This is a genomic window from Streptomyces blattellae, from assembly GCF_009709555.1.
Classification (GTDB): domain Bacteria; phylum Actinomycetota; class Actinomycetes; order Streptomycetales; family Streptomycetaceae; genus Streptomyces; species Streptomyces blattellae.
The window spans coordinates 1-56,674 of sequence record NZ_WJBG01000222.1; the positions used below are offsets into that span (position 1 = coordinate 1).

General features: G+C 70.7%; 49 protein-coding genes, 1 tRNA gene and 3 pseudogenes. 25 read left to right on the forward strand and 28 right to left on the reverse strand.

Annotated elements, in window-relative coordinates:
* Positions 1–24: 24 nt before the first annotated feature.
* The 6 genes and pseudogenes from GFH49_RS31560 to GFH49_RS31580 all read right to left on the reverse strand — a co-directional run bounded on the left by GFH49_RS31560 (position 25) and on the right by GFH49_RS31580 (position 5,058).
* Positions 25–1,251, reverse strand: a complete 1,227-nt coding sequence (locus GFH49_RS31560; RefSeq protein ID WP_155053965.1) for an IS110 family RNA-guided transposase — start codon at positions 1,249–1,251, stop codon at positions 25–27.
* A gap of 238 nt (positions 1,252–1,489) precedes the next feature.
* Positions 1,490–1,771, reverse strand: coding sequence for a hypothetical protein (locus tag GFH49_RS41660; protein WP_408055973.1), 282 nt, complete (start codon positions 1,769–1,771; stop codon positions 1,490–1,492).
* Between the two features lie 149 nt (positions 1,772–1,920).
* A pseudogene (locus GFH49_RS40650) lies at positions 1,921–2,031 on the reverse strand (2-keto-myo-inositol dehydratase); the annotation flags it as partial.
* Positions 2,032–2,040: 9 nt separating this feature from the next.
* Positions 2,041–2,961, reverse strand: a complete 921-nt coding sequence (locus tag GFH49_RS31570; RefSeq protein WP_155059482.1) for an ATP-binding cassette domain-containing protein — start codon at positions 2,959–2,961, stop codon at positions 2,041–2,043.
* A gap of 4 nt (positions 2,962–2,965) precedes the next feature.
* A complete protein-coding gene (locus tag GFH49_RS31575) occupies positions 2,966–4,045 on the reverse strand; it encodes an ABC transporter permease (RefSeq protein WP_155059483.1) in 1,080 nt (359 codons plus the stop codon).
* Positions 4,045–5,058, reverse strand: coding sequence for a sugar ABC transporter substrate-binding protein (locus GFH49_RS31580; RefSeq protein WP_155059484.1), 1,014 nt, complete (start codon positions 5,056–5,058; stop codon positions 4,045–4,047). Before GFH49_RS31580 ends, GFH49_RS31575 begins: the two co-directional genes overlap by 1 nt.
* Positions 5,059–5,362: 304 nt before the next feature.
* Here GFH49_RS31580 and GFH49_RS31585 point away from each other — a divergent pair, with 304 nt between their 5' ends.
* A complete protein-coding gene (locus tag GFH49_RS31585) occupies positions 5,363–6,100 on the forward strand; it encodes a PfkB family carbohydrate kinase (protein WP_155059485.1) in 738 nt (245 codons plus the stop codon).
* 1 nt (position 6,101) lies between these two features.
* Complete coding sequence (locus tag GFH49_RS31590) at positions 6,102–6,881, forward strand: GntR family transcriptional regulator (protein WP_155059486.1); 780 nt, start codon at positions 6,102–6,104, stop codon at positions 6,879–6,881.
* A gap of 8 nt (positions 6,882–6,889) precedes the next feature.
* Here the strand turns inward: GFH49_RS31590 and GFH49_RS31595 are convergent, their stop codons facing one another.
* The 3 genes and pseudogenes from GFH49_RS31595 to GFH49_RS31605 form a co-directional block, all read right to left on the reverse strand.
* Positions 6,890–7,708, reverse strand: coding sequence for a DUF427 domain-containing protein (locus GFH49_RS31595; protein ID WP_155059487.1), 819 nt, complete (start codon positions 7,706–7,708; stop codon positions 6,890–6,892).
* A gap of 58 nt (positions 7,709–7,766) precedes the next feature.
* Positions 7,767–8,296 (reverse strand): annotated as a pseudogene (locus tag GFH49_RS31600) (aldo/keto reductase).
* Between the two features lie 93 nt (positions 8,297–8,389).
* Entirely contained in the window at positions 8,390–9,052 is a 663-nt protein-coding gene (locus GFH49_RS31605) for an NUDIX domain-containing protein (RefSeq protein ID WP_155059488.1), read from the reverse strand.
* 146 nt (positions 9,053–9,198) lie between these two features.
* Here GFH49_RS31605 and GFH49_RS31610 point away from each other — a divergent pair, with 146 nt between their 5' ends.
* Positions 9,199–9,423 (forward strand): hypothetical protein, encoded by a 225-nt coding sequence (locus tag GFH49_RS31610; RefSeq protein ID WP_155059489.1) that lies wholly within the window; start codon positions 9,199–9,201, stop codon positions 9,421–9,423.
* Positions 9,424–9,500: 77 nt separating this feature from the next.
* On the opposite strand, the gene GFH49_RS40655 is transcribed toward GFH49_RS31610, so the two are convergent.
* From GFH49_RS40655 to GFH49_RS31625, 3 genes are all read right to left on the reverse strand, one after another.
* Positions 9,501–9,809 carry an ANTAR domain-containing protein gene (locus GFH49_RS40655; protein ID WP_230396611.1) on the reverse strand — a complete coding sequence of 103 codons (309 nt, stop codon included), beginning with the start codon at positions 9,807–9,809 and terminating at the stop codon, positions 9,501–9,503.
* A 141-nt stretch (positions 9,810–9,950) separates the two neighbouring features.
* Positions 9,951–10,202, reverse strand: a complete 252-nt coding sequence (locus tag GFH49_RS31620; RefSeq protein ID WP_155059490.1) for a DUF5133 domain-containing protein — start codon at positions 10,200–10,202, stop codon at positions 9,951–9,953.
* A gap of 106 nt (positions 10,203–10,308) precedes the next feature.
* On the reverse strand, positions 10,309–10,785 hold the full coding sequence (locus GFH49_RS31625) for an Hsp20/alpha crystallin family protein (RefSeq protein WP_155059491.1): 477 nt from the start codon (positions 10,783–10,785) through the stop codon (positions 10,309–10,311).
* A 251-nt stretch (positions 10,786–11,036) separates the two neighbouring features.
* On the opposite strand from GFH49_RS31625, the gene GFH49_RS31630 reads away from it, so the two are divergent.
* Together GFH49_RS31630 and GFH49_RS31635 are read left to right on the forward strand one after the other, a co-directional pair.
* Entirely contained in the window at positions 11,037–11,882 is an 846-nt protein-coding gene (locus tag GFH49_RS31630) for an esterase/lipase family protein (RefSeq protein WP_155059492.1), read from the forward strand.
* Positions 11,883–11,919: 37 nt separating this feature from the next.
* Positions 11,920–12,789, forward strand: coding sequence for a GNAT family N-acetyltransferase (locus tag GFH49_RS31635; RefSeq protein WP_155059493.1), 870 nt, complete (start codon positions 11,920–11,922; stop codon positions 12,787–12,789).
* Between the two features lie 51 nt (positions 12,790–12,840).
* Here GFH49_RS31635 and GFH49_RS31640 read toward each other — a convergent pair whose 3' ends face one another.
* From GFH49_RS31640 to GFH49_RS31650, 3 genes are all read right to left on the reverse strand, one after another.
* Complete coding sequence (locus GFH49_RS31640) at positions 12,841–13,020, reverse strand: hypothetical protein (RefSeq protein ID WP_155059494.1); 180 nt, start codon at positions 13,018–13,020, stop codon at positions 12,841–12,843.
* Between the two features lie 108 nt (positions 13,021–13,128).
* Positions 13,129–13,554, reverse strand: coding sequence for a hypothetical protein (locus tag GFH49_RS31645; RefSeq protein WP_155059495.1), 426 nt, complete (start codon positions 13,552–13,554; stop codon positions 13,129–13,131).
* A 51-nt stretch (positions 13,555–13,605) separates the two neighbouring features.
* Positions 13,606–13,833 carry a DUF6480 family protein gene (locus tag GFH49_RS31650; RefSeq protein WP_155059496.1) on the reverse strand — a complete coding sequence of 76 codons (228 nt, stop codon included), beginning with the start codon at positions 13,831–13,833 and terminating at the stop codon, positions 13,606–13,608.
* 485 nt (positions 13,834–14,318) lie between these two features.
* On the opposite strand from GFH49_RS31650, the gene GFH49_RS31655 reads away from it, so the two are divergent.
* Positions 14,319–15,503 carry an alcohol dehydrogenase catalytic domain-containing protein gene (locus GFH49_RS31655; RefSeq protein WP_155059497.1) on the forward strand — a complete coding sequence of 395 codons (1,185 nt, stop codon included), beginning with the start codon at positions 14,319–14,321 and terminating at the stop codon, positions 15,501–15,503.
* A gap of 142 nt (positions 15,504–15,645) precedes the next feature.
* On the opposite strand, the pseudogene GFH49_RS31660 reads toward GFH49_RS31655, so the two are convergent.
* Positions 15,646–15,837 (reverse strand): annotated as a pseudogene (locus tag GFH49_RS31660) (helix-turn-helix domain-containing protein); the annotation flags it as partial.
* Between the two features lie 455 nt (positions 15,838–16,292).
* Here GFH49_RS31660 and GFH49_RS31665 point away from each other — a divergent pair.
* Together GFH49_RS31665 and GFH49_RS31670 are read left to right on the forward strand one after the other, a co-directional pair.
* The gene (locus tag GFH49_RS31665) at positions 16,293–17,513 is read left to right on the forward strand and encodes a polysaccharide pyruvyl transferase family protein (RefSeq protein ID WP_155059498.1); all 1,221 of its coding nucleotides are present in this window, start codon (positions 16,293–16,295) and stop codon (positions 17,511–17,513) included.
* Positions 17,514–17,549: 36 nt separating this feature from the next.
* Positions 17,550–18,995, forward strand: a complete 1,446-nt coding sequence (locus GFH49_RS31670) for an FAD-dependent oxidoreductase (protein WP_155059499.1) — start codon at positions 17,550–17,552, stop codon at positions 18,993–18,995.
* A gap of 274 nt (positions 18,996–19,269) precedes the next feature.
* Here GFH49_RS31670 and GFH49_RS31675 read toward each other — a convergent pair whose 3' ends face one another.
* Positions 19,270–19,647 carry a DUF6479 family protein gene (locus GFH49_RS31675; RefSeq protein WP_155059500.1) on the reverse strand — a complete coding sequence of 126 codons (378 nt, stop codon included), beginning with the start codon at positions 19,645–19,647 and terminating at the stop codon, positions 19,270–19,272.
* 265 nt (positions 19,648–19,912) lie between these two features.
* Here GFH49_RS31675 and ctaD point away from each other — a divergent pair, with 265 nt between their 5' ends.
* Both ctaD and ctaF read left to right on the forward strand, forming a co-directional pair.
* Positions 19,913–21,583, forward strand: a complete 1,671-nt coding sequence (gene ctaD / locus GFH49_RS31680) for an aa3-type cytochrome oxidase subunit I (RefSeq protein WP_155059501.1) — start codon at positions 19,913–19,915, stop codon at positions 21,581–21,583.
* The gene (ctaF, locus tag GFH49_RS31685; RefSeq protein WP_155059502.1) at positions 21,580–21,969 is read left to right on the forward strand and encodes an aa3-type cytochrome oxidase subunit IV; all 390 of its coding nucleotides are present in this window, start codon (positions 21,580–21,582) and stop codon (positions 21,967–21,969) included. The genes ctaD and ctaF overlap by 4 nt, the downstream gene beginning before the upstream one ends.
* Here ctaF and qcrB read toward each other — a convergent pair.
* The 7 genes from qcrB to GFH49_RS31715 form a co-directional block, all read right to left on the reverse strand.
* Positions 21,899–23,320 carry a cytochrome bc1 complex cytochrome b subunit gene (qcrB, locus tag GFH49_RS31690; RefSeq protein ID WP_155059558.1) on the reverse strand — a complete coding sequence of 474 codons (1,422 nt, stop codon included), beginning with the start codon at positions 23,318–23,320 and terminating at the stop codon, positions 21,899–21,901. The two genes, ctaF and qcrB, sit on opposite strands and share 71 nt — an antisense overlap.
* A 269-nt stretch (positions 23,321–23,589) precedes the next feature.
* Positions 23,590–25,212 carry a family 78 glycoside hydrolase catalytic domain gene (locus GFH49_RS41285; RefSeq protein WP_328288309.1) on the reverse strand — a complete coding sequence of 541 codons (1,623 nt, stop codon included), beginning with the start codon at positions 25,210–25,212 and terminating at the stop codon, positions 23,590–23,592.
* Positions 25,139–26,224: an alpha-L-rhamnosidase N-terminal domain-containing protein gene (locus GFH49_RS41290; protein WP_328288307.1), complete on the reverse strand. Its 1,086-nt coding sequence runs from the start codon at positions 26,222–26,224 to the stop codon at positions 25,139–25,141. Before GFH49_RS41290 ends, GFH49_RS41285 begins: the two co-directional genes overlap by 74 nt.
* Positions 26,225–26,325: 101 nt before the next feature.
* The gene (locus GFH49_RS31700; protein WP_155059503.1) at positions 26,326–27,318 is read right to left on the reverse strand and encodes a sugar-binding transcriptional regulator; all 993 of its coding nucleotides are present in this window, start codon (positions 27,316–27,318) and stop codon (positions 26,326–26,328) included.
* Between the two features lie 50 nt (positions 27,319–27,368).
* Positions 27,369–28,928, reverse strand: coding sequence for an FGGY family carbohydrate kinase (locus tag GFH49_RS31705; RefSeq protein ID WP_155059504.1), 1,560 nt, complete (start codon positions 28,926–28,928; stop codon positions 27,369–27,371).
* Positions 28,929–29,120: 192 nt separating this feature from the next.
* Positions 29,121–30,089 carry a transketolase family protein gene (locus GFH49_RS31710; protein ID WP_230396612.1) on the reverse strand — a complete coding sequence of 323 codons (969 nt, stop codon included), beginning with the start codon at positions 30,087–30,089 and terminating at the stop codon, positions 29,121–29,123.
* Positions 30,086–30,967, reverse strand: a complete 882-nt coding sequence (locus GFH49_RS31715; RefSeq protein WP_155059506.1) for a transketolase — start codon at positions 30,965–30,967, stop codon at positions 30,086–30,088. The genes GFH49_RS31710 and GFH49_RS31715 overlap by 4 nt, the downstream gene beginning before the upstream one ends.
* Before the next feature lie 242 nt (positions 30,968–31,209).
* Here GFH49_RS31715 and GFH49_RS31720 point away from each other — a divergent pair, with 242 nt between their 5' ends.
* From GFH49_RS31720 to GFH49_RS31755, 8 genes are all read left to right on the forward strand, one after another.
* On the forward strand, positions 31,210–32,187 hold the full coding sequence (locus GFH49_RS31720; protein WP_230396613.1) for a sugar phosphate isomerase/epimerase family protein: 978 nt from the start codon (positions 31,210–31,212) through the stop codon (positions 32,185–32,187).
* 83 nt (positions 32,188–32,270) lie between these two features.
* Positions 32,271–33,803, forward strand: a complete 1,533-nt coding sequence (locus tag GFH49_RS31725; RefSeq protein WP_155059507.1) for an ABC transporter substrate-binding protein — start codon at positions 32,271–32,273, stop codon at positions 33,801–33,803.
* 94 nt (positions 33,804–33,897) lie between these two features.
* Entirely contained in the window at positions 33,898–34,839 is a 942-nt protein-coding gene (locus GFH49_RS31730; RefSeq protein ID WP_155059508.1) for an ABC transporter permease, read from the forward strand.
* A complete protein-coding gene (locus GFH49_RS31735; RefSeq protein ID WP_230396614.1) occupies positions 34,836–36,725 on the forward strand; it encodes a dipeptide/oligopeptide/nickel ABC transporter permease/ATP-binding protein in 1,890 nt (629 codons plus the stop codon). The genes GFH49_RS31730 and GFH49_RS31735 overlap by 4 nt, the downstream gene beginning before the upstream one ends.
* Positions 36,722–37,651, forward strand: coding sequence for an ATP-binding cassette domain-containing protein (locus tag GFH49_RS31740; RefSeq protein ID WP_155059509.1), 930 nt, complete (start codon positions 36,722–36,724; stop codon positions 37,649–37,651). Before GFH49_RS31735 ends, GFH49_RS31740 begins: the two co-directional genes overlap by 4 nt.
* Positions 37,652–37,659: 8 nt before the next feature.
* Positions 37,660–39,204, forward strand: coding sequence for a glycoside hydrolase family 43 protein (locus tag GFH49_RS31745; protein ID WP_155059510.1), 1,545 nt, complete (start codon positions 37,660–37,662; stop codon positions 39,202–39,204).
* Between the two features lie 32 nt (positions 39,205–39,236).
* Positions 39,237–40,997, forward strand: coding sequence for a DUF5605 domain-containing protein (locus GFH49_RS31750; protein ID WP_155059511.1), 1,761 nt, complete (start codon positions 39,237–39,239; stop codon positions 40,995–40,997).
* A 116-nt stretch (positions 40,998–41,113) separates the two neighbouring features.
* Positions 41,114–41,917, forward strand: coding sequence for an SAM-dependent methyltransferase (locus GFH49_RS31755; RefSeq protein WP_155059512.1), 804 nt, complete (start codon positions 41,114–41,116; stop codon positions 41,915–41,917).
* 17 nt (positions 41,918–41,934) lie between these two features.
* On the opposite strand, the gene GFH49_RS31760 is transcribed toward GFH49_RS31755, so the two are convergent.
* Entirely contained in the window at positions 41,935–42,975 is a 1,041-nt protein-coding gene (locus tag GFH49_RS31760) for an ABC transporter substrate-binding protein (protein WP_155059513.1), read from the reverse strand.
* A 522-nt stretch (positions 42,976–43,497) separates the two neighbouring features.
* The gene (locus GFH49_RS31765) at positions 43,498–44,292 is read right to left on the reverse strand and encodes an SDR family NAD(P)-dependent oxidoreductase (RefSeq protein WP_155059514.1); all 795 of its coding nucleotides are present in this window, start codon (positions 44,290–44,292) and stop codon (positions 43,498–43,500) included.
* A gap of 465 nt (positions 44,293–44,757) precedes the next feature.
* Here GFH49_RS31765 and GFH49_RS31770 point away from each other — a divergent pair, with 465 nt between their 5' ends.
* From GFH49_RS31770 to GFH49_RS31785, 4 genes are all read left to right on the forward strand, one after another.
* On the forward strand, positions 44,758–47,484 hold the full coding sequence (locus GFH49_RS31770; RefSeq protein WP_155059515.1) for a discoidin domain-containing protein: 2,727 nt from the start codon (positions 44,758–44,760) through the stop codon (positions 47,482–47,484).
* A gap of 338 nt (positions 47,485–47,822) precedes the next feature.
* Entirely contained in the window at positions 47,823–49,490 is a 1,668-nt protein-coding gene (locus GFH49_RS31775) for a pyranose oxidase (protein ID WP_155059516.1), read from the forward strand.
* A gap of 21 nt (positions 49,491–49,511) precedes the next feature.
* Positions 49,512–50,435: a myo-inosose-2 dehydratase gene (iolE, locus tag GFH49_RS31780; protein WP_155059517.1), complete on the forward strand. Its 924-nt coding sequence runs from the start codon at positions 49,512–49,514 to the stop codon at positions 50,433–50,435.
* Positions 50,432–51,724 (forward strand): FG-GAP repeat domain-containing protein, encoded by a 1,293-nt coding sequence (locus tag GFH49_RS31785; protein WP_155059518.1) that lies wholly within the window; start codon positions 50,432–50,434, stop codon positions 51,722–51,724. The genes iolE and GFH49_RS31785 overlap by 4 nt, the downstream gene beginning before the upstream one ends.
* Positions 51,725–51,929: 205 nt before the next feature.
* Here GFH49_RS31785 and GFH49_RS31790 read toward each other — a convergent pair.
* Positions 51,930–52,003, reverse strand: a tRNA-Pro gene (locus GFH49_RS31790).
* A gap of 101 nt (positions 52,004–52,104) precedes the next feature.
* Here GFH49_RS31790 and GFH49_RS31795 point away from each other — a divergent pair.
* The 3 genes from GFH49_RS31795 to GFH49_RS31805 all read left to right on the forward strand — a co-directional run bounded on the left by GFH49_RS31795 (position 52,105) and on the right by GFH49_RS31805 (position 55,670).
* On the forward strand, positions 52,105–52,638 hold the full coding sequence (locus GFH49_RS31795) for a DUF309 domain-containing protein (RefSeq protein WP_155059519.1): 534 nt from the start codon (positions 52,105–52,107) through the stop codon (positions 52,636–52,638).
* 70 nt (positions 52,639–52,708) lie between these two features.
* Positions 52,709–53,485, forward strand: a complete 777-nt coding sequence (gene cobF / locus GFH49_RS31800; protein ID WP_155059520.1) for a precorrin-6A synthase (deacetylating) — start codon at positions 52,709–52,711, stop codon at positions 53,483–53,485.
* 109 nt (positions 53,486–53,594) lie between these two features.
* Entirely contained in the window at positions 53,595–55,670 is a 2,076-nt protein-coding gene (locus GFH49_RS31805) for an MDR family MFS transporter (RefSeq protein WP_155059521.1), read from the forward strand.
* Positions 55,671–55,756: 86 nt separating this feature from the next.
* Here GFH49_RS31805 and GFH49_RS31810 read toward each other — a convergent pair whose 3' ends face one another.
* Positions 55,757–56,503, reverse strand: a complete 747-nt coding sequence (locus GFH49_RS31810; protein ID WP_155059522.1) for a cobalt-precorrin-6A reductase — start codon at positions 56,501–56,503, stop codon at positions 55,757–55,759.
* Between the last annotated feature and the right edge of the window lie 171 nt (positions 56,504–56,674).

Here is a 56,674-nt window from a genome sequence, read left to right on the forward strand (position 1 = left end):
TCAGACACCCCATGTCGTTTGGTGTCAAGCGGTATGGGGTTGTGCGTGGTGCGACCAGGCGGTTGCTTCGTCGTAGAGGGTGCGGGTCTTGAGGCATCCGTGGAGGATGCCGACGAGCCTGTTGCCGACCTGGCGGAGGGCAGAGTTGTAGCCGGCCTCGCGGGCTCGCTGCTTGTCGTAGTACCGGCGGGCGCCGGGTGAGGCCCGCAGGGCGGAGAACGCCTGGCGCTGAAGCGCGTCGGCGAGCCGGTTGTTGCGCACGTAGCGGGCCTGGACGGTGTGGCTCTTGCCGGAGGCCCGGGTAACGGGGCTGGTTCCGGCGTAGTTCTTGCGGGCCTTGGCGGAGCTGTAACGGGTGGGATCGTCCCCGAACTCGGCGAGCACCCGGGCGCCGGTGATCTCTCCGATGCCGGGCATGGAGAGGTAGATCTCAGCGTCCGGGTGCGCGAGAAAATGCGCCTTCACCTGCTCTTCCATCGCGGCTATCTGTTCGTTGAGGGCGATCAGGAGACGAGCATGGGCGGTCGTGGTGGCCCCGTAGGCGGCGGCCACCGGCTCGGGCAGTTCCAGGTGCTTCTCGCGCAAGGCGGCCTGGATGGCCCCGGCCTTCTGGTCCCGGTTGTGGCGTCGGGCGCGGGCCAAGATGGCGGTGATCTGGATGCGGGTGAGCCTGGCCGCCGCCTGGGGGGTGGGCGCCTTGATGAGCAGTTCCAGCGCGTCGGTGCTGGTCAGCTCCAGGCTCGCGTAGGCGTTCAGGGCTGCGGGGAAGTACTCGCGCAGCGTGTTGCGCAGTCGTTGGAAGGTGCGGGTGCGTTCCCAGATCAGGGTCTGGTGGGCGCGGGCGACGACCTTGACGGCCTGGGCCTGGTCGCTGTCGCCGGCGATGGGCCGCAGCTGGTCGCGGTCGATGCGGACCATGTCGGCCAGCGCGTGGGCGTCGCCTCTGTCGCTCTTGGCGCCGGAGGTGCTGTACCGCTCCTTGAACCGGGCGACCTGCCGAGGGTTGATCGCGTAGACCCGGTAGCCGGCCGCAAGCAGGGCCTGCACCCAGGTGCCGCGGTCCGTCTCGATCCCGACGATCACGTCGCAGGGGACGAGGTCCTCACCCGCATGCTTCGCCACAAGCTCGTGGAGCTTGGTGATACCGTCCGCGCCCTCGGGCAACCTTGCGGTCGCGAGGCGGCGGCCGGTGGTGTCCTGGACTTCGACATCGTGGTGGTCCTCGGCCCAGTCGTCGCCGATCAGCAGCAACTCATCCTCCAGGTCAGGTACTTCCCGGTCATGCAGCCCGCGGAAGACACGGCACGCGGCCTAATGGATCCAGTGCTCACGCTCAGCTCGGCGGGCACGCCACCCCATCAGCGGTCATGGCCTTCCGGCCAACCAGCAGGGGCACGGTCTGACCACAGAACTCACAGTGGTTCCGGCGACATAAGTGCTCACCTGCTGGCGGCTACGGCACCGAGTCTCTCCGACCCGGCAGCTCCCATTAGGCGCCGCAGGACCGCAGGAACCTCCGGGTACGGACAGCGATGGGCAGCGGCTTGCCGGGCTCGCACGGGTACATGTCCTGCTCGACGGTCGCGAACAGCTCCACGCCCGGCCCGGCCCGAACGGCACCCTCGGTGACCCGGTCGGGCCAGGCCGGTCGGGAGACAGCCGTACGGGCCCAGCTCGATCCAGGATCGACGTCCTCTCCTGCCCGAGGGCAGAGGATTCCAGTCCGTACCTCCCCCAGTTCTCGACTTCGCTCGAACCGGGGGACCTCCATCGCGGTACCACCACGGGTTCCTGTTTCACGGGCCACCGCCGACCGGTGAGGGTCGGTCTTACACGGCCTCCGCAGGCCTGACTCCCTCCGGGTCACTACCGGCTAGCACCTCCACCCTGAAAGGCGGAGCACTGGGCAAGTGTCCGGCAGCCGGCTTCCGCGACCTCGTCCAGGAAGCGTTCCCAGGGCACCTGCCGGGGGTCGTCGGGGAACCAGACGCCCCAGGAGTCGGGGGCCGCGCCGACCCGGATCCGGGCCAGCGCGGGGGGTCATTTCAGGGTCTTCCCTTCGGAGGGCGTCGCCACGGGGGCGGTGAGGTCCTCCTCTTCCGGCAGCTCCTCGACGTCGACCCCGCGCACCTGCGCCAACTCGTGCTTGAGGGCAGCGAGTTCGGTGCCGCCGGCCATGTGGTTGGTGAGTTCCTCAAGGCTGACGTCGTCGCGGGAGGCGTTCAGCTCCATGGTGCCGAGCCGGAGCACGCTGAAGTGGTCGCCGACCATGTAGGCGTGGTGGGGGTTGTGGGTGATGAAGATGACGCCGAGGCCGCGCTCGCGGGCGGCGGCGATGTACTTCAGGACCACGCCGGACTGCTTGACGCCGAGGGCGGCGGTGGGCTCGTCCAGGATGAGGACGCGGGCGCCGAAGTAGACGGCTCGGGCGATGGCGACGCACTGGCGCTGGCCCCCGGAGAGGGTGCCGATGGGCTGCTCCAGGTCGTCCAGGACGATGCCCATGTTGCGCAGCTCTTCGTCGGCCGTCTTCTTCATCCGCTCGATGTCCAGGCGGCGGATCGGCCACGGGCCCTTGGTCATCTCCGAGCCGAGGAAGAAGTTCCGCCACACCGGCATCAGGGGGACCACGGCGAGGTCCTGGTAGACGGTGGCGATGCCCCTGTCGAGGGCCTCGCGCGGGGTGGAGAACCGCACCGGCTCGCCGTCGACGAGGAACTCGCCCTCGGTGTGCTGGTGCAGACCCGAGATGATCTTGATGAGGGTGGACTTGCCGGCGCCGTTGTCGCCGAGGACGCAGGTGACCTGCCGGGGGAAGACCTTCAGATCGACCTCGTACAGGGCGCGGATGTTGCCGTACGACTTGCCCGCGTTGCGCAGTTCGACGAGCGGCGCGTCCTTGTCGGGGACCTTGTCCATGAGGACGGCGCCGTGCGTGCCTGTTCCGTTGGTGGATGTCATCAGGTCACCTCCTGGTCGCCGTACGGCTGACCCACAGATTGATCAGGACGGCGCCGAGCAGCATCACGCCGAGGAACGCCCTGAACCAGTCGGCGTTCCAGCCAGCGTAGACGATGCCCTGCTGCACCATGCCGAACATGAAGGCCCCGAAGACCGGGCCGATCGCACTGCCGGCGCCGCCGGTCAGCAGACAGCCGCCGATCACCGCCGCCGAGATGTAGATCAGCTCGCTGCCGACACCCTCGCCGGACTGCACGGTGTTGAAGGAGAACAGCTGGTGCATGCCGAGGAACCAGGCACCGAAGCCGACCAGCATGAACAGTGAGATCTTGGTGAAGTTCACCGGCACACCGACGGCTCGCGCGCTGTCCTTGTTGCCGCCGACCGCAAAGATCCAGTTGCCGTACTTGGTGCGCAGCAGCACCCACGTGGCGATCGCCGCGAAGACCAGCCAGTACACGATAGTGATCTTCACATTGACGCCGCCGACCTCGAAGGACGAGGCGAAGATCGACTTGGCCTGGTCGAAGCCGTCCATGTCGCTGATGTTGTCGGTCGCGACATCGCCGGTGACCAGTCTCGTCACGGCCAGGTTGGCGCCCTGGAGGATCAGGAAGGTGCCCAGCGTGACCAGGAAGCTGGGCAGTCCGGTCTTGACCACCATCCAGCCGTTGAAGAACCCGACCGCGAGCGAGACCAGCAGGGCCACGATCACACCGGCCCAGACGTTCAGGGTCAGCTGGTAGCTGAGCATGCTCGCGGTGAGCGCCGAGCTGATCACCGCGACGCCGGACGACAGGTCGAACTCCCCGCCGATCATCAGCAGCGCCACCGGGATCGTCACGATCCCGATCGTCGACGACTGGTACAGGATGTTCGCCATCGAGCTGCCGTCGCGGACCGGCGGCGCCGAGATGAGGAAGAAGACGTACACCGCGACAGCGCCGAGGAAGACTCCCACCTCGGGGCGGGCGAGCAGCCGGAGGGCCAGGGGCCGTTCGGCGGTCCGCCCGTCGGTTTCCTTGCCGGGGCCGGAGGCCGGCGGTGTGGTCACCGCCGGCTCAGCCTGTTGAGCCATGCTCATCACCGAGTGCCCTTCGCGGCGTAGTCGGCGACCGAGTCGACGTTGGACTTGTCGACGAACGCCGGACCGGTCAGCACCGGCTGCTCACCGCCGCCCATGTAGTTGCCGTTGTTCTGGTAGAGCCACAGCGAGTCGACCGCCAAGTAGCCCTGGAGGTAGGGCTGCTGGTCGACGGCGAACTCGATGCTGCCGTCGCTGATGGCGCTGGTCAGCTCCTTGTTGAGGTCGAAGGTGGCGACCTTCGCCTGGCTGCCCGTCTCGTCGACCACCTGTGCGGCCGTCAGCGCGAACGGGGCGCCGAGCGTGACGACGTAGTCGATCGCCTTGTCCTCCGTGAGCTTGGCGGTGATCGTCGACTTCACGGACGGCATGTCGGTGCCGGTGACGTTGACGCGTTCGACCTCGCCGTTGAAGGTGTTGTCCACGCCGTCACAGCGCTGGGTGAGGCCGATGTTGCCCTGCTCCTGGATGACACAGACGGCCTTCTTGGCACCGGCCTCGTTCAGCCGCTTGCCGAGTGCCTCGCCCGCCACCGTCTCGTCCTGGCCGAAGAACTCCATCAGGCCGAGATTCTGCCATTCGCTCACACCGGAGTTGAGGCCGACGACGGGTATGTTCGCCGCCTCCGCCTTGCTCACGACGTCCGCCAGGGCGTCCGGCTTGGCGAGGGTGACCGCGATGCCGTCGACCTTCTGGTCGATGGCGTTCTGCACCAGGTTGGCCTGGTTGCCCGCGTTGGGGTCGGCGGAGTAGATCAGCTCGATGTTGTCCTTGGCCGCGGCGGCCTCGGCACCCTTGCGGACGATGTCCCAGAAGGTGTCACCGGGCGCCTGGTGGGTGACCAGGGCGACCGTCATCCTGGGAGTGTCGGCCTTGCCTGCCGAGGCGCCGTCCGCGCTCTCCTCGGCGTTCTTGCCGCCGGAACTGCTGGAGCAGCCCGCGAGGGTCAGGGCAGCTGCCGCCGCCGCGGCCACTACGGGGGCGAATCTGCGGGAGCGAGAAGAGCGGTCCATCGTTTTCCTGCACCTCACTGTGCGACGGGAACGACGGCGCAGGAGGCGGCGGATCGGGGGGATCCGGGCTCCGGGGCCCTTGCGGGACCGGGTCTTGCGCCGCCGAACGTGGCTGGTCTGCTGGGACGGGATCCAATCCCTTGGCGGGGCCGCTGTCAATAACTTTGTCAAGACATCATTTCACAAACAGGTCCGAATGTAAGAACAAACCATTGACAGCATCGGCCCTCGCGCCCTACAACCTGAGAGTCGGCAGGCCCCACAAGGGGGACCACCTTCCCGCAGAGCTCGACGAGGAGCGCGCATGGCCGAAGCCCAGCCATATGATCTCATCACGATGGGCCGGGTAGGAATCGATCTCTACCCGCTGCGGTCCCGGGTGCCCCTGACACGCGCCGAGACCTTCGGGGGCTTCCTCGGGGACGCGGCCGCGGACGTGGCGGTCGCCGCCACCGGCCTGGGCCGCTCCGCCGCCGTGCTGACCTGCACCGGCGACGATCCCGACGAGATGGACTACTTCGCCGTCCGTGCGGCCCGCGTCTTCTGGATCACCGGTACCGGTCTGAGCCACGAGCCCAGACGGTCCGCCGTCCTCGCCGCGCTCAAGGCCCGCGGCAGGGCGGGCATCACCGTCTTCGACCTCGACTGGCGCCCGCAGTCCTGGTCGGACCCCGACGAGGCCCGCCCGTACTACGCCGAGGCGCTGCGGCACGCCACCGTCGCGGTCGGCACCCTCGACGAATGCGAGACCATGACCGGCGTCCGCGAACCGCAGGCGTGCGCACGGGCGTTGCTCGACGCGGGCGTCGAGACGGCGGTGGTCAGGCAGGGCGCCGAGGGCGTGCTCGCCGTGCGCCGCGACGGCACCACGGCCGAGGTCCCTCCCGCCGGCGTCGGGCCGGCCGGCGGCCATGACGGGGTCGCGGCGTTCGGCGGGGCGCTGTGTCACGGGCTGCTGTCGGGCTGGGATCTGGCGACGACCGTACGGTACGCGGCCGTCACCCCCGCCCCGACTGGCCGCCCTTCACAGGAAGTTGGATAGCGTGGCGAGGACCGGCGGCTCCGCGCGTGCCACCCCGGGGCTCGACGCGGTGGACTTCGCCCTGGACCGGGGCAGTCCGGTGCCGCTGTACTACCAGCTCGCCCAGCAACTGGAGGCGGCGATCGAGCACGGCGTGCTCGCCCCGGGCAACCTCCTGGGCAACGAGATCGACCTGTCCACCCGTCTCGGCCTGTCCCGGCCGACCGTCCGCCAGGCCATCCAGTCCCTCGTCGACAAGGGCCTGCTGGTCCGGCGCCGAGGCGTCGGCACCCAGGTCGTGCACAGCCAGGTCAAGCGCCCGCTCGAACTCAGCAGTCTCTACGACGACTTGGAGGCGGCCGGGCAGGGTCCCACGACGGAGGTCCTGCGCCACGAGCTGATGGCGGCCACCGCCGACGTCGCGGCCGCCCTCGGCCTCGCGGAGGGCGCCGAGGTCGTCGTCCTGGAGCGGCTGCGCCACACGCACGACCAGCCGGTGGCGTTCCTCTGCAACTACCTGCCGGCCGGCCTGCTCCCCCTGGACACGCCCCGCCTGGAGTCGACCGGCCTGTACCGCCTGCTGCGCTCCGCCGGCATCACCCTGCACAGCGCCCGCCAGACCATCGGCGCCCGCTCCGCCACCCCCGGCGAGGCCGCCCGCCTCGACGAGAAGGAGGGCGCCGCCCTGCTCACCATGCAGCGCACGGCCTACGACGACACCGGCCGGCCGATCGAGTACGGAACGCACATCTACCGCGCGTCCCGCTACGCCTTCGACTTCCGTCTGCTGGTCAGGCCCTGAACGGCCCTTCACCGCGTGCGCGGCCGGGTGCCGAGCGACGCGCTGAACGGGGTGACCGGGCGCTCGGCGCGCTCTCCGTCCACGGTGATGTCGACCGCCTCGTTGAAGAAGGCGAGGCGTCCCTTGATCACGGCCACCGCGGTCAGCGGGTCCGGGTAGCTCCAGAGGAGGTTCGGCGGTACGCCGGCCCCGCCCCGCCACGACCAGTAGTCGGCGGTGCCCTTGTACGGGCAGGACGTGTGGTGCTCGGTGGGGACGAACAGGTCGCGGCGGACGTCCTCGGGCGGGATGTAGTACCGCGTCGGCAGGGAGGTCTCGAACAGCAGCACCGGGCGATGGGTGTCGGCGACGAGCGTGCCGTCGATCTCGACCCGCACATGGCGGCTGCTGGGCAGCGCGTCCACGCGTTTGTGCGGGTCACGCGGGTGGACGAAGATCTCCTCGTCCTCCTCGTACCAGTGGTCGAGGCCGCTGTCCCAGCGCAGGAACCACGCGAAGGCGATGTGCCCGGCCAGGTCCTCGGCGGGGAAGACCCACGCCGCGTTCTCCACCACCTCGCCGTCGGCCTCCAGGTCGTAGAAGACCCGCGCACCGGTGTGCGTGCCGGTCGGCGGGTCCTTGGCCGGGCGGAGGAGGTCGGTGCGGACCTCCTCGCGCGGGAAGGCGTACTGCGGGACGGGCAGTCCGGGCTCCCAGACGAGGACCGGATGCCTGCTGTCGACGACGGTGACCTCGCCCTTGACGCCGCGCACCCAGCGTTCGCCGGGCTCCCACAGGAGGCCTTCGGGAGTGGTCCGGATGGATCGCTCGGTGGGAAGCATGGGCATGACCCGCTCTCCTTCGGCTCATCCAGCAGCCTACTGCGGAGCCGAACGGCCGTCGCGGTCAGTGGGCCGCGTCCAGGCGGGCCCGCTGCTTGGCGGTCAGCTCCAGGTCGACCGCGGCCAGGTTCTCGTCCAGCTGCGCCACCGACGACGCCCCCGCCAGCGGTACGATCGGCAGCTCGCCGCCGGTCTGCCAGGCCAGCACCACCTGGTTGACGGTCGCGCCGGTCTCCTTCGCGACCTCCCGCAGCACCGTCAGGCGGCCCGGGTGCCCGGGTGGTCGGCATAGCCGGTGCCGGGGGCCAGGGGGCGGGCCCCGAGCTTGGTCGCGATGACGATCTCGTCGCCGACGCCGCGGCTGCGCCGCCACCGGCCGAGCAGTTCCTCGCTCTGTCCGCCCTGGCTTCCGTCCACCCAGAAGGCGTAGTTGTCGGAGGTGTCGACGAAGGTGCCACCGGCCTCGGCATAGCGGTCGAGCACCGCGAAGGAGGTCTCCTCGTCGGTGCGCGAGCCGAACAGCATCGCGCCGAGTGCGAGCACGCTGACCTCGCGGCGGGTCTTCGGATCGGTGCCGATCGTGCGGTACTTCATGGCGGGTGCCTCCCGTTCACGCGTCCGCGTTCGGGGCGCGTGAACGGGAGTCTTCAGCTTGAAGTGCGCTTCAAGTCAAGGCAGTACGCCGGTTCATCGCGCGAACGGCCCCTCCAGCGCCGCCCATTGGAGCAGCATGATGGTCTTGGCGTCGGCGATCTCCCCGGCGCGGATCATCTCCAGGGCTCCGCGGAAGGGCACTTCGAGGATCTCGATGTCCTCGCCCTCCTCGTCCAGTCCGCCGCCCTCGTGGGTCTGGGTGGACGGTCCGTACTCGGCGGCGTAGAAGCTGACGCGTTCGGTGACCGAGCCCGGGCTCATGTAGACGTCGAAGACATGCCGGACGGCGCCGATCGTGTGGCCCGTCTCCTCCACCACCTCACGCCGTACGGCGATCTCCGGGTGCTCGTCATCGTCGTCGAGCAGCCCGCCCGGCGTCTCGATCAGCATTCCGTCGGGGTGGCCGTTGACGTAGACGGGGTAGCGGAACTGACGGGTGAGCAGCACGGTTTCGCGTTCGGTGTCGTACAGAAGCATGGTGGCGCCGTTGCCGCGGTCGTGTGTCTCACGCTGCTGGGTGCTCCAGGTGCCGTCGGCGTGGCGGAAGTCGAACGTGGTCGCGCGCTCGACGTACCAGTGGCTGGAGAGCAGGGTCACCTCCCGCACCTTCACACGCGGGTTGCCGCTCAGGTCCAGGCCGGTCCGGTCGAGCCCGGTGCGGCCACGGCGGTCGGGGGTGTCGATACCGGCGGTCATCGGGCCCCGCCATGGGGGCGGGGAGCAGCCGGGCGGGAAGGACGGGGGTGATGGGTCATGCCCGTCTTCTACCAGTTCGGAGAGCACGGTGGGCGGTCTTTCATCGCTGACATGCGGCTGCTCACAGTCCGGATGATCCTGAAGTCATGTCCACACCGATTCGCGTGATCGTGCACCCGCCTTCGCCGACGGGCGGCCGGCGGGTGCGCGTGGACGGGGAGATCCTGGGCCTGGCGTACGGTCTGCGGGACCTGGCCGAGTTCCTCCGCCGAGCTGGTCTGGAGGTCGATCCGGACGACGTGGCGCACCTGACGTGGATCGACTGGCGCGGCGTGGGACCGGAGCACTGGGGCCCCGGGACCACGGCCTGAGTCACTCACCACACCGGCCGCAGCGGACTTCCGTGCCTGGCGCCGAAGTGACGTCCCGGGGACTGGGCGGGGCGTGATCAAGCGGCCCCGCGGTGCCGCAGCCTGCGCGCCAGCTCGTCCCGGATGTCTGCCGCAAGGTCGCCGGTCGCGCCCCAGGCCACGACCAGCTCGGCCACCTGCCGCAACTTGATGTTGGTGTCCATGGACGTCTCCCTGAGCACGTCCCACGCCTCAGCGGGTGAGATGCGGCCGACTGCGACGATGACCCCCATGGCCTGGTCGATCGACGCATGGGACTCGACAGCTTGCTCCAGCTGGCCGACCTTGGACTCCAGCTGGTGAATCTGGTCGCCGTGGGTTTCGGTCGGCTCGGCGGGGCTGTCCACGTCCGCTCCTCAGGAGGTAGGGGGCAGAGCCTTCGGCAGTTCGTTTGCCCTGCCTGGCTCGGCTTACCCACGCGTGACCACCGTTGAATCAGGCCGGGGCGCGGGGCGGCCACCGCGTGGAGGGCGTAGACGTCGTAGACGTCAGGGAACGGCGGTCTGCGCCTGGTCGGGCCGGCGGGCGGCCCGGTCGGCTCCGGATTTCACGAGAAAGGCTTCCGCGTGTGCTGCGGCGTCGGCGGCGTCGCGTTGTCCCATGAGGACGCAGAGGGTGTAGGCGGCGTCGTCGAGCCGACGGTGGCGGAGGAGGTTCGCCGGGTCGTGCAGCAGACCGGCCTGAGCCGACCGGTAGGCGCGCAGCGCCGCGGCGACGGTCCCGACATGAGGCATCAGCATCTTCGTGTCCTATCTCCCTCGTGCCGCCCGATCGGCCTTCGCACGGCAATCGCGAAGCCGCGGGGCGGGGCTGCCGTGCGAAGGCGTGGCGGCGCACACCCGGCCTTCAGGACTCGGTGATTTCGATGTGCCGCGGCTTGGTGGCCTGCGCCTTGGGCACCGTGACGGTCAGGACACCGTCGTGGAGCGTCGCGCTGACCTCGTCCGGACTGAGATCGGCGGGCAGGAGAGCCCGGTACTCGAAGCGGCCGCCACGGCGAGTGCTGCGGCGCACTGTGCCTTCACGCGCCCGCTCCTGGTACTCACCCGTGATGCGCAGTTCCCGCTCGCTCATCTCGATGTCGATGTCGTCCCGCTTGATCCCGGGCAGTTCCGCCTCGATCACGTAGGCGTTGTCGGTCTCCCGCATGTCGGCCGCCGGGGACCAGGCCAGGGCGGCCGGGGCGGTGGCGGCGCCCTCCAGCAGCCGGTTCATGCGCTCGAACAGCTCGTCGAACTCAGCGGCGACCGGTTCGCCCCATCCGAAGCCGGAGAACGGCCTCTCCGGCAGGCTGCCGGGCCGACGTCGTACAGGCAGCGTCATCGCGGTCCACCTCCGCGAGATTGGGTCATTCGGGTCACTTTCCATACTGCGCGCCCCCGCCGAACCAGGCGAGTCAACCCCGCACGATCCGCCGGACAGCCCTGCGCGTCGCCCGTGCCATCCCTACGGTCCGGGTCGACCAGAGTGACGCAAGGGGAATCGGGTCGGCGTGCGCAGCGGTTCCAACAACAGGACAATTGGGGTTCCATACCGGGAGGTGAGCGGTTACGGGCACTCCCTTCAGGACGCAGTTGTCGGTTCCGGGGCTTTCACCGATACGCGGCATCGGCGCAGAAGCCGCCCGGGCGGCCGTTCGCCTGGCCAGGCTTCCGCTCGACATAGCCGTGGAGGGCCTGGGGCAGCTGGCCGGATGGCTCACTCGCTCCACCCCCGCGCTGTCGCCGGTGGCGGGTGAGCCGGCCGCCGCCGGCGCGGGGATCCCGGTGCTGCTGGTGCACGGCCTGGCCGACCGGGACTGGGTCGTCTCGGCACTGCGGCGGGGCCTGGACGGCTGTGGCGCCAGCCCCTTCGTCCCGGTCAGCTACAACGCGCTCAGCCCGGACATCCGCTCGGCGGCCCGGACACTCGGGGACCAGGTGGAACTGGCGCATGCGCGCGGTGGCGGGCGGCCCGTGGTCCTGATCGGGTACAGCCTGGGCGGGCTGATCGCCCGGTACTACGTCCAGCGGCTCGGCGGAGACGCGTACGTGCCGCTGGTGATCACTCTGGCGACACCGCACAGCGGGACCGTGACGGCCCTGCTGGCCCCGCCCCACCCGCTGCTGCGCCAGCTGCGCCCGGGGAGCGACGTACTGACCGAACTCGCCGAGCCGGCCGCGCGATGCCGTGCCCGGTTCGTGGCCTTCTACAGCGACCTGGACGAGGCCGTCATCCCCGCTGCCAGGGGCCGCATCGACCATCCCGACCTGAAGGCGCGCAATGTGCTCGTGCCCGGTGTCGGCCACCTGACGCTTCCCCTCCACCAGCCGGTCATCGACCTGATGCGCTCGCTGCTGACCAAGGCCGGCCAGGCGCCCTCCGCCGTATGTCCGCGAGCCCGTGACAGCGGTGCCGAACCGGAGGAGGCTGAGACGTAGCCGGTAACAACGTCAGCACCTGTGCGGACCGAAGACCATGGCTTCTTCACCCAGCCCTGACAGCAGCGCGACGGTACGCCCCTATCGTCCCGAGGACGAGTCCGGCGTCCGAGCCCTGATCGATGCCGACCGGCTGCCGGGGCAGCCGCTCTGCACGCCGGAGAAGCTGGCCGCCGCGCGGCCCGGTCCGCTCGCCCCGGCCGACTGGTCCCTACCGGCCCGGCCGAGGATCAGCGTCCTGGCGGACGCCGCGGACGGCCCGGTCGGCGTCATCGCCTACCGTTCCTTCGCCGGAGTGCGCACCGGCGCGATCTGCTGGCTCCACGCCCGGGAGGACCCGCCCGCTCTGCGCGCCCTGGTGGACCATGCCCTCGCCGAACTCGCCCCCTGCCCGCAGATCGAGGCGTTCGTCAGTGCACCGCCGGGTCCCCTGGGACCGGGAGGGCTGCCCCGCACCCGGCGCGGCACCACTCACCGCGTCCTGCTGCAGACCGGTTTCACCGGCCGCCGCCAGGGCCGTTACCTGCGCTGCGCGCTACCGGCCGAGTCGGCGCCGGCCAAGCTGGTCGCCGACGTCTTCCCCTGCGACGTCCCGCCGGGCCACCGGCTGATCATCCGTGAGGCCGCCGAGCCGGTCGCGGAAGCCCTGGCCGGTGTCGGCCCCGACCGCACGGCGACCGTTTACTGGATCGAGACCCAGCCCGCCCATCGCCGCCGCGGCCTGGGCCGGAAGGTGCTCGGCCAGGCTCTGGCACTGCTGGCCGAGCAGGGCGCCGACGAGGTCTCGCTCGTCATCGACGACATCCAGAACCGCGAGGGCGAGCCGGCACTCCGGCTCTTCGCTTCGTTCGGCTTCACTTTCGTCGACCAGCTGTGGACCTACCAGCGCCGCCGCCCGGGCGCATGAGCCAGAAGCGCGGAGTTCACCGTCCCGGGGTTCACCGTCCCGTCCCGGGGTTCACCGTCCCGTCGGGACGTCGTCCACCCGCTCCCCCTCCGCTTGAGACGGTTCGGTCCTGGGTACGTCCGGGTGCTGCTCCGTGGCGCTGCGCTCACCGGGCTCGTTGCGCTCCCCCTCGGCCTGCGACGGGGTGTGCGCGTACAGCCAGCGGTCGTAGTCCGAGGCCTGGGACTGCATGGCGGGCCTCCTTCACTCGCTTAACGCCATGGTCCACCTTCGGCGGAGACGCGGCGAGAGCAGCGCTGCGCTCGCCGGGGGCCGGGGTTCCCTCGTGTGCCGACGGACTCACTCCCCGCCTTCACCCGCCGGTGGCAGCCGTTCGTCGGGCACGACGTGCACCGCGGCCTCCTCCGCGCCCGCCGATGCGTTCCCGGTGCCCTCGGTCCCGGTGCCCTCGGTCCCGGTGCCCTCGGTCTCAGAGCCGGGTTCCCCGGTGGTGTCCGTCCGCGCGTCCTCGTCCGGCACCGGCGCCTCGGGTACCTCCTGCGCCAGTCTCTCGTCGAGGGACTCGCCCGCGTGCTGCTCGGCCGCCGTGGTGCCCGCCTTGGTGACGCCCGTCGGTTTCTCCGGCGGGGAGTAGCCCTCGTCGAGCATGTCGTCGTACGTGCGCTCGTCCACCGCGTCCTGAAGGTCCAGCGGTGCGGCGTCCTCCTGCTCCTCGTTGCTGCCCGTGGGCTGATGGGCGTCGTCCGCCCTGCTCTCGTCGCTCATCTTCGCCTCCTCGGGCGACGGGTTCCCCTACGGCCTCGTGGAAACCGTCGGTCACAGCGCCAGCGCGAAGGCGAGGAAGAACGCCGCGCACAGCACGACGACGATCAGGATGACGGTCAGAGGGCCCTTGGCCCAGCCCTTCGCCGGGTTGTACGTCTCCTGCGGGCCGGCCCAGGGCGTACTGCCCTCGGCAGGTGGCGTCTCGCCGGGCGGCACGCCCCCTCCGGGCTCCAGACCGGGAGTGGTGCGCGGGTCCGGATCAGGGTTCTTCTCGTTCATTTCTCGTGCCTCTCCATGTGTGCCGTCGCCGGGTACCCGCGCCCAACGGACTCCAAGAGTCCGGATCGGTCGCCTCTGTTGAGCGGGGCGGCAAGCCTGGTCCGCCGGCGTTTTCCAGGGCTGCGAATGGACACTCAGGAGAGGAGCAAGAGCCCTACGGGGCGAGGGAACCAACCGGACCGCGACAGGGCCGGATACAGAAAGAAGATGAACCGACGTGACCGTGGAAGTCAGGAAGACGCCTGCCGTCCAACGACCCGAAACGGGCTGGGCGAGGGCACGCCGGGTGCGTGGGCAGAGCATACGTACCTGCGTGCGCGCGAGTGTCCAGGGCGACGCGGGGCAGACGCGGCGCGGGGACGACTGGAACGTCGTGCGGGGCGAGGACTGAGCCACGGTCGACATGCGCGGACGCGGGACCGCTCAGCGGTGATCCCCGTCCCGGAGCGCGCGGAACATCACCACGACCGTGAAGGAGCCACACCATGCGCGCACTGACCTGGCAGGGCAAACGAGACGTGCGGGTGGAAACCGTTCCCGACCCGCGGATCGAGAAGCCCGACGACATCATCGTGAGGGTCACGTCGTCCGGCATCTGCGGTTCCGACCTCCACCTGTACGAGCTCTTCGGCCCCTATCTGGACCCGGGCGACATCCTCGGCCATGAGCCGATGGGCGTGGTCGAGGAAGTGGGGCCGGACGTCCACGCGGTCACACCCGGCGACCGCGTCGTCATTCCGTTCAACATCTCCTGCCGCGACTGCTTCATGTGCGACCAGGGGCTGCACTCGCAGTGCGAGACGACCCAGGTCCGCGAGCGTCACAGCGGCGCCGCGCTGTTCGGCTACACCAAGCTCTACGGGCAAGTGCCCGGCGGCCAGGCGGAGTTGCTGCGTGTGCCGTTCGGCAACAAGCTGCCCATCAAGGTGCCCGCCGGACCGCCCGACGACCGTTACGTCTATCTCTCCGACGTCCTGCCGACCGCCTGGCAAGCGGTCGAGTACGCGGACATCCCCGAGGAGGGCACCGTCACCGTCCTGGGCCTCGGCCCCATCGGAGACATGGCCGCACGGATCGCCCAGCACCGCGGCGCCCGCCTGGTCGTGGGCGTGGACCTCGTCGACGAGCGTCTGTCGCGGGCGAGCGCCCGGGGCGTCACATGCTTCGACGCGCGACGACACGGAAAGGACCTGCCGGAGGCGGTGCGAGAGCTCACGGACGGGCGCGGCACCGACGCGGTCATCGACGCCGTCGGCATGGAGGCGCATGGCGCACCGTTCGCCAAGGCGGCGCAGTGGGTCACCGGGCACCTGCCCGACGCCGTGGCCCAGCCGCTCATGGAGCATGCCGGAGTGGACCGGCTGGGGGCCCTGCACGCCGGCATCGACGTCGTACGCCGCGGCGGCACGCTTTCGGTCTCCGGGGTCTACGGCGGTGCTGCGAGCCCGATGCCGCTGCTGACGATGTTCGACAAGCAGATCCAGGTACGGATGGGCCAGGCCAATGTCTGGCGCTGGGTGGAGGACATCCTGCCGCTGCTCACGGACGACGACCCGCTCGGTGTCGACACGTTCAAGACGCATGCGATGCCGCTGGAGGACGCCCCCAAGGCGTACGCCATGTTCCAGGCCAAGGAGGACGGCATGATCAAGACTCTGCTCAGGCCCTGACGGCGAGGACGGTCCCGTGGCATCGCCCGGGGCGGGGGGGGTGGGCGGGGTCGCGCGTGGGCGAGGGCGGCGGGTGTCGGCGAGGCGGCTGTGGGCGAGGCCACGCCGCTCACGCGGCGCGGCCGTAGGTTGTCGTCGTCGGTTCCTCGGTCTTCTTCCACGCCGTCAGCATCGTTGACGTGGCGTTGTAGTTCACCCGCTCCTGCCGCGTCCATGCCTCTGTGCGTGCGGCGAGCGCCATGTTGTAGACCTTGCGGACGCAGCCGAACGTGCGTGACAGCTCGGCTGCCTGCTCGTCCGTGGGATAGAAGCGGTACTTGAACGCCCGCTTCACCTGCGTCGTAACTGACCAGCAGATTTGATCTGCACGGTCTTCCGCCCTGGCGGCGAAACCCCGCTCCCTGCCCTGCTCCGCGGGAGTCCGTTTCCTCTCCGCCGTGAACGGCGGAGTATCCACGGAGGAACCTGATGACCCATGTCCTTCACCTCCAGCCTGAGCGGCGGCCCGGACGGACCCGCCGCGGCGGTCCGAGTGCCCCCTGTCCGTGGGTCCACACGGAGGGCCGCCCGCGCCTGCGACCTGGCTGCGCCGCCCGCTCCTGTCGGCCCTGCGGCACTCCAGCAGGCCCGGCACCGTCGTGAGGTTTCCTCCGCAGGACCCGGGCAACTCGGGCCCGACGACGCATCGACGGCGTGTTGCCCCACCCAAGGCCCGATTCCGCAGTTCCTGGCGGAGAAACAGCCGGACTGCACCGAGGGTCCCCCGTCTCCTCGGAACAGGAGCTCCGGATGACGATCAACCAGCGCCCGTCGCCTGTTTCGTCGGATCTGCGCATCGGCCTGCTCGGCTCGTACGGTGGGCGCAACATCGGCGACGAAGCGATTCTGCTGTGTGTTCTGAGTTGCCTGCGCGCCCATCGGCCGCGCGCCCGACTCGTCGTCTTCAGCCGCAACGCCGAACACACCCGCGCCCACCAGCGGGAAGCCGACGAGGTGATCGACTGGGAAGGTGTCCCGCAGAAGCCCGTGCTCGACGCCGTCGCCGGACTGAACCTGCTGGTGCTGGGCGGCGGCGGGATCCTCTACGACGGGGAGGCGCGACGCTATCTGCGGCTGGTGCGGGCGGCCCACGGGCGCGGCGTGCCGACGTTCGCCTACGCGATCGGCGCGGGCCCGCTGCGGGAGGCGGACGACCGGGAGGCCGTACGCCTGGTGCTGCCGGAGATGACCGACGTCGTGGTGCGGGACGAGGAGTCCCGCCTCGTCCTGGAGGAGGTCGGCGTCGAGCGCGACCTCACCGTCAGCGCCGACCCGGCGCTGCTGCTCACACCGGAACCCTTCACCGAGCAGATGATGCGGCAGGAGGGCCTTCCCACCGATGCCCGGCTGGTCGGGATGTCGGTGCGTGAGCCCGGCCGGGCGGCGGAGAAGCTCGACGAGGACGGCTATCACGCGCTCCTCGCCGACGTCGCGGACTTCCTCGCCCGGCGTCTGGACGCCCACGTCGTCTTCGTGCCGATGGAGCGCGAGGACGTGCGGCACGCGCACGGCGTGCTGTCCCGGATGAGCGCGCCCGACCTGGGCCGCATCCTGCACAACTCCTACAGCCCCGGCGAGGTGCTCGGCTTCATGAGCCACCTGGACATGGTCGTCGGCATGCGCCTGCACGTGGTGATGTTCGCGGCGCTGTCCGGCCTGCCCGTGCTGCCGCTGCCCTACTCCGGCAAGGTCTTCGACTTCGCCCGCCGGACGGGGGCGCCCGCGCTCGTCGGCGTGGCGCGGGAGCAGGCCGGACTCCTGCTCGCCGAGGTGGACCGGCTCTGGGACGAGTTCCCCCGGCGGCACGAGGACCTGAGCAGCCGGGTCCGGGGGCTGCGGACCCAGGCCCGGGAGACCTGCGCCCGCTGCGGAGCCCTCCTCGACTCCCTCGACGGCGATACGCGCGGCACACGGCGGGCACAGGTCAGGAGGACCGCTGGTGAGGAGCGCGCCGTGGGTGACCGTGGGTGACCGTGGGTGACACAACCGAGTCGACGGGAAGAAGCGATGCCGATCCTGGAACCACTCCAACCCGCTCGGACCGTCACCCTTCCGCCGCGTGCGGCCCGCCATGGCGGGCGTACGGACGTCCTGGTCGTCGGCGGCGGCCCGGCCGGCACCGCCGCGGCCTACGCGGCGGCCGACGCCGGCGCCGGCGTGGTGCTCGTGGAGCGCTACGGCTTCCTCGGCGGCAACGCCACGGTGGCACTGGTGATGCCGCTGATGTCCTTCCACAACGAGCAGAAGCAGGCCGTGTTCGACGAGAGCGGATACGGCCGCCGGCTGCTGCCCACCGACCACGGCGAGGGCGAGCCGGTGGTGGCCGGGTTCCTGTGGCTCCTGCTGGACCGGCTCACCGCGCGCGGCGGCTGCACGCCGCCCTCCCCCGACACCGGCTACACCGTGCCGTTCGACCCCGAGCTGTACAAACTCGTCCTCCTCGACCTGCTCGACGAGGCGGGTGTGCGCATGCTGTTCCACTCCTTCGCCTCCACCGCGCTGCCCCTCGACGACGGCTGGCGGGTGGTCTTCGAGACCAAGTCCGGGCCGGTCGTGATCGACGCCGGTGTCGTCGTCGACGGCACGGGGGACGGCGACATCGCCGCCGCGTGCGGAGCGCCGTACGAGATCGGCCGCCCGGAGGACGGGCTCGTGCAGCCGATGACGCTCATGTTCCGTGTCGTCGACTTCGTGCAGCCGCGGTTCGCCGAGTACGTCAGCGAGCATCCCGACCAGTGGCGGGGCGTGCACGGGCTGTGGGAGCTCGTCGAGGAGGCCACCGAGGCGGGGGAGCTGCGCCTGCCCCGCGAGGACATCCTGTTCTTCGGCACCCCGCACCCCCGCGAGGTCAGCGTCAACAGCACCCGGGTCACCCGGGCGCTCGGCACCGACGTGTGGGACCTCAGCCGGGCCGAGTACGTCGCCCGCCACCAGATGGCACAGATCGACCGCTTCCTGCGCGAGCACGTGCCGGGTTTCCAGAAGTCGTACGTGGCGCAGAGCGGCGTCCAGATCGGAGTGCGGGAGACGCGCCGCATCCTCGGCGGCTACCACCTGAGCGGACACGACATCCTCACGGCGCGCTCCTTCCCCGACGCCGTCGCGCACGGCGCCTACCCCGTGGACATCCACAACCCCCGCGGCAGCGGCACCGTCCTCAAGCGCGTCCCCCGCGGCAGCTTCTACGACATCCCCCTGCGCTGTCTGCTGCCCCGCGACACCGACCGGCTGCTGGTCGCCGGACGCTGTATCTCCGGCTCGCACGTGGCGCACTCGTCCTACCGAGTCATGCCCATCTCCATGGCGACCGGCCAGGCGGCCGGTGTCTGCGCCGCGCTGTCCGTCCGGCTCGGCCGCAGCCCCCGCGAGGTGCCCTTCCATCTCGTCCAGCGCGCACTCAAGCGCCAGGGCGCCCACCTGCGCCTGGAGCCCCGGGCGGCCACGCGGCGCTGACCAGGCGCTCCGCCGCCCACCTCGATGGGCGGCTCCGCCGCGGGGCGGTGCCGGCGGGGCGATCTGCCGTCGGCCGGTCTACGGCGCCGCCGTGGCGGTCGCTGCCCACCGCGGCGGAGCCGCCTCATCAGTACAGCCCCGCGCCCCTTCAGCGTGCTGCCGCACCGCTGGCCGACTTCGCCCGCCCCGCTCAGGTGCCGGTGTCCTCGGCACGCCGGCCACGGGGCCGGGGTCGCACAGATCTCCCGAATCCCCCACATCGCTCAGATCGGTGTCACGTCTTGCCCGGGCCGCCGCTGCCGAACGAGCCGCTGGAGCCCTGATTCCAGCGTCGGCGTTTCTGGTCGTCGCTGGGTTTACTGCCGGACGGCTGGAGGTCGTGCGGGGTGAGCCGCTCGGTCTCGTCTCCCGCCCTGGGAACCTCGTTCCCCTCCCGCATCTCCCGGGTCTCGCGGACCGGCCCGGTGCCCGGCCGCGTGGGCTGCTCCTTCGGTGCCGGGGGCCGCGATTCGCGGCTCCGTACCTTGATGCCGAGCCGTACGGCCCACACCAGGGCGCCGGCGACGAGGAGACCGCCGATGAGCACGGCGACCAGGCCGGCCGGATTCGCCGCGGCTGCTTGGTGGGGGATGACGTATGCGATGGCGTTCATCGCGCCCGAGTACCCAGGCTCGGCCTCGGGATACTGACCGCCGGACGCCTGACGTCTGTCCCGCCGTGTGCGGTCGTGCGCGCCCCTCTGACGGCGGACAGCGGGCGTGGCGCACCCGGTAGGCCAGGCCCCCGCCGATAGCGTCACCGACGCCGGTGCCCGGCCGGTTTCCCACCGCGTTGCCAGGGCACCCGCAAGCCGCTTCCCCACCGTGCGGCACGGCTCTCGGAACGCCCGGGTCGAAGGCATCCCGTCGAGGAGGACCATGACCGACGTCTCCGATCACGCCGGCGCGGCCCCGCCGCAGACGGCCAGGACTCCGCTGGGCCATACCCTGCTGCGCTGGGCCACCACGACGGATCACAAGGAGATCGGCCGTCTCTACATGGTCACGGCCTTCTGCTTCTTTCTCTTCGGCGGTCTGCTGGCGCTGGCGATGCGCGCCGAACTCGCCCGACCCGGGCTGCAGTTCATGAACGAGCACACCTACAATCAGCTCTTCACGCTGCACGGCACGATCATGATGCTGCTCTTCGCCACCCCGATGTTCGCCGGATTCGCCAACGCGGTGATGCCCCTGCAGATCGGCGCCCCGGACGTCGCCTTCCCCCGCCTGAACGCCCTGTCGTACTGGATGTACCTCTTCGGCGGGCTGATGGTCGTGTCCGGCCTGGTGGTGCCGGGCGGCGCCGCCGCGTTCGGCTGGTTCGCGTACGCGCCGCTGAACAGCTCCTACCACTCCCCCGGCGCCGGCGGTGACCTGTGGGTGATGGGCCTGGTGGTGACGGGTGTGTCGACGACGCTCGGCGCGGTCAACTTCATCACGACGATCCTGTGTCTGCGCGCGCCCGGGATGACGATGTTCCGGATGCCGATCTTCACGTGGAACATCCTGTTCACGTCGATCCTGGTGCTGCCCGCGTTCCCGGTCCTGACCGCCGCGCTGCTGGCGCTGGAGGCGGACCGCAAGTTCGGGGCGCACATCTTCGACGCGGCGAACGGGGGCGCCCTCCTGTGGCAGCACCTGTTCTGGTTCTTCGGCCACCCGGAGGTGTACATCGTCGCGCTGCCGTTCTTCGGGGTCGTCTCGGAGATCCTGCCGGTGTTCTCCCGCAAGCCGTTGTGGGGATACCTGCCACTCATCGGGGCGACGATCACGATCACGATGCTGTCGGCGGTCGTGTGGGCGCACCACATGTTCGCCACCGGAGCGGTGCTGCTGCCCTTCTTCTCCCTGATGTCCTTCCTGATCGCCGTGCCCACCGGGATCAAGTTCTTCGCGTGGATCGGCACCATGGTCAAGGGCTCGATCTCGTTCGAGACACCGATGCTGTGGGCGCTCGGCTTCCTGATGTCGTTCCTGCTCGGCGGCCTGAGCGGGGTGCTCATCGCCTCCCCGCCGCTGGACTTCCACCTCACCGACTCGTACTTCATCGTCGCCCACCTGCACTACGTGCTGTTCGGCACCGTGGTCTTCGCGATGTTCGCCGGGTTCTACTTCTGGTGGCCCAAGTTCACGGGCAAGATGCTGGACGAGCGGCTCGGCAAGCTGCACTTCTGGCTGCTGTTCCCCTCCTTCCAGCTGACCTTCCTGGTGCAGCACTGGCTCGGTGAGGAAGGCATGCCGCGCCGCTACGCCGACTATCTGGCCGCCGACGGCTTCACGCTCCTCAACACCCTGTCGTCCGTGGGCGCGTTCCTGCTCGGCGTCTCCACCCTGCCGTTCCTCTACAACGTCTGGCACACGTCCCGGCACGGAAAGCGCGTGGCCCAGGACGATCCGTGGGGTTACGGGCGCGGGCTGGAGTGGGCGACGTCATGTCCGCCGCCGCGTCACAACTTCGTGGCCCTGCCCCGCGTACGGTCGGAGTCGCCCGCGTTCGACCTGCACCATCCCGCCGTCGTCCAGCAGACGAAGACCGAGGTGCTGCCATGAAGGTCGAGGCGTTCCTCTTCGGTGGTGTGGCCGCGTTCTTCGCGGGCACCGCCGCGCTCTACGGCTGGTGGTCGGGCGAACCCGCCGGAACGGCGGCGCTGGTGGTCGCCTTCCTGATGGGCGCTCTGGTGAGCTTCTTCTGCACGGTGCAGTACCGCCGCAGGGGGCGGCGCCCGCAGGATCGCAGGGACGCGGAAGTGGCCGACGCCGCCGGGCCATTGGAGTTCTTCCCGCCGAAGAGCCCCTGGCCGATCGTGACCGCCCTCGGCTTCGCGGTCGCGGCCACCGGTGTGGTCTACGGCCTGTGGCTGTTCCTCATCGGTTTCGGGGTGCTTGCTCTGGGGGTGGCGGGGATGGTGTTCCAGTACGCCCGTCGGCAGGGCTGATCGGAGGCCTTGGGGCTCCGGGCCTGAAGGTGCCGACGGGCCGGTGGCCGCTCTCGTACCCGCCCTCCACGGTCTGTCGCACCTCGCCGGTCTCCTCCCCTTCCGCCAGCCGCTCGCGTTCGGCCTCCAGCAGGGCGCGGCAGATCTGGCGGGTGAGGAAGAAGGCGAGGACCGGCGCCGCCACGAGGGCGACGCGCAGCACCCAGGTGAGGGTGTTGAGAGAGATCCGGAACGTCTGCGCCACCACGTCGTTGCCGCCGGCCAGCAGCAGGACGCCGTAGAACGTGATCCCGGCGACTCCGAGGCCGGTGCGGACCGGACGTTCCCGCGGCCGGTCGCACACATGCCGCTCCTGGCGCCACTCCCCCGTCAGCCGCTGCTCGACGAAGGGGTACAGGTACAGCACGAGGAACAGCAGCGCCGGGAGGACGACCGCCGGGAGCAGGACGTTCCACATGAGGGTGTGCCCGGCGATGTCCGTCTCCCACGGGGGTACGAGCCGTAGCGCGCCCTCCAGGAATCCGACGTACCAGTCGGGCTGGGAACCGGTCGACGCCTGGTCCGGCCGGTAGGGCCCGTACACCCACACCGGGTTGATCTGGGCGAGACCGCCGAGCAGCGTGAGCACACCGGAGACGGTGAAGAACAGGCCGCCCGAGGAAGCGGCGAACCGCGGGAAGAACGGCCTGCCCACGGCGTTGCGCTGCGTCCTGCCCGGCCCCCGCCACTGGGTGTGCTTCAGCTGGAACACCAGGATCAGATGCACGGTGACCAGGGCGATCAACGCTCCGGGCAGCAGCAGCACATGCATGCTGTAGAGCCGCGTGACGATGTCCTCGCCGGGGAACTCGGCGCCGAACGCGAACATGCTCACATACGTGCCCACGACCGGGATCGACAGCATGATGCCCTGCGCGATGCGCAGCCCGGTGCCGGACAGCAGGTCGTCGGGGAGTGAGTAGCCGGCGAAGCCCTCGGCCAGCGCGAGCAGGAACAACGTGACGCCGATGACCCAGTTGGCCTCCCGCGGCCTCCGGAAGGCGCCGGTGAAGAAGATCCGCAGCAGATGCAGGCCGATCGCGGCGGCGAAGACGAGCGCCGCCCAGTGGTGTGCCTGCCGGACGAGGAGCCCGCCGCGTACGTCGAAGCTGATGTGCAGCGTGGAGTCGAAGGCCGCGGACATACGGATGCCGTGCATGGGCACGTACCGTCCCTCGTAGACCACCTCGGTCATGTCCGGCTTGAAGAAGAGCGTCAGCCAGACCCCGGTGAGCACCAGGACGATCAGGCTGTAGAGCGCGATCTCGCCCAGCAGGAACGACCAGTGGTCGGGAAACGCCTTCCGCAGCATCCGCCCGCCCCCGTCGAACACGGGCAGCCGCCGGTCCGCGGCGTCCGCGAGGCGCTCCCCGGCCCGGCCAGGCCGGGCGTCCGCCCCCGCTGCGCTCAAGGAGCGACTCCTTCCGCCGTGTTCCGTCACCCTTGCTGTATCCCCGGGCGGAACAGACGGCGGGTACCCGGCGGCGGCGAAACACTCCCCGGCCAGCGCACATCACCTCAACGGGCGCCGGACCGCGTCTGCGGGATGTCCCTGACAGCCGCGGCACCTCCGCCGCACGGCTACTCCGGGTTGCCGAACGGAAGCCGGATCGCGGCCGGCGGCCAGGCGGGCGCGGTGTACGGCCGCCGGAACGTGCGGCGGCCCGAGCCGACCTCGAACACCTCGCCGTCCCCGGGGAGCCGGACCTCGGCCCGGGTGTTCGGCGGCACGAGAACCTCGACCACGAGGCTGCCGTCCTCGATCCGCCACCCCGCCTCGGCACGGCCGTACGGCGTCTCGTGCGCGGCCTTCGCGAAGGTGAGGCCGCCGCCGGGGACGGGGGCGACGCGCAGTCGCCGCCAGCCGGGTTCGGCGGCCTGAAGGCCGGCGACCGTGCGGTGCAGCCAGTCGGCGACGGCACCGAGGGCGTAGTGGTTGAAGGAGGTCATCTCGCCCGGGTTGATGCTCCCGTCGGGCAGCATCGAGTCCCAGCGCTCCCACACCGTCGTGGCGCCCATGGTCACCGGGTACAGCCAGGACGGGCACCCCTGTTCCAGCAGCATCCGGTACGCCAGCTGCGGCTCGCCGCCCGCACACAGCGCGTCGCAGATCAGCGGGGTACCGGCGAACCCGGTGGCGATGCGGAAGCCGGCCTTGCGCACGATGTACGCCAACCGCTGTGCAGCGCCCGCCCGTTGACGCTCCGTCGGCAGCAGGGCGAAGCACAGTGCCAGCGCGTAGGCGCTCTGCGCGTCGCTCGCCGTCCGCCCGGCCGGCGTGACGAACTCCTGGGCGAACGCGGCCCGTACGGACCGCGCGAGCTCCTCGTACCGTGCGGCGTCGTCCTTCTCCCCGAGCAGCCGTGCCGTCTCGGCGAGCACGTCGGCCGACCGCGCCGCATAGGCGTTCGCGACGAGGTCGCCGTCGGTGCGGGCGGCACCCGGGTCCTCGGGCGGGGCGGCCGGGTCGAGCCAGTCGCCGAGCTGGAAGTCCTGCCGCCACAGGCCGCCGCCCTCCGCCACCAGCCGGGCGGCCACCTCCACCCAGGCGCGCATGCTCGGGTACTGGGCTTGCAACACCCCGACGTCGCCGAAGCGCTGGTACAGCGTCCACGGCACCAGCACGGCCGCGTCGGCCCACACGGCGTGCGGGGCGGCGCCGAATTCCGGCGGCAGGACGTCCGGGACGACCAGGGGCGGCACCGGGTCCTCGCGGGCGAGTTGTTCGGCGGCGAGGTCGCGCAGCCAGCCGCCGAGCATGCCCGAGCAGTCGTAGAGGAAGGACGCCGTGGGGGCGAAGACCTGGATGTCACCGGTCCAGCCGAGGCGTTCGTCGCGCTGGGGGCAGTCGGTGGGGATGTCCAGGAAGTTGCCGCGCATGCCCCAGACCACGTTCTCGTGGAGGCGGTCGACCAGCTCGTGCGAGGACTCGAACCAGCCGGTGCGGGCCATGTCCGTGTGCAGGACGACCGCTTCGACGGCGGACGGGTCCAGCTCGCCAGGCCAGCCCTCGACTTCGGCGTAGCGGAACCCGTGGAAGGTGAAGCGGGGTTCGTAGGTCTCCACCCCCTGGCCGGACAGGGTGTACGTGTCGGTGGCGGCGGCGAGACGCAGGGGCCGCACGCCGAGTTCACCGTGCTCCAGCACCTCGGCGTGGCGCAGGGTGACCGTGTGCCCGGCCGGGCCCGAGACGCGGATGCGCAGACGGCCGACGAGGTTCTGGCCGAAGTCGAGTACCGTCCCTGCCGGAGGGGGTGGCGAGGGCGTCGACGGGGGCCAGGATCTGCGTACGGCACACCGGCGGACCGGTCGGTGCCACCAACTCGGCGTGGATAAGCGGGAGTTCGGTGACGGGTGACCAGTCGGAGGTGTCGTGCCCCGGCTCGGACCAGCCCGGCCGGGCCAGCCGGGCGTCGTAGACCTCACCGTCGTATATCTCGGAGCGAAGGACGGGGCCGGTCGTGGTGCGCCAGGTCTCGTCGGTGCCGACGGTGGTGGTCGTTCCGTCGGGGTGGGTGACCTCCAACTGGGCGAGGAGAGCGCGCTGTTCGCCGTAGAGGTTGCGCCGGCCGCCGTGGAAGCCGAGCCGCCCCGTGTACCAGCCCTCCCCCAGCAGTGCCCCGATCGCGTTCTCGCCCTCGTGGAGCAACTCCGTGACGTCGAAGGTCTGGTAGCGCAGGCGGTGGCGGTACGAGGTCCAGCCGGGGGTGAGAACGTGGTCGGCGACGCGGGTGCCGTTGATCTCGGCCTCGTAGACGCCGTACGCGGTGATGTGCAGGCGTGCCGAGGCGACCGGCGCCGCGAGGGTGAAGGGGCGGTGCAGCAGGGCCACCGGGAGCGGGGCGTCGGCGGGTTCACGGTCCGGGGTCACGGGCCGGGCGGTCCAGTCGGTACGGGCGAGCAGTCCCGTCTCCGCCCAGGTGACCGGCGACCAGGCGGACGGCTCGGCGCCCTCGCCCCAGACCCGGACGCGCACCCCGACCCGGTGGCGGGAGCCGAGTTGTGGGCCCGGCCAGTCCACCAGCACCGAGTCGGCGCCGCGCATCCGCCCGGTGTCGGCGAGGACCGTACCGTCGGCGCCGGTGATCTCGATCCGGTACGCCCGCTGGATCCAGCCCGGTGTGCCGGTCTCGGTGCGCCAGCTCAGCCGGGGCCGGGGCTCACCGATGCCGAGCGGTTCGCGGTGGTGTTCCAGGACAGGGGCGGTGACCTTCATCGGACGGTTTCCTCTCCTGTTTCCTCTTCTGTTCCGCTCCCGTTCTGTTCCGCTCCCGGAAGGCGGATGCCGGGTGCGCCCGCCACGGGCGCACCCGGCACTCACTCCTTCTCCTCCAGCAGCCGCCGCGCCGTGCTCGTGTCCGTGACCAGCGCCGTGATCCACCGCCCCCGCAACGCCCCCCGCACCGCGGCGTACTTGCGCCGGCCGCCCGCGACGGCGATGCGGCGGGGGACCACGCGGAGCTGGTCCGCGGAGACACCGATCGTGCGCTCGCCCAGCCCCGCGTCGACGTATATCCCGTTCTCGTCGAAGAAGCGCTGGCAGATGTCCCCGACCGCCCCCAGCGACCGCAGCCGCGCCAGCACGTCCTCCGCGACCGCGTTCCCGCTGAGCCGCAGCAGCGGCGAGGGCTCGACACTGCCGATGCCGACGAGGACGACCGTCAGCTGCTGCCAGGCCTGGCTGACCTCCGCCACCGTCGGGTCGTGCAGCAGCGAGAGCCGGGCCTCGGCGGAGCCGACCAGCCCCGGGGCCCGGACGAAGAGCGGGGTGCCGCCCGTCAGGTCGGCGAGGCGCGCGGTGAGGCGGGTGGCCTGGACCTGGCCCTGGGGGTCGCCCATACCGCCCATGAGCTGGACGACCTTGTCGGCCACCTGCTGCTTGGCCGGCCGCATCACGTTGGCGGCGGCGAGCAGGGTCTCGCTCCAGGTGGAGACCCCGATCAGGTCCCCGGGGCGGAAAGCCGTCTCCAGATAGCTGGCCGCGCCGGAGCCGAGCGCGCGGAGCAGGCTGCGCGGGTGGTCGAGCAGGTCGTCCCCGTCGATGATCACCACGTCCGCCAGCTGATAGCGCTCGGCGACGGCGTCCTCCAGGTCGCTGTGGATGCCCTCGGGGGAGACCACGACGGTACGCACCACGCCCAGCTCGGCCGCGCTGCGCAACAGCCGGGAGACACCGGCCTGGGAGAGGTTCAGCGCATCGGCGATCTGGGCCTGGCGCAGGCCGCGTTCGTGGTACATCCGGGCGACACGGACGATCAGCCGGAGTTTGTCGACCGACTCGTGGCCGGTGAGGTCTGGATGTGGGGACATTCGCTCAACATTACTGAGATCGGGGCCGCTGCGGCCCCCCGCGGCAGGGCTCATGACGTGGGCACCTTACCCGCGCCCCGGCTGCGCGCCACCGCGTCGTGCCAGTCCGCCAGCCGTCGCAGCCGTTCCGGTTCGGGGAGCGTCGGCGGGTACACCTCGGCGTCCCGTGGGAGCGCGGCAAGACGCTCCCGGCCGACGAGTCCCGCGCTGCGGGCGGCCAGCCGGGCGGCGCCCAGGGCGGAGAGCCCGCCGGTCCGGGGGCGTTCGACGGTACGGCCGGAGAGGTCCGCCTGGAGCCGCATCAGCACGGGGTTGCCGCTGGGCCCGCCGTCGGCCAGCACGACGGCGACCCGGTCGCCGGCCCGGTCGACGGCGGCCACCACGTCCTCGACCTGGAAGGCGATCGACTCCAGTGCGGCCCGCGCCAGTTCCGGCGTGCCGGTGCCGAGGGTGAGGCCGCTGATCAGTCCGGTCGCGTCGTTGTCCCACCAGGGGGCGGCCAGCCCGCCGAACGCGGGTACCAGGTGGACGCCGCCGGAGTCGGGCGCGGCGGCCGTCGCCAGCTCGGCCTCGGTACGGCCGACCAGGCCGGCCAGCCAGCGCAGGGTGGCGCCGGAGGAGCGGATGTTGCCCTCCAGGGCGTAGGCGGGGACACCGCCGTCGGTGCCGCTGCCGTCCCAGGCGATGGTGCTGTCGTCCCAGGCGATGGTCAGGCACAGCGCGTCACCGGCACCGGGCGCCTCGGGCGAGGCGACGAGCCCCATCACGGAGGAGCCGGTGCCGTAGGTGGCCTTGACCCGGCCGGGTGCGAGGACCCCGTGCCCGAGAAGTGCCGCGTGCGAGTCCCCGAGCACCGCGCCCACCGGGGTGCCGTCCACCAGTGGCGGCACGCCCCGCACCGAGGGGAAGGGCCCGGTGGAGGCGGCCACCCGGGGCAGTGCGGCGCGTGGTACGCCGAAGAGGGCGAGCAGGGCCTCGTCCCAGTCGCGGCGCCGGATGTCCAGGAGCTGGGTGCGGGCCGCGTTGCCGACCTCGATGACGTGCTCGGCGCCGCCGCCGAGCCGCCACAGCAGCCAGGAGTCGACGGTGCCCAGGCACAGTTCGCCGCGCCGGGCCCGGGTGCGGTCCGGGTCGTAGGTGTCGAGCAGCCACTTCGCCTTCAGCGCGCTGAACATCGGGTCCAGCGGCAGCCCGGTGGCGGCCCGCACCCCGGGGCCGGCGCCGTCGGCGAGCAGCCGGGCGCAGACGTCGGCGGTGCGGCGGTCCTGCCAGCCGAGCAGCGGGCCGACCGGTTCGCCGGTGACGCGGTCCCAGAGCAGCACCGACTCGCGCTGGGTGCTGAGACCGACGGCGGCGACGGCCGCCGGGTCGTGGCCGGCCAGGCAGTCGCGCACCGCCGCGGTCACGCTCCGCCAGATCTCCTCGGCGGACTGCTCCACCCAGCCCGGCCGGGGGTAGGCGGCGGCCAGCGGGGCACCGGCGGAGGCCAGCACGGTGCTTTCGGGGTCGGTGAGGACGGCCTTGCTGGCGGAGGTGCCCTGGTCGACGGCGAGGATCAGCGGCCCGCGGCGCCCGCCTGCCGCCCCCGTGTCAGCTGCCCTGTCCGTCATACCCGTCACTCCCCTGATACCCGTCCTGCCGTCTGAGACATGCCCGCCGTCCGACACATGCCGTCCCCTCCGACACTTGCCGCGCCATCCGACACTTGCCTGCCGTCCAACACATGCCGCGCCATCCGACACATGCCGTCCCCTCCGACACTTGCCCCGCCATCCGACACATGCCGTCCCCTCCGACACCCGTCATACCGTCGGCGCCGACAGTGCCAGCACCTCGCGCACCGCCTGCCGGATCCCGTCGGCGGTGAGACCGAAGTGTTCCAGCAGCCGGCTCGCGTCTCCGGTGGGGGCGAAGCCGGTCACGCCGAGCAGCCGGAGCGGCACCGGGCGGTGCTGGCCGACCAGGGACGCGACGGCCGCGCCCAGGCCGCCGCTGAGGGTGGCCTCCTCGGCGACGACGAGAGCGCCGGTCTCCGCCGCGGCGGCCAGCACCGCCGCCTCGTCCAGCGGGTCGACGAAGGGCGTGTTCAGCACCCGTACGGAGATGCCGTCGGCGGCCAGGGCCTCGGCGGCGGTCAGCGCTCGGGACACCAGGGTGCCGATGGCGATGACGGTGGCGTCGCTGCCCTCCCGCAGGGTGACCGACCGCCCGGCGCCGAAGGGCGTGCCGGGCGGGATGACATCGGGCACCTTGAAGCGGGGGACGCGCAGGTAGCAGGGGCCGTCGAAGGCGTACGCCCAGCGGATCGCGGCGCGGGTCTGCTCGCGGTCGGTGGGGACCAGCACCGGCAGGTCGGCGACGGCCCGCAGCCAGGAGAGGTCCTCGACGGAGTGATGGGTGGGGCCGAGTTCGCCGTACGCCATGCCCGGACTCTGGCCGCAGAGGATCACCTTGTGGGCGCTGTAGGCGCAGTCGGCCTTGATCTGTTCGAGGGCCCGGCCGGTGAGGAAGGGCCCGGCGGCCGACACGAAGGGGATCATGCCGCCGTTGGCCAGGCCGGCGCCGACGCCGACCAGGTCCTGCTCGGCGATGCCCACGTTGATCAGGCGGTCGGGGAACTCGGCGCGGAAGCCCGCGAGGTTGCTGGAGCCGACCGAGTCGTTGCAGACGGCCACCACCCGGGGATCCTCGCGGGCCAGCGCGATCAGCTCCTCGGCGAACACCTGGCGGCAGTCGTAGGCGGCTTCGGTGCGGGCAACGGTGTTCTTCAACGGGAGAGCTCCTCGATCGCGGCCTGCGCCTGCTGCCTGTCGGGCACCTTGTGGTGCCATTCGACGCGGTCCTCCATGAAGGAGACGCCCTTGCCCTTGACCGTGTCGGCGATCACCGCGACCGGGCGGCCGTCCCGGGCCGGGCCGAAGGCGGTGAGCAGGGCGGCGTGGTCGTGCCCGTCGACCACCCGCGCCTCCCAGCCGAAGGCGGTCCACTTGTCGGCCAGCGGCTCCAGGGTCTTGGTGTCCTCGGTGCGGGCGCCCTGCTGGAGGCGGTTGCGGTCGACGACGGCGGTGAGCGAGGAGAGGCGGTGGTGGCCGGCGGTCATCGCGGCCTCCCAGTTGCTGCCCTCCTGCATCTCGCCGTCGCCCAGCACCACCACGGTGCGCCAGTTCCCGCCGGTCAGCCGGGCCGCCAGGGCGCTGCCGACGGCCACCGGGAAGCCGTGGCCGAGCGGGCCGGTGTTGGTCTCCACACCGGGGACCTTGCGGCGGTTGGGATGGCCGTTGAGTGCGGAGAGCGGCGCCATGAAGGTGTCCAGCTCCTTGTCGGCGAAGTAGCCGCAGTGCGCCAGCGTGGAGTAGAGGGCGGCGGCGCAGTGGCCCTTGCTGAGGATGAAGCGGTCCCGGCCGGGGGCGCGGGGGTGCTCGGGGTCGACGTCCAGGACCGCGCCGAAGAGGGTCACCAGGATGTCGGTGACGGACAGGTCTCCGCCGACATGGCCCAGCTGGGCGGCGTCGATCATCCTCACGATCCGCACCCGGACCTTGGCGGACATGGTCCGGAGCAGTTCCAGGGCTGCTTCCGGCCGGCCGTCCCGGGTGGCCTGCCGCAGCTCGCGGTACTGCGCCGCGGCGGCGTGGTCAGCACTGAGCATGTGAATATCCATTCACGCAGTGATTTATATGATCCAGATAGTGCGTCGCCCCCACCGCCGCGTCAAGACGTCGGCGAGGGGTGACCGCATGGCGGTCGCGCGAGGGTGAGTGGCGGACTTATGGGTCGCTTGCGGCGATTGGGAAACATAGCGGCAATACTCTTGACACGCGCGACAGGCCCGGCTTAGGTTCCCGGCCACCCCCATTTATCGCTATCTGAATATTCATTCAGGAGGCCTTCGTGTCGACTCCGCCGCGCAGTTACGCCGGAGGGATGTGGAGTTTCGGCCGCATCATCGACCGGTACGCAACCGACGGCTACGGTCCGCCGGTCGGCACCCTCGACACCATCGAAATCGCCGCCAAGACCGGCGAGTTGGCGGCCCTGGACCTCAACTACCCCTTCGAAGCCGGAGTTTCGGTCGCCGACGTCAAGGCCGCCCTGGCCGGCCACTCGCTGGCCGTCACCAACATCACCCCGGTCATCTACGACCGGGGCTTTCGCAGCGGCTCCTTCACCGGCGCCGATCCGGCCACCCGCCGCGCCGCCGCGGACCTCGCCCACGAGTCCGTCGAGGTGGCCCGCCGGCTGGACGCCCGCTACGTGAAGTTCTGGCCCGGCCAGGACGGCTACGACTACCCCTTCCAGGTCGACTACCCCACCCTGCGCCGCCACGCCGTCGAAGGCATCAGGGACGTGGCCCGCAACTTCCCCGACGTCACCTTCGCCATCGAGTACAAGCTCAAGGAACCCCGCAACCGGCTCTTTTGGAGCACCGCCGCCGCCAGCCTGCTCGCCATCGAGCAGATGGGCGTCGACAACGTCGGTCTGGTCGTCGACTTCGGCCACTCGCTGTTCGCCAAGGAGAACCCCGCCGAGGCGCTGAGCCTCGCGCACAGCATGGGCCGGCTGGTCGACATCGAGCTCGACGACAACTACCGCGAGTGGGACGACGACCTCACCGCCGGCGCCCTGCACCTGGTGGAAACCCTGGAGTTCCTGCACGTCGTACGCGAGGTCGGCTGGCAGGAACCCCTCAAGCTCGACCTCTTCCCGTACCGCGAGGACCCGGGGGACGCGGTCCGCGAATCGATCGCCACCCTGCGCGCCCTCGAAGAGCGCGCCGCCCGTCTCGACCTCGGCGCGCTGCGCGAGGCCCAGTCCCGGCACGACGCGATGGCCGCCCAGCGGATCGTGCGCGCCGCACTGCTGGGCTGACCCGCCGCCCGGCAAACAGGCCCCGCTCCACGTACGCCGACCGCTGTCGTCCGCGAGGAAACAAGGATCTGGAGAAACCAGCAATGCGCAGAAGAACTTTCGTCGGCGCCGGTGTCGTCGCCATTTTGGGCGGCACCGCCGCATGCTCCGGAGAGTCGGACACCAGCAGCGGCAACGGCGCGAGCGGCGGGACGCTGACCCTCGCCCCCCTCGTACCCTCCCAGCCCTGGGACCTGAAGGACGCGGGACTCGGCAACAACACCCAGTACTACCAGCCGGTCTATGACTCGTTGCTGCGGCTCGACACCAAGGCGGAACCGATACCCAACGTCGCCACCAAGTGGTCGTACGACAGCACCGGCACCGTGCTCACCCTCACCTTGCGCACCGGAATCACCTTCACCGACGGCGCCGCGCTGGACGCCAGCGCCGTCAAGAAGAACCTGGAGCACACCAGGACCGGCGCCAACGAGGCCGCCGGACAGCTCAAGGGCATCAAGGACGTCGAGGTGGTCGGCGCCGACACCGTCAAGGTGACGCTCAGCGCCCCCGACCCGTCCTTCGTCGCCAACCTCGGCTCGGTGGCCGGCATGCTCGCCAGTCCCCAAGCCATCGACGCGGGCACCCTCAAGGACACACCGGTCGGCTCCGGCCCGTACACCCTGGACAAAGGCGCCACCACCAACGGCAGCGTCTACACCTTCGTGCGCAACGAGAAGTACTGGAACGCCGATGAGTTCCCCTTCGACAAGATCGTCCTCAAGCCGCTGGCCGACCCCACCGCGATCCTCAACGCGCTGCGCTCCGGCCAGGTCGACGGCGCGCTCATCACCACCCCCAAGAACGTCGACGCCGCCAGGTCCGGTGGCCTGAACATCCTGCGGTACCAGCCGGGCGACGTCGCGGGCGTCTACATCTGGGACCGCGACGGCAAGATCAGCAAGCCCCTGGGCGAGCTCAAGGTGCGGCAGGCCATCAATCACGCCTTCGACCGCGCCACTCTCATCAAGTCCGTCTACGGCGGCCTCGGCGAGCCGACCGCGCAGGTCTTCAACCCGATCAGCACCGCCTACGACGCCTCGCTCAACGACACCTACCCCTACGACCCCGCCAAGGCCAAGTCGCTGCTCGCCGAGGCCGGCTACCCGGACGGCTTCAGCGTCGACATACCCGACGTGGGCCCGATCTTCCCCGAGGCACAGGCCGCGATGGTGCAGTATCTCGGCGACATCGGCATCAAGTGCAAGCTGGTGACCGTCCCGTCGACCGAGCTGCTCAACCAGCTGCTGGCCGGCAAGTTCGCGATCTCCTACTTCTCGCTCGCCTCCTTCCGGTCCTGGGACACCATCACGATCCAGGCCAGGCCGGACTCCTTGTGGAACCTCTTCAAGAACTCCGACCCCGAGCTCACGGCCCTGATCGACAGCGCGCAGAACAGCACCGGCGACAGCCAGAACGCCGACTTCAAGGAGATCAACACGTACCTGGTCGACCAGGCCTGGAACGCCCCCTGGGCCGTCGTGGAGAACTCCTACGCGACCTCCAGGCGCGTGAAGGTGACGGCTCAGGCATTCACCCCCGTCCCCGGCCTCTACAACTTCACGCCCGCCGGCTGAAGCACCGGCCGCACCCGGCCGCGGCGCCCGCGTGGGCGCCGCGGCGACCCGCACCCACCCCGTCGTCCATGGCGTACCCCCCGGAGAAGCAGCCATGAAGACTTTCCTGGCCCGCCGACTGTTGTCGGGCGTGGTCCTGGTGTTCGTGATCTCGTCCCTGACCTTCGTCCTCATGCGGCTGACCGGCACGGACATCGCCCGCAACATCGTGGGCCCCACGGCCACCACCCAGCAGGTCGCCGCGAAAGAAGCCGAACTGGGCCTCGACCGGTCCGTCGTGGTCCAGTACTGGGACTGGCTGACAGCGGCGGTCCGCGGTGACTTCGGACGCTCCTGGTTCAGCGGAGACACCGTCACCTCCTCACTCACCGACAAACTGCCGGTCACCCTCTCCATCGTGCTGGGCGGCCTGCTGCTGTCGGCCGTCGCCAGCGTTCTGCTGGGGGTGGCGGCAGCCGTACGGGGCGGCCTGCTCGACCGGGTCGTCCAGTTGCTCGCCATCATCGGCTTCGCAGTGCCCAGCTTCCTGGTCGCGCTGGTCCTGGCCCTCTTCGTCGCCGTGGAGTGGGGCTGGCTGCCGGCCACCGGCTACACGCCCTTCGCCGTCTCACCGTCCGCCTGGTTCGAGTCGATCACCCTGCCGTCGATCTCACTGGCGGTGGGCGCCGTCGCGGCCACCGCCCAGCAGGTGCGCGGCGCCATGGTCGACGTCCTGCGCAAGGACTACATACGCACCCTGCGCAGCCGCGGCCTGAGCCGCCGCAGCCTGCTGCTCAAGCACGCTCTCCGCAACGCCGCGCCGCCTGCCCTCACCGTGCTGGGTCTGCAGTTCGTCGGCCTGGTCGGCGGGGCCGTGGTGGTGGAGAAGGTCTTCGGCCTCACCGGGATCGGCAGCGCCGCCAACTCGGCCGCCTCCAGCGGCGACTCACCGCTGCTGATGGGCGTGGTGGTGGTCATGGTGACGCTGGTCGTGGTGGTCAACCTCCTGCTGGACGTCGCCCAAGGGTGGCTCAACCCGAAGGTGCGTGTCGGATGACGCTCCCCATGCCCGACCCGGCCGCCGCCACGGCGGGGCAGCCGGTCGCCATCGCGGTCCCGCGCCGGGACCGCACACTGCGGCGGCTGCTGAAGGACCCGACCGCTGTGGTGTGTCTGTCGGTGCTCACCCTGATCGCGCTGGCGAGTGCCGCCGCGCCGCTGCTCACCTCGTACGACCCGAGCGCCTCCGACCTGGCGGACGCGCTCGCCTCGCCGGGCGGCAGCCACCCGCTCGGCGCCGACGGTGTCGGCCGCGATGTGCTGTCCCGGCTGCTCTACGGCGGCCGGACCAGTCTGCTCGGCACCGCGCTGGCCACCGCGATCGCGATCGCGATCGGCGTGCCGGCCGGCCTGGTCGCCGGTTACCTCCGGGGCTGGTTCGACGGGCTGGCCGACTGGGTCTCCAACCTGGTCATGTCCATCCCCGCGATCATCCTGCTGCTGGTGGTGCTGGCCACGGTCGGACAGAGCACCTATCTGGCGATGGCCGTGTTCGGCGTGCTGATGTCGCCGGGCGTCTTCCGGCTGGTGCGCGGCTCGGTCAACGCGGTCCGCGAGGAGCTGTACGTGGACGCGGCACGGGTCTCCGGGCTGTCGGACACCCGGATCGTCCGCCGGCACGTGCTGCCCGTGGTGCAGGCACCGGTGATCATCCAGGCGGCACAGCTGTTCGGCATCGGCATCCTCATCCAGGCCGGGCTGGAGTTCCTGGGCCTGGGCTCGACCGCCGAGGCCAGCTGGGGCTCGATGCTCAACGACGCCTTCGGGAACATCTACACCAAGCCGCTGCTGCTGCTCTGGCCGGGAGTGGCCATCGCCGTGACCGTGGCGGCGGCGGGGCTCCTGGCCAACGCGCTGACGGACGTCCTGGTGGGCGGGCGCGCGGCGAAGCCGAGGCGGCACCGCAAGGCGGCGACGGCCGCGGTCGCCGGGGCCACCGGGACCGGGACTCCGGCCGACGGCACCACGGAGACCGCTGAAGCGGCCGACATCACCGAGGCCGCTGAAGCAGCCGACACCGCCGGGGCCGCCCTCCGCACCGGCGAGCCCGTCGGCGACGAACTCCTCGTCGTCCGTGACCTCCGTATCGCCTACGGCGGATCGGCCGTCGTGGACGGAGTGTCCCTCGCCGTGCGCCGGGGCGAGGTCCTGGGCCTGGTCGGCGAATCCGGCTCCGGCAAGAGCCAGACCGCCTTCGCGGTCCTCGGCCTGCTGCCCCCGGAGGCCCATGCCACCGTCGGCGCCCTGTCCTTCGGCGGTACGGAGCTGAGCGCGTCCGGCGCGGAGGCGGCCGGCGACGGGATGCTCGGCCGGCGGATCGCGTACGTCCCGCAGGAGCCGATGTCCAACCTGGACCCCTCCTTCCGGATCGGCACCCAGCTGTCCGAACCGATGCGCAGGCACCTCGGTCTGAGCCGCGCGGAGGCGAGGAAGAAGGTCCTCGCCCTGCTCGACCGGGTGGGCATCGCCGACCCGGCCCGGGTCTACGCCGCCTACCCGCATCAGGTGTCCGGTGGCATGGCCCAGCGGGTACTGATCGCCGCCGCCGTCTCCTGCGACCCGGACCTGCTCATCGCGGACGAGCCGACCACCGCCCTGGACGTCACCGTCCAGGCCGAGGTCCTCGACCTGATGCGCTCGCTCCAGAAGGAACGCGACATGGGCATGATCCTGGTGACCCATGACTTCGGTGTGGTCGCCGACATCTGCGACCGGGTCGCCGTGATGCAGACCGGCCGGATCGTGGAGTCCGCGCCGGCCGCCGAGCTCTTCGCCGACCCCCGGCACCCGTACACCAGGATGCTCCTCGCATCCACCCTGGAGGACAGCGAGCCGCGCCGTCCGCTGACAGCAACCGCCGCTTCAGAGGGAGTTGACGCATGAGCACGGTGGCACCCGCCGAGCCGGCCCCGGCACGGGAGACGGGGCCCCTGCTGTCCGTCGACAAGCTGGTCGTCGACTACCCCGGCAAGGGCCGGGGCAGGCCGCCCGTCCGGGTGCTCAAGGGCGTCAGCGTCGACGTCCACCCCGGCGAGACCCTGGGCCTGGTGGGCGAGTCCGGCTCCGGCAAGACCACCCTGGGCCGCGCCATCCTGGGCCTCGCCCCGGTGACCGGCGGCACCATCGGCTTCGGCGGCCGGGACATCTCGGCGCTCGGCAGGAAGGAGCGCCGGGCACTCAGCGACGACATCCAGGTGGTCTTCCAGGACCCCTACACCTCGCTCAATCCGGCGCTCACCGTGGGCGACATCCTCACCGAGCCGCTGCTGGTCACCGGCGCCTCGGACGCCGACGCGGGCCGCCGGGTCCGCGAGCTCCTGGACCAGGTGCGGCTCCCGGCGGACGCCGGCGAGCGGCTGCCGCGCGAGTTCTCCGGCGGACAGCGCCAGCGCATCGCGATCGCCCGCGCGCTCACCCGCGCGCCGAAGATCATCGTCTGCGACGAGCCGGTCAGCGCCCTCGACCTGTCCACCCAGGCCCGGATCCTGGACCTCTTCATCGAGATCCAGGAACGCACCGGGGTCGCGTACCTCTTCATCACCCACGACCTGTCGGTGGTACGCCACATCAGCCACCGGGTCGCGGTGCTGTACCGGGGCGAGATCGTCGAGACCGGCGAGGCATCCGCCGTCACCACGGCGCCCGAACACCCCTACACCCGGCGCCTGTTGCTCGCCGCTCCGGTGCCCGACCCGGCACGGCAGGCCGAACGGCGGGCGGCGCGGCTGGAGTTCGCCGCCCGGCAGCAGGCCGGCGCACCGACCGACGGGCTGTCCGGTACCCCGGCCGCCGACGAACCCACCTCCTGAGGAAGCCCATGACCACCGCCTCCGGACCGAACAGGCCTGCCACCCCGGACAACCCGCTGATCCCCGGCTTCCACCCCGACCCCAGCATCTGCCGGGTGGGCGACGACTACTACATCGCCGTCTCCAGCTTCGAGTACCTGCCCGGCATCCCGCTCTTCCACAGCCGCGACCTCTCCGACTGGACCCTGATCGGCCATGTCGCCGAGCGTCCCGGGCAGTTGGACGTGGGCCAGGTGCCCACGATGGGAGGCGCCTGGGCCCCGACTCTGCGCCATCACGACGGCAGGTTCTGGTGCGTGGTCACCGACGCGATGGGCCGGGGCAGCCTGATCTTCACCGCCGAGCGACCGGAGGGCCCCTGGTCGGACGGCACCGTGATGCGGGGCGTCGACGGCATCGACCCGGACATCGCCTGGGACGAGGACGGCACCTGCTACGTCACCTACTCCGGCCTGCTGCTGAGCGGCGGGGTCCCCACCCACCTGGGCATCCAGCAGGTACGGATGGACCCGGAGACCGGGCAGGCCCTTCAGGAGCCCCGCTCGCTGTGGTCCGGCACCGGCCTGATGTTCCCGGAGGCCCCGCACCTCTACTCCATCGACGGCACCTGGTACCTGATGATCGCCGAGGGCGGCACCGAGCGCGGCCACAGCGTGAGCATCGCCCGCTCCGACCGCCCCGACGGCCCCTTCGAGGGCTGCCCCGCCAACCCGGTGCTGTCCGCCCGCAGCACCGACCGCCCGGTCCAGAACACCGGCCACGGCGACCTGGTGCGCACCGCCGACGGCTGCTGGCTGATGGTGATGCTGGGCATGCGGCCGCGCGGGATGGCCCGGGCCTTCTCGCCGATGGGCCGCGAGACCTTCGTGACCCCGGTGCGCTGGGCGGACGGCTGGCCGGTGGTCGAACCGGTGCGGCTCGCCGAGCCAGGGCCGGCGGTGAGCCGGCACGAGGACTTCGCGGCCGGCGTGCCGGGGCCTGAGTGGGTGGCGGTACGCCGCTCACCGTCGGAGGTGGTCTCGTCGTACGGGCGCCCGGGCGCGCTGCGGCTGCGCGCCGACGGCAGCGACATGGACAGCCTCCGGCCGGTCTTCCTCGGGGTCCGCCAGGAGCACGAGGAGGCCTCCTTCACCGCCGAGCTGGACGTCAGCTCCGGCACCGGCGGCCTCAGCCTGCGGATGGACGAGCTCCACCACTACGACATCGAGGCCGGCCCCGGCACCGTCCGGGCCAGGGCCAGGGTGGGCCCGCTCAGCCAGAGCTGGGAACTCCCGCGGCCCGGCGACGCGTCGGCCGTGCTGCTGCGCATCTCCACCGGCCCCGTCACCTTCCCTTCCGACGGCCGCGGCAGCCTGGAACACGGCGGGCCCGACACCGTACGCCTGTCGGTCGGCACCGGCGACGGCTGGCAGGAACTGGCCGCCCTCGACGGCCGCTACGTCAGCGCCGAGATCGCCGCCTCCTTCACCGGCCGGGTCGCCGGCCTCTACGCCGCGGACGGGACCGTGAACGTCCGGTGGTTCCATTACGAGGGTCACGACACCAAGCGCTGACTCTGCGCCCCCCATCTCCCCGGAGTTCCCCCATGCCGTACAGCCCCGATTCGCTCCTCGGTGACGTCCTGCGCAACCGGCAGGCCGCGGCCGTCGTCCGCAAACACCTCTCCGGCATCGTCAACGCGCCCCTGGGCGTGCAACTGCGCCATGTCAGCCTCGGACAGGTCGTCGGTTTCCTCGACGACACCCGTGCCGACCCGGAGGCCCGGGAGGCCTTCTTCGCCGAACTCGCCGCCGTCGACGAGACCCTCGCCGAGCCACCGCGCCCGGCCGAGACGACGACCGTCCCCTCCGACAGCTACGAAGGACCCGAGGTTCCGCTGGGCAGCGCACGCGCCGACTGGCCCTCCTCGGCCACCCGCTGGCACCCGTTCGAGCTGGAACTCCACGGCCCCGCCCACGGCAACCCCTTCACCGACGTCGAGTTGAGCGCCCGGTTCACCCACGCGGAAACCGGCCGTACGCTCACCGCACACGGCTTCTACGACGGCGACGGCGTCCACCGACTGCGCTTCATGCCCGGCGAAGAGGGCGCCTGGAGCTTCGTCACCGCCTCCAACGCCCGGTCCCTGACCGGCATCGGCGGCACCTTCGCCTGTCTGCCCGCCGCCCCCGGCGAGCACGGCCCGGTCCGCGTGCACAACACCTTCCACTTCCGCCACGCCGACGGCACCCGTCATCTCCCCATCGGCACCACGGCGTACGCCTGGACCCATCAGGGCGACGAACTTGAGGAACGGACCCTGCGCACCCTCGCCGAGGCGCCGTTCAACAAGGTGCGGATGTGCGTCTTCCCCAAGGCGTACCTCTTCAACGCCAACGAGCCTCCGCTGTACCCCTTCGCCGGTTCCCCGGAGGACGGCTGGGACTTCCGGCACCCCGACCCCGCTTATTTCGCCCACCTGGAGGAGCGCATCCGCCGCCTCGGCGAACTGGGCATCCAGGCCGACCTGATCCTCTTCCACCCCTACGACCGCTGGGGTTTCTCGGACATGGGCGCGGTGGCCGACGACCGCTATCTGCGCTATGTGGTCGCCCGTCTGGCGGCCCTGCCCAACGTGTGGTGGTCGCTGGCCAACGAGTACGACCTGCTGTGGGCCAAGACCGAGAAGGACTGGCACCGGATGGCCGCCGTGATCGCCGACACCGATCCGCACGGCCATCTGCTGGGCATCCACAACTGCATGTCCTTCTGGGACAACAACGCCGACTGGGTCACCCACGCCAGCCTCCAGCGCGTCGACGTGTACCGCACCGCCGAGAACACCGACGCGTGGCGCGCGGAGTGGAACAAGCCCGTGGTCATCGACGAGTGCGGCTACGAGGGCGACATCGACCAGGGCTGGGGCGACCTTCCCCCGCAGGAACTGGTCCGCCGCTTCTGGGAGGGAGCGGTCCGGGGCGGCTACGTCGGCCACGGCGAGACCTACCTGGCCGACGACGAGGTGCTGTGGTGGTCCAAGGGCGGCACCCTCAAGGGCGAGTCACCGGCCCGGATCGCCTTCCTGCGCCGGATCCTGGAGGACTCGCCCCAGGACGGCATCGGCCCGCTCCCCGGCGACTGGGACGTCCCCGTCGGCGGCGTCGACGACAGCTACCGGCTGGTCTACTTCGGCTTCGGACAGCCGCGCTACCGCACCTTCGCGCTGCGCCCCGGCGTCCGGTGGAGGGTGGACGTCATCGACACCTGGGCCATGACGGTCACCGCACTGCCCGGCACGTACGAGGGGGTCTTCCGGATCGGCCTGCCCGGCCGCCAGTTCATCGCGGTCCGGCTGCGCGCCGTATAGGCGTCCCCGAAGGGCCGCATGCCGTGCACGACTTCTGTGTGCGGCCGGTCCGCAGGGCGCGGACCATGCCAGACTGCTGGGCGAGCGGGCACGCCGATAGACCAGGGAGGACTGAAGTGAGAGATTCCGGATTCAGTGCGGCCGAGATCGACACCAGCAAGCCCCATTCCGCCCGAATGTACGACTACTTCCTTGGCGGCAAGGACAACTATCCCGTCGACTGGGAAGCCGCCGAAAAGGTGATCTCCTTCTTCCCCAATGTCGAAGAAATGGCGCGAGTCAACCGGGACTTCATGCACCGAGCCTCCCGCTTACTGGCCGAACGAGGAATCCGGCAGTTCCTCGACATCGGCACCGGGATACCTACCGAGCCCAACCTTCACCAGATCGTCCAGGCGATCACGCCCAGCGCCCGCGTGCTGTACGCGGACAACGATCCGATTGTTCTCAGGCATGCCGAGGCGCTTCTTCACAGCACGCCGGAGGGGAGCACCGCCTACATCCAAGCCGACGTGCGGGAGCCTCGGAAGATCCTCACAGCGGCGAAAGAGCTTCTGGACTTCGAGCAGCCGATCGCCCTGTCGCTGGTCGCCCTGCTGCATTTGGTGGCAGATGAAGACCATCCCTACCAGATCGTGGCTGAGCTGCTTGACTCACTGGCGGCGGGGAGCTACGTGGCGCTGTCCCATGCGACAGGGGATTTCGACCCCGAAGCCTGGGAGCGCGTCGTCGAGGTCTACCGCAAGGGCGGTACTCCCGCGCAAGTCCGGTCGCGCATCGAATTCACGAGATTCTTCGAGGGACTTGAGCTGGTCGATCCCGGAATAGAACTCGCAGCACACTGGCACCCGGAACTCGGGAAACAACGCGGTCAGAGCGAGCAGATCCCACTGTATGTGGGCGTCGCCCGCAAACCATGAGGCCCGAGCCGAGGCAGTCACCCGCTCACGGCCCTCGACTCCCCTACGGCCGAGGCGAGTTGCTCGATGCGCGGAGCGTACCCGGCATGACTGAACCGCTCCTCGTTGGCCCACGGAAAGACCTGGTCCGCCCGGACGGCGGGCAGACTGGCCCAGGTCGCTTCGGTCTTCCTCAGTTCGTCTGGCTGCAGGTTGCCGTCGCGGTTGTCGACGAGGATCAGGTCGGCGTCGTACGTGTCGGCGTTCTCCCAGGCGAGTTGCTGCCAGAAACCGCCCTCGGCGGTCTTCGTGGGCGTGACGAACTCGACGCCCAGCGAGGCGTAGTAGCGCAGATCCGCGAAGTCGTCCGGGTTGGCGACGTACAGGATCTCGCTCGACGCGGACACCGCCATGACCTTCAGGCCGCCACGGCGCGCGCCTGCCGCTCGGCGCAGTCGCTGCGCGGCCGTCTCGAAGCGCTCCTTGGCGGCCGTGACCTTCGCGGCCCCCGTGTCGGCACCGAGGGAGGCGGCGAGTTCGGTGAAGCGTGCGATGACATGGGTGAGTGAGCTCTTCGTGGTGGTGATTCCGACACTGGGGGCGAGCGACTCGATCTCCTCGGCCGACTCCTCGGGGACGTACCAGAGCGCGGGCGGCTCGGCCATCTGGGCGATCAGGAGGTCGGGCCGCAGTGCGGCGTACCGCTCGACATTGAACTGCGGATAGGTGTTGCCGAGGCTCGTCACCTTGTCCACGTCGAGGTCACCGGCCTGGGGGGCGGGTTCGCCGTTGCTGAGCTTCGTCGGTCCGAAGACCCCCGCGCACTCGACACCGAGGTCGTGCAGGGCGGCAGCCGCGCCGATGAAGGCGACCAGCCGCTTCGAGGTGCTGTCGGCCGTGACCGTCCTCCCCCGGTCGTCCTCGAAGCTCCAGCTCCCGCCGCCTGTCCCTTCGGCATCCTCCTCCCCGCCGTCGCCGCACGCCGTCAGCACGCCGCCCAGAGCGAGCGCGCCAGCCGACACCAGAAGGCCGCGGCGGGACGGAAGGCGCGAAGAGGGGGCGTGACGCGGCGAGTTCATCGAGGCTCTCCTTCGGCTCCGACGCCAGTCGATCACCGACTTAGGCTACCCTAAGTCCCCTCTCGGGCAGCCCACCCCTCCAGCGGAACGGGAGGCTTGTTCGATCTGCCGGATGGCCGGTCGGCCTCCCCACGCATCGAACGCCTCCGGGCCGCCTTGCCCGCGGCCGGCCCGCAACCGCTCCAGTTCCGCCCGCTCACCCTCCCGCAGACGACCGCCGGACGACGGCTCGGCCACCGGCCGGTCCGACGACGGCGACCCGTTACGCCGCGCCCGCGACACCCAGCTGTGCAACGTCCCCCCGTGGATGCCCAGATCCTCAGCCACCTCCGGAACCGGCTTCCCGGTGACTGGCCGCGCAGCCCAGGAACCGCTGGGCCAGCGGCCGTTGAGGGGATCGAGGCGGGAGGTCGGCGCCAGGGCGTCGAACCCCTCAACCCTCGTCCGTCCGTTGACGTCGATCTGCGGTCCGTCGGCACCCGGTGACAGCCAGCTGGACCGGGTCGAGGGGTGCATGGCCCTTCAGGGGAGGATCGAGTCAACGTAACCGCCGTCGACGCGCAGGGCGCCGCCGGTGGTCGCCGAGGCATGGTCGGAGCTGAGGTAGACAACCATGTTGGCGATCTCCTCCGGCTCGATCAGCCGCTGGAGCAGGGACTGTGGCCGGTGCTCCCGCATGAAGGCGCGCTGGGCCTCCTCCCAGGGCAGGTCGCGGTCGACGAGTCGGTAGACGAAGTCCTCCACGCCTTGCGTGTGGGTGGGGCCCGCGATGACGGAGTTCACCGTGACACCGGTGCCGGCTGCCTGTTTGGCGAAGCCCCGGCTCACGGCGAGCAGGGCGGTCTTCGACATGCCGTAGTGGATCATCTCGGCGGGGGTGACGATCGCCGAGTCGCTCGCGATGTACTGGACGCGCCCCCAGCCGCGTCCGGTCATGCCCGGCAGGAGGAGACGGGTGAGGCGTACGGAGGCCAGGACGTTCACCTCGAAGTAGCGCCGCCACTCCTCGTCGCTGATCTCCAGGGGGTCGGCGGGCTCGAAGATGCCGAGGTTGTTGACGAGGATGTCCACCTGGGACAGGGCTTCCACGGCCTGCCGGGCGCCCTCTTCGGTGGTCACGTCGGCGGCCACCGGCACCAGTTCGGCGCCGGGCGCTTCGCTGTTCAACCGGTGCACGGCTCGCTGCACCCGCTCGGCCGAGCGACCGTTGACGCCGATGCGGGCGCCGGCGCGGGCCAGACCCGTGGCGATCGCGGCGCCGATGCCCTGGGTGGAGCCGGTCACCAGAGCGGTGCGGCCCTTCAGATCGATCTGCATGCGGTTCTCCCAAGCCTTTCGTGCGGAGATGGACGGAGTACCCGCGGGCGGCTGCGGGGCACCACCAGTCATACAGAAGAGGGTGCGCCGGGACACCGGTACGCGCCGGGAGGCCAGGGGCGCGAACCAAGGTGCCGGAGTGCGTTAAAGGCGCACGGGAGCGGTGGTCGCTACGCAGGGTTGTCAACATATCGCTCTGGGTAGTGCGAAGTTGACGACGGGAAGCACCCTGGGGAGGGCAGCAGGGATGACGGTGAAGGGTCTGGACACCGCCTGCCGGCCCGTCGTCCGTCTCTCGGGAGCGCCGTACATACGAGCGCCATACATACGAGCGCCGTACATACGCGTCCGCTGACGCTGTCGTCGTCCCGACCTGTCCCTCTGGCGCCTCGGCACGTGTGCCTGCGCGGCTCGGCCGAGCCTCCGTATCAGACGTCCCGTCCACCGATCCTGTGGAGATCCCTCATGGTGCATGCGCGAAGGCGACCCGCGTCGCCCTTACGGTCGTCACGCCGCGCCCGGCTGACGATTCCTGTCCTCATCGGCACGCTCCTGTCCACCGCCTCACTCGCCGACGCCGCACCCTCGGCGAGACCGGCGGCCCAACTCTGCCCCGACAAGGGGCACTCGGCGCCCTCCGACTGGGCGCTCACGTCCACCGATCCGTCGAACGACCACCACGCCTACGCGGCCAACGGCTATCTCGGGCAGAGCCTGCCGCCCGCGGGCACCGGATACTCCGTCTCGCAGCGGGACACCGGCTGGCCCCTCAAGACGCCCCGCTACGACGGGGCGTTCGTGGCCGGCCTCTACGCGCACAACGCGCAGACCGCCGACGACCGCCACGTCATCGCGGCACTCCCGACCTGGTCAGGGCTGACCGTCACCGTCGGGCGGGAGACCTTCGGCCCGTCGACCCCGGCCGACCGGATCTCGGACTACCGGCAGACCGTCTTCCTGCGCTGCGGCCTGGTGCGCACGTCACTGACCTGGACCGCCACGGACGGCCGGGCCACCGACCTGGTCTACGACGTCGTCGCCGACCGCAAGTACCGTCACGTCGGCGCCGTACGGCTGTCCGTCACCCCGCGCTGGAGCGGCACCGCGAGCGTCACCGACCTCATCGACGGCCGGGGAGCGCGGCGGATCTCGGCCACCGGGGACGAGCCCGACGGGTCCGCCGACGACCGGATCGCCGTGGCGTTCCGGACCGACGGCACCGGCGTGGACGGGGCGGTGGTGTCGACGCTGCGCCCGGACGAGGGCGTTCCGGTGCGTGGCCGGTCCCGTGGCGGCGAAGGGCTGACGGCGCACCAGTCGGCGATGATGCCGGTGCGCGACGGGCGTACGCACGCGTTCACCAAGTTCGTCGGCGTCGATACCGGGCTGACCTCCCGCCGGCCCGCGCAGAGCGCCGCAGAGGAGTCGGCGCGGGCCGCGGACCGTGGCTGGGAGCGGCTGCTGGGACGACACGTCGCCGAGTGGGAGCAGCTGTGGAGCGGCGACATCGAGGTGAACGGCCGCCCCGAGTTGCAGAGATGGCTGCGCTCCAGTCTGTACGGGCTGCTGGCCAACTCCCGGGCCGGGTCGCCGGACAGCATCGCCCCGGCCGGTCTGACCAGTGACGACTACGCGGGCCTGAAGTTCTGGGACGCCGAGACCTGGATGTTCCCGGGCCTGCTGGCCTTCCGGCCCGAACTCGCCCGGTCGGTCCTGGAGTACCGCTACCGCACGATGCCGGCCGCCCGGCAGAACGCCGTAGGGCTGGGGCGGCGCGGCCTGTTCTTCCCGTGGACGAGCGCCGACAAGGGGGACCTCACGTCGGAGTGCCACAGCGTGGAGCCGGATCACTGCCGCACCCAGATCCACCTCCAGGCCGACATCGCCCTCGCGGCCTGGCAGTTCTACCAGCAGACCGGCGACAGGCAGTGGCTGCGCGAGCGGGGCTGGCCCCTGCTCAAGGGCATCGCCGAGTTCTGGGAGAGCCGCGTGACCCGCAACGGCGACGGCAGCTACTCCATCAGGAACGTCTCCGGGCCCGACGAGTACAGCAACTACAAGAACGACGCCGTCTACACCAACGCGGCTGCCGCCACCGCGCTGCGCAATGCCAACGCGGCCGCCGGCGTCCTGGGCGAGCACGCACCGGACAGTTGGACGGCCATCGCCGACCGGTTGCGGATCCTGTACGACAACGAGTCGAAGGTCTTCCGGCAGTTCGACGGCTACCAGGGCGACCCGATCAAACAGGCCGACGCCGTCCTGCTGATCTACCCGCTCGAATGGCCCATGTCCGAGGAGGCGGCCGCCAACACCCTCGACTACTACGCCGCCCGCTCCGACCCGGACGGCCCGGCCATGACGGACTCGGTGCACGCGGTGGACGCGGCGGCCATCGGCAAGCCCGGTTGCGTCGCCCACACCTATCTGATGCGGTCCATCCGACCCTTCGTACGGGGGCCGTTCGCGCTGTTCTCCGAGGCGCGCGGGGAGCGGGCGGCCGGCGCCGGTGATCCGCACGCGGGGTTCCCCGCCGAGGACTTCCTGACCGGGAAGGGCGGCTTCGTGCAGGTCTTCACCCATGGGCTCACCGGACTGCGCACCCGCTCGGGCAAGGTGCACCTGGACCCGACGCTCCCTCCGCAGCTGTCGGAGGGCGTCACGCTCAAGGGCCTGCGCGCGCACGGCAGGACGTACGAGGTGGCCATCGGCCCCGAGGAGACGCGGGTGCGGCTGATCCAGGGGGAAGCGTTCGAACTTCAGACCCCGCAGGGCACGCAGGTCGTCAGCTCCGCGGCGCCCGCGGTCGTCAAGACCCGCCGCCCCGACCTGGAGCCGACGGACAACGTGGCCCGCTGCCGGCCGGCCGAGGCAACCTCGGAGCAGCCCGGCCTGTACGCGGGCGCTGCCGTGGACGGGGACGGGACGACGTTCTGGTCGCCCGAGGCGGCCGAGGCGCACCTGACCGTCGACCTCGGGCAGACGGAGCGCGTCTCCAAGGTCTCGGTGGCGTGGTCCGACGTCCGGCCGGCCTCGCACCGGCTGCTCGCCTCCGTCGACGGCGAGAGGTGGCGCGAGGTGACGCCCGGGGTCACCGCCCGCTTCGTGCGGGCGGAGGTGCGGGCGACGGACCCCGGTGATGACGGGAAGCGGCCGGGAATCAAGGAATTGAGGGTCGTTCAGGAGCCTTAATTCCACGGACCAGTCACAAAAGGATCAGCCAGGAAAGGGCTGTGCACCCCGGTTTTCGAACCGGGGTGCACAGCCCTTTCCATTTCCCCGCTTTCATCGCCCGCGCGGGAGCATGCGACAGCGCACGGAATGCATCCCCCGGCGCACGGAATTCACGCCTCGGGGCAGGCAAAACCTTGTCGTCTCATAACACAAGTAACCCGTTCAGGGGAATCCTGGAATCCACTATTTACGGAATACACGGCCGCCCGCTCAATGGAGTAGCCCCCCTTTTTTTCCGACAGAACGACTTCCTGGTCAAGACCGGCAATACGGCCTGAGAAAAGAGAGGCAGCATCATGAGCAAGTACGACGTCGACGTTCTCATCGTGGGAAGCGGTCCGGTCGGGGCCACGTTCGCGCGGAAGCTGGTGGACGCGGGACACCATGTCCTGATGATCGACGCCGGTGCGCAACTCTCCGGGAACTACGGAGAGCACCTCAAGAACAGCTTCCTGTACCAGAAGAACGTGGACCTGTTCGCGTCGGTCATCCGCGGGCATCTGCATCCGCTGTCCATCGCGATGGACGACTCCCCCGTGGTCACCCTCGACCCGTCCTCCTTCTCGTACAACCCCGAGGAATGGCCGGGGTTCGTCCTCAACAACCAGAACCCCGAGCAGAAGAAGCGCGACAACCTCGGCGCGTCCGCGGCCACGTACGCCGTCGGCGGCATGGCGACCCACTGGACCTGCGCCGTGCCGGAGTTCCACGCCACCCTGGAACGCACCTACAACGGCGAGGCCTACCCCATCGAAGCGACCGCGATGGACAAGCTCTACAAGGAGGCGGCCGGGCTCCTGCACAGGTCCGAGACGGTCTTCGCCTCCTCGGCACGCCACCTCCTGGTCCGTGAGGTGCTGCACCGCACCAACTTCACCGACGTGCGGGAACTGCCGCTCGCGGTCAGCGCGCGGCCCGACCAGGCGAAGTCCGACGCCGTGCACTGGAGCGCCGCGGACACCGTGCTCGGCCCGCTCGCCGACCCGCGCCACACGCCCACGCAGGGGTCGTTCCGGCTGCTGGCCGAGCACCAATGCACGAGGCTGGAGCTCACCGACGAGGGCAACGGCCAGCAGCGCGTGACCGGGGTGAAGGTCCGCAACCTCCGGGACCTGAACGAGAAGGTGACGATCAACGCCGAGGTGTACGTCGTCGCCTGCAACCCGGTGCTGACCCCACAACTGCTGTTCGCCTCGGGCCTGCAGAGCGAGTCGCTCGGCCGCTACCTGACCGAGCAGCCGATGGCGTTCTGCCAGACCGTGCTCAAGCAGTCGATCCTTGACGACGTCGTGAACCTGCTGGAGAAGTACCCCGACGCCAGGACGCGGGTGAAGGAGTACATCGAGAAGCAGAAGCAGAAGCAGGAGGAGAAGACCCCGGGCGCGGACCCCGTGCCGTTCCCGAAGGGCGAACTGGAGCCGAACCTGTGGATCCCGGCCGTGCCGGGGCAGCCCTGGCACTGTCAGATCCACCGCGACGCCTTCAGCTACGGCGAGGTGCCGCCCAACATCGACAGCCGGCTCATCGTCGACCTGAGGTGGTTCGGGATGTCCCGGCCGCGTCGCAGCAACCGAGTGACCTTCAGTAACCACATCAAGGACACCTTCGGCATGCCCCAGCCGACGTTCCACTTCGGGCTCACCAAGGAGGAGCGGGCCGACTGCGGCAAGATGATGGACCACATGATGCGGGTCGCCGCCCAGCTCGGCGGCTTCATGCCCGGATCCGAGCCGCAGTTCCTCACCCCGGGCCTGCCGCTGCACATCGCGGGCACCACGCGGATGGGCAAGAACGAGAAGACAAGCGTCGTCGACCCCGACTCGCAGGTGTGGAAGGTCAGGAACCTCTTCCTCGGCGGCAACGGCCTGCACCCGTTCGGCAACGCCGCCAACCCCACGCTGACCAGCGTCGCCATGGCGCTGCAGTCGGTCGAGAAGATCAAGACCATCCTGCCGAGCTCCTGAAGGCGTCGAGGAGGGACGACCATGACACCGATCAGGCTGGCCGAGACGCACCTCGGCATCACACCGACCTGCTGGACCAACGACGACTTCCCGCTGCTGGGCGACGACATCCCCTTCGAGCAGTGCGTCAGCGAGATCAAGCTGGCGGGCTTCGAAGGGTGCAGCATCGGCCACAAGTTCCCCACCGACGTGGACGCGCTGAACGCGGCGCTCGCGCTTCGTGAACTCAGCGTCACCGAGCCGTGGGTGAGCACGTTCTTCACCGTGCCCGGCATGCGCAGGCGGACGATCGCGGCCTTCGAGGAGCGGATGGACTTCCTCGACGCGATCAAGGGCACGGTGAGGACCCGGAGCATCGGGGTGGCCGAGTTCGGCAACTCCATCCACCTCATGCCCATCAGCCTCAGCGACTCCAAGCCCGTGTTCACCGAGGACCACTGGAAGGCGCTGACCGAAGGGCTCGACGAGATCGGCAGGCTCGCCGAGGAGCGGGACTTCCAGCTGGTCTACCACCCGCACATGGGCACCGGGGTGCAGACCCAGGCCGAGGTGGACACGCTCATGCGGCGCACCAACGCCGAGTACGTCCATCTGCTGCTGGACACAGGCCACCTGTACTGGGCCGGCGGCGACCCGGTGGCGGTGATCAACGCGCATGCCGACCGTATCCGGCACGTGCACCTGAAGAACATCCGCACCGCGGTGCGCGACAGGCCCGCGCTGGCCTCGGCCAGCTTCGAGGAATTCGTCAGGGCGGGCATCTTCACGGTCCCCGGCGACCGGACCGGCGCAGTTCCCTTCCACGCCGTCCTGACCGCCCTGGAGTCCAAGCAGTTCAAGGGCTGGCTGGTCGTCGAGGCCGAGCAGGACCCGCACGGCCCGCGACCACCGCTGTACTACGCCAAGCTGGCCCGCGAGTACCTGAAGAAGGAGCTGGGGCGGTGACCGCCTACGCCACGCCGGAGTTCACCGCGTCGGTCATCGACGCCGACCCCCGCGACGGCTACTTCCTCCAGGCCGTCGACATCGACGGCGACGGCCGCCCCGACCTGGTCGCCTCCGGTCTCAGCCGGGGCGAGGTCGTCTGGTACCAGAACCCGTCCTGGACGAAGCGGACCATCGTGTCCCTCACCGACCGCAAGCCCGTCGCCCTGGACGCCGCGGACCTCACCGGTGACGGTTTGCCGGACCTGGTCCTCAGTCACGACTACGGCGACTGCATGTTCAACTGCGGCCCGCAGGACGGCAAGATCTCCTGGTTGCAGAACCCCGGCGCGGGCAAGTGGGACGCGCCGTGGACCCGCCGGCACGTGGCCGGCCTGGTCGCCACTCACCGGGTACGGCTGGGCCACTTCACCACCGACCGGCGTCTGCAGCTGGCCGCCTTCCCGGTGGTCGGTCCGCAGGGCGGCGAAGCCGGCGTCCACTCGCCCGTGCACGTCATGCTGTACGACCTCCCCGACGACGTGCTGACCGCCGAGGCGTGGACGGGCCGGGCCGTGGACACCTCGCACTTCACCGTGGTGCACGGTGTGGTGTCGGCCCGCTTCCCCGGCACCCCGCGACCGGACCGGGAGTCGTTTCTGCTGGCCGGCGGTGAGGGGATCAGCTGGCTGGGCCCCGGTCCCGGCGCCGCGCCGGGTAGCCCCTGGCAACACGTCACGCTCGGTACGGGTGTGGCGCCGCAGAAGTCGCCTGAACTGGGCCGTTACTTCCAGGGCAGCGGCAACCTCGCGGTCGGGCGGCTCGGCGGACGGTCCTGCGCGGTGATCGTCACGCTGGAGCCGTTCCACGGCAACACCGTCGCGGCGTACGTGCGGCCCAACGGCACGGCCTCTCCGTTCGGCAGGCCGTGGCGGCGCAAGGTGCTGAAGGTCTTTCCCCATCCCAGCGCCCAGTACGACGCCGTAGGACATCACGTGGTCGTGGCGGACTTCGACAACGACGGGGACGACGAGTTCCTGATCGGCATGCGGGGGCCCGCTCCGGCGCAGGGCGTCTGGTACTACAAGCTCGACGCTCAGGGGAACACGCTCATCGAGCAGCAGGTGAGCACCGAGTCCACCGCCCGCATCGCCGTCGCGGACTTCAACGGCGACGGGAGGCTGGACTTCGCCATCACCGCCTACGACACGGTGGGTTACTACCGGACCAAGGACCCGAAGGTGCGCCTGTACACCAACGCCTTCGCCTGGCCCGGTCCGGTCACACCACCACCCGGCGGCGACGGCTGAGCGACCCGTCCGCGGCGGGGCGGTCCCCCGCCGCGGACGTCGCTGGGACACCCCGCGATACGGGTTCTGCACGGGGGTCTCCGCTGCGGCCGCCGACCTTCCGAGTAAAGGTGCCGACGAACGGCATGCTCAACCCCGAAGATCGGAAACGACCCATGCGAAAAGGGCCCCCACAGGCTCTCGCCTGCGAAGACCCTTCACACCGTCGGGACGACAGGATTTGAACCTGCGACCCCTTGACCCCCAGTCAAGTGCGCTACCAAGCTGCGCCACGTCCCGGTGCGCTGTCTCGCGGTGAACCGCGTGAGTGCGCGAGACAGAACTTTACCGCACGTCGGGGGCGGCGCCGAAAGGGGCGGGGGGCGCGGCAGAATCGAGGTATGGGAAGTGCATCCTCAGGAGGGCCGGTCGGGGCGCGGGATCGGGACGGTGAGGGGCGGGCGCGCAATGCGCGGCCGCGGGACGGGCTCGGGCGGCCGTTGGCGTACGGCGCGGAGGGGGTGGCGCGGCAGCCCGAGGGAGTCGTGCGCGGTCCGGAGCGGACCGTGGCCGAGGCGCAGGAGCTGCTGGATGCGGGGAAGCCGTTCCATGCGCACGAGGTTTTCGAGGACGCCTGGAAATCGGGTCCGGCGTCCGAGCGCGCCCTGTGGCGGGGGCTGGCACAGCTCGCCGTGGGGCTCACCCATGCGGCCCGCGGGAATCTCACGGGCGGTGTCCGGCTGCTGCGGCGTGGGGCCGGGGCCGTCGAGGAGTGGGCGTCGGGCGCCGGGGAGCCGCGGCCGTACCGGATGGATCTGGCGGGCGTCGTGGCGTGGGCGCGGCAGCTGGCGGCCGACGTGGAGCGGGACGGGGTGGCCGTCGACGCGGCGGCGCGTGCGCCTCGGTTGCGCGGGGGCTCGGAGCGGGGCTCGTAGGAAGCGGGGCTCGTAGGACTCGTAGGAGGCGCCGCACGCGATGTCAGTGGCGTGCGGCAGACTCGGGGGCGTGCGAAAGATTCATGTCATCGGTATCGGCGCCGGCGATCCCGACCAGCTGACCCTGCAGGCGGTCAAGGCTCTGCGGAGCACGGACGTGTTCTTCGTCCTGGACAAGGGCGAGGTGAAGTCCGACCTGGTCCGGCTCCGCCGGGACATACTCGACGCACACGTGCCCGCGGGGACGTATCGCGTGGTGGCGGCACGCGACCCGGAACGGGACCGGTCCGCGGGCGGCTCGGCGTACTCCCCCGCCGTCGGTGACTGGCGCAGCGCCCGCGCCGACATATACCAGCGGATGATCGCCGAGGAGCTGGGCGAGGACGAGAGCGGTGCGTTCCTGGTGTGGGGAGACCCCGCCTTGTACGACAGCACGCTCGGGATTCTCAAGGAGGTGCTGGAGCGGGGCGCGGTGGCGTTCGCGTACGACGTCGTGCCCGGCATCAGCAGTGTCTCGGCACTGGTCGCCCGGCACCGGACAGGGCTGAACCGGGTGGCCCGGCCCGTGCAGATCACCACCGGGCGACGGCTCGCCGAGGGTTTCCCGGACGGCGTGGACGACGTGGTCGTGATGCTCGACGCCCACCAGACCTTCCTGCGGTACGCCGACCAGGACCTGGACATCTACTGGGGCGCCTACATAGGCACACCCGACGAGATCCTCGCCTCCGGCCCGATCGCCGAGGCCGCGCCCCGCATCGAGCGGCTGCGTGCCGAGGCCAGGGAGCGCAAGGGCTGGATCATGGACACGTATCTGCTGCGGCGCCGGAAGCCGGAGGAGTCGTAGGCGAGCGGCGACGACTGGGCACATCCACCACGGCACCCACCGCGGCCGTCGCCACTCCACCAGCCCGCCTCCGCATGCGGCCCCGCCCCGCCGGTGTGATCGTGGCCTCGTGACACTCGCCGAAGAGAGCGTGCCGCCCGCCGTTCAGCCGCCCGTGCTGGACTCGCGGCAGCGGAACATCGTGTTCGTGACGATCATGCTGGGCATGCTGCTGGCCGCCCTCGACCAGACCATCGTGGGCACGGCGCTGCCGACGATCGTGTCGGATCTCGGCGGTGCGGAGCACATGTCGTGGGTGGTCACCGCGTACCTCCTCGCGGAGACCGTGGCGACCGTACTGGTCGGCAAGTTCGGCGACATGTTCGGCCGCAAGGTGGTCTTCCAGGTCTCGGCGGTCGTGTTCATCACGGGCTCGTTCCTGTGCGGGCTCGCGGGCAACATGACGCTGCTGATCGTCTGGCGGGCGATGCAGGGCGTCGGCGCGGGCGGCCTCCTGGTCACGTCGATGGCGCTGATCGCCGATGTCATCCCGCTGCGGGAGCGGGGCAAGTACCAGGGTGCGATCGGTGCCGTGTTCGGCGTCGCCACGATCATCGGACCGCTGCTCGGCGGTCTGTTCACCGACCATCTGACATGGCGCTGGGCGTTCTACATCAACGTCCCGATCGCGATCGTCGTCGTCTTCGCGGCCGCCCGCACGATCCCCGTGGTCAGGTCGGCGACCCGGCCGGTCATCGACTATCTGGGCATCGCGTTCGTCGCGGTCGGCGCGAGCGCGCTGATCCTGGCGACGAGTTGGGGCGGCAACGAGTACGCATGGGGTTCGGGCGTCGTCATCGGCCTGTTCGTCGGCGGTGTGGTGGCGCTCGGCCTGTTCTGCTGGGTGGAGACGCGGGCGGCTGAACCGATGCTGCCCATGCGGCTGTTCGCCAATCCGGTGTTCACGGTCTGCGCCATCCTCAGCTTCATCGTCGGGTTCGCGATGCTCGGCGCGTTGACGTATCTGCCGACCTATCTGCAGTACGTCGACGGGGACTCGGCGACGGTCTCGGGCGTCCGCACGCTGCCGATGGTGCTCGGCCTGCTGGTCGCGTCCGTGTTCAGCGGCAACGTGGTCAGCAAGACGGGGCAGTACCGGTACTTCCCGATCGTGGGCTCGCTGGTGATGGGCGTCGGGCTGTATCTGATGTCGTTGATGGGACCGGGCACCAGCGCCTGGCTGGAGTCGGTGTACATGGTCGTGCTCGGCGTCGGCATCGGCCTGTCGATGCAGGTGCTGACGATCGCCGTGCAGAACACCGTCGAATACGCCGATCTGGGCACCGCGACCTCGGGCGTCACCTTCTTCCGTACGCTGGGCAGTTCGTTCGGCACGGCCGTCTTCGGCACGATCTACACCAACGCGCTCACGCCGAACCTCACGGACGGCATCGCGTCCGCCGCGCAGGCCGGAAACCTGGACCCGGCCACGCTCACGAGGGCGGCGACCAGCCCGGACGGCGTGCACGAACTGCCGTCGCCGGTCGCCGCGCCGATCATCGACGCCTACGCGGACACCCTCCAGACCGTGTTCCTGTGGACGGTCCCGGTCGCGGCCGTCGGCTTCCTGGTCGCGCTGTTCCTCCGGCAGGTCCAGCTGCGCGACAGCGCACGCGCCGGCTCCACCGACCTGGGTGAGGGCTTCGCGTCACCGCGCGACGCGGACTCGCAGCGCGTCCTCGAAGCGTCCGTCGCGAAGATCGTCGGCAGCGCCGGCATCGACGCCGCGCGCCGGATCGTGCAGGGCTCCGACACCCGGCTCGACATCGCCGGTGCCTGGGCCGTGATGCAGGTCGAGATACTCAACCGGCTCGTCGGTCATGCCAGCCTCGGCCTGATCGCCGCCCGCCGCCGCATCCCTCCCGAGGTACTCCTCCCCGTCTTCGACCGCATGGTCGACGAGGGCTACCTCACCCGCGACGGCTTCCTCCTCTCGCACACCGACGCCGGCGCCCGCGAGGCGCAGGTCATCAGCCGGGCCTGGGGCACCTGGCTGGAGGACCGCGTCCGCCAGGACATCGGCCATCCGGCCGGCACCGACCTGCGCGCCGCCGTCAGCACCATCGCGAAGCGCCTGCTGGTCGAGGACTTGAGCGACGGGCTGACCGGTCGGCCCGCGGAACTGGCGTCGAGCGCGGCGCACTGAGAAGGTGACCCCGGCGGTTGGTGGCCCCAGCGGTGGAGGCCCCAGCGGCTGGGCCACGCCCTCCATCGGCCGTATCCCCGGGCCGGTCACGCCCCGCTGAGCCCGAGCCGGTCCACCACCCCCGCCACGTCGGGCACCGCGTCCACGCCTCGCGGCAACGGGGGACGTCGTACGACCACGACCGGCAGGGCGAGTTCGCGGGCGGCCGTGAGTTTGGCCGCTGTCGCGTTTCCGCCGCTGTCCTTGGTGACGAGGACGTCGATGCGGTGGACGCGCAGCAGGGCTTTCTCGGCGGTCACCGTGAACGGGCCGCGGGCCAGCAGGACTTCGGTGTCCCGGGGCATGGGCGGCTCCGGCGGGTCCACGGACCGTACGACGAAGTGCAGGTCGGTGAGGTGGGCGAAGGCCGCCAGGCCGAGTCGGCCGGTGGTGAGGAACACGCGGTGGCCGAGTCGGGGCAGCAGATCGGCCGCCGCGTCCAGCGACGGGACGGGGTGCCAGCGGTCCTCGGGTCCCCGCTGCCAGCCCGGGCGGCGCAGGACGAGCAGCGGCAGCCCGGTCACCGACGCCGCCTCGGCCGCGTTGGCCGTGATCGACTCGGCGAACGGGTGCGTGGCGTCGACCAAGGCGTCCACGCGGTGTGCGCGCAGCCACTCGGCCAGACCCGCCGCGCCGCCGAAACCCCCGATGCGTACGTCCCCTTCGACCGCCCCCGGCGTCGACACCCGCCCCGCGAGCGACGTGGTGACACGGATGCCGGGCCGTGTCACCAGGTCGGCGGCCAGGCGGCGGGCCTCGGCCGTGCCGCCGAGGACGAGGATGTGCGGGGACATGGGGCGAGCCTACGGCCACGAGGCCGCTGCCCCCCGTGATGTGCGCCGCGTTCGGCCGGACGTACGCCACCGGCTGTTTCCACGACCCGCGCTCGCGCCGGTCGTCGTCGTACGCGTCACGGCCACCGCCACGGCCACCGCCACGGCCACGGCCACGGCCACGGCCACCGC

Bases quoted from the DNA above. Each gene is read 5' to 3' on its own strand.
- GFH49_RS31580 (WP_155059484.1), bottom strand. From the start codon at position 5,058: ATGGACCGCTCTTCTCGCTCCCGCAGATTCGCCCCCGTAGTGGCCGCG.
- GFH49_RS31585 (WP_155059485.1), top strand. From the start codon at position 5,363: ATGGCCGAAGCCCAGCCATATGATCTCATCACGATGGGCCGGGTAGGA.
- GFH49_RS31640 (WP_155059494.1), bottom strand. From the start codon at position 13,020: ATGCAGTCCCAGGCCTCGGACTACGACCGCTGGCTGTACGCGCACACC.
- GFH49_RS31810 (WP_155059522.1), bottom strand. From the start codon at position 56,503: ATGTCCCCGCACATCCTCGTCCTCGGCGGCACGGCCGAGGCCCGCCGC.
- GFH49_RS31655 (WP_155059497.1), top strand. From the start codon at position 14,319: ATGCGCGCACTGACCTGGCAGGGCAAACGAGACGTGCGGGTGGAAACC.
- GFH49_RS31595 (WP_155059487.1), bottom strand. From the start codon at position 7,708: ATGCCCATGCTTCCCACCGAGCGATCCATCCGGACCACTCCCGAAGGC.
- GFH49_RS31715 (WP_155059506.1), bottom strand. From the start codon at position 30,967: ATGCTCAGTGCTGACCACGCCGCCGCGGCGCAGTACCGCGAGCTGCGG.
- GFH49_RS31745 (WP_155059510.1), top strand. From the start codon at position 37,660: ATGACCACCGCCTCCGGACCGAACAGGCCTGCCACCCCGGACAACCCG.
- GFH49_RS31670 (WP_155059499.1), top strand. From the start codon at position 17,550: ATGCCGATCCTGGAACCACTCCAACCCGCTCGGACCGTCACCCTTCCG.
- GFH49_RS31675 (WP_155059500.1), bottom strand. From the start codon at position 19,647: ATGAACGCCATCGCATACGTCATCCCCCACCAAGCAGCCGCGGCGAAT.
- GFH49_RS31760 (WP_155059513.1), bottom strand. From the start codon at position 42,975: ATGAACTCGCCGCGTCACGCCCCCTCTTCGCGCCTTCCGTCCCGCCGC.
- GFH49_RS31775 (WP_155059516.1), top strand. From the start codon at position 47,823: ATGAGCAAGTACGACGTCGACGTTCTCATCGTGGGAAGCGGTCCGGTC.
- GFH49_RS31635 (WP_155059493.1), top strand. From the start codon at position 11,920: ATGGCTTCTTCACCCAGCCCTGACAGCAGCGCGACGGTACGCCCCTAT.
- GFH49_RS31730 (WP_155059508.1), top strand. From the start codon at position 33,898: ATGAAGACTTTCCTGGCCCGCCGACTGTTGTCGGGCGTGGTCCTGGTG.
- GFH49_RS31700 (WP_155059503.1), bottom strand. From the start codon at position 27,318: ATGTCCCCACATCCAGACCTCACCGGCCACGAGTCGGTCGACAAACTC.
- GFH49_RS31705 (WP_155059504.1), bottom strand. From the start codon at position 28,928: ATGACGGACAGGGCAGCTGACACGGGGGCGGCAGGCGGGCGCCGCGGG.
- GFH49_RS31750 (WP_155059511.1), top strand. From the start codon at position 39,237: ATGCCGTACAGCCCCGATTCGCTCCTCGGTGACGTCCTGCGCAACCGG.
- qcrB (WP_155059558.1), bottom strand. From the start codon at position 23,320: ATGCTGCGGAAGGCGTTTCCCGACCACTGGTCGTTCCTGCTGGGCGAG.
- ctaD (WP_155059501.1), top strand. From the start codon at position 19,913: ATGACCGACGTCTCCGATCACGCCGGCGCGGCCCCGCCGCAGACGGCC.
- GFH49_RS31570 (WP_155059482.1), bottom strand. From the start codon at position 2,961: ATGACATCCACCAACGGAACAGGCACGCACGGCGCCGTCCTCATGGAC.
- GFH49_RS31645 (WP_155059495.1), bottom strand. From the start codon at position 13,554: ATGAGCGACGAGAGCAGGGCGGACGACGCCCATCAGCCCACGGGCAGC.
- GFH49_RS31605 (WP_155059488.1), bottom strand. From the start codon at position 9,052: ATGACCGCCGGTATCGACACCCCCGACCGCCGTGGCCGCACCGGGCTC.
- GFH49_RS31610 (WP_155059489.1), top strand. From the start codon at position 9,199: ATGTCCACACCGATTCGCGTGATCGTGCACCCGCCTTCGCCGACGGGC.
- GFH49_RS31625 (WP_155059491.1), bottom strand. From the start codon at position 10,785: ATGACGCTGCCTGTACGACGTCGGCCCGGCAGCCTGCCGGAGAGGCCG.
- iolE (WP_155059517.1), top strand. From the start codon at position 49,512: ATGACACCGATCAGGCTGGCCGAGACGCACCTCGGCATCACACCGACC.
- GFH49_RS31665 (WP_155059498.1), top strand. From the start codon at position 16,293: ATGACGATCAACCAGCGCCCGTCGCCTGTTTCGTCGGATCTGCGCATC.
- GFH49_RS31740 (WP_155059509.1), top strand. From the start codon at position 36,722: ATGAGCACGGTGGCACCCGCCGAGCCGGCCCCGGCACGGGAGACGGGG.
- GFH49_RS41660 (WP_408055973.1), bottom strand. From the start codon at position 1,771: ATGGAGGTCCCCCGGTTCGAGCGAAGTCGAGAACTGGGGGAGGTACGG.
- GFH49_RS31735 (WP_230396614.1), top strand. From the start codon at position 34,836: ATGACGCTCCCCATGCCCGACCCGGCCGCCGCCACGGCGGGGCAGCCG.
- GFH49_RS31795 (WP_155059519.1), top strand. From the start codon at position 52,105: ATGGGAAGTGCATCCTCAGGAGGGCCGGTCGGGGCGCGGGATCGGGAC.
- GFH49_RS41290 (WP_328288307.1), bottom strand. From the start codon at position 26,224: ATGAAGGTCACCGCCCCTGTCCTGGAACACCACCGCGAACCGCTCGGC.
- GFH49_RS31620 (WP_155059490.1), bottom strand. From the start codon at position 10,202: ATGCTGATGCCTCATGTCGGGACCGTCGCCGCGGCGCTGCGCGCCTAC.
- GFH49_RS31650 (WP_155059496.1), bottom strand. From the start codon at position 13,833: ATGAACGAGAAGAACCCTGATCCGGACCCGCGCACCACTCCCGGTCTG.
- GFH49_RS31770 (WP_155059515.1), top strand. From the start codon at position 44,758: ATGGTGCATGCGCGAAGGCGACCCGCGTCGCCCTTACGGTCGTCACGC.
- GFH49_RS31725 (WP_155059507.1), top strand. From the start codon at position 32,271: ATGCGCAGAAGAACTTTCGTCGGCGCCGGTGTCGTCGCCATTTTGGGC.
- GFH49_RS31575 (WP_155059483.1), bottom strand. From the start codon at position 4,045: ATGAGCATGGCTCAACAGGCTGAGCCGGCGGTGACCACACCGCCGGCC.
- GFH49_RS31765 (WP_155059514.1), bottom strand. From the start codon at position 44,292: ATGCAGATCGATCTGAAGGGCCGCACCGCTCTGGTGACCGGCTCCACC.
- ctaF (WP_155059502.1), top strand. From the start codon at position 21,580: ATGAAGGTCGAGGCGTTCCTCTTCGGTGGTGTGGCCGCGTTCTTCGCG.